Here is a 55587-nt window from a genome sequence, read left to right as displayed (position 1 = left end):
CCGACGAGATCCGCTACCTGCGCGGCCTGGCGGTGGTCGAGGGGCGGAGCGTGTACTTCGCCGACGCCTGGGCCTACGGCGGCGACGGCTCGCCAGGCGCGACGTTCGACCGGGCCAACGACTACGCCCGCCGGGCCAGGGAGCCCTCGCGCAGGATCGACTACATCTTCACCGGCGGCGACGACCTGCTGCGCGGCGAGCCGCTGCGCACGGCGCTCGCCTTCACCGAGCCGGAGGAGCTCGACGGCGTCCGCGTCTGGCCCTCGGATCATTTCGGCCTGGTCAGCGACATCGTCCTGGCCCCCAGACACGACTAGAACCCCCAGCGCTTTCAGGCACGAGAGACCCCGAACCCCCCTAGGAGCCCCCATGTGCCGCACCGACGCCCATCACCACCATCACCACGATCACCCGCTCGGCGGCCCCGAGTACGCCGACCTGGGCATCCCCGACGACGCGCTGTCGCCCGCCGACCTCGGCCGCCGGGCCTTCCTGCGCCGGGTGGGCCTGTTCGGCGTGGGCGCCGCGGTGGCTCCCGTGCTGGGAAGCCTGCCCGCCGCGGCGACCGCGCGCGGCGGAGGATCGCGCGGCTACCAGTGGCTGGCCGGCGACCACCACATCCACACCCAGTACAGCTACGACGCCATGTACACCATCGAGCAGCAGGTGGCGGGCGGCGCCAGGCACGGGCTCGACTGGATGGTCATCACCGACCACGGGCACGCCGCGCACGAGAAGTTCGCCGTGGAGTCCACCTACGCCGACGTGCTCGCCTCCCGGGGCAATCACCCGGACATGCTGGTGTGGCAGGGGCTGGAGCTGAACGTGCCCGGAGGCGAGCACGCCACCGTGTTCTTCGACGGCGCCCGCGACGAGATCGGGCTGCTGCGTGTCTTCGAGCGGCTCTTCGACTCGCGGGTCAACGGCACCGGCGCCTCCTCGGCCGCCAACGAGGCCAAGGCGCTGCAGGCGCTGGCCTGGCTGGACGCGGCCCTGCGCAACGGCGCCGCCGACCAGGCGCTGTTCCTGGTCAACCATGTGATGCGGCGCGGGCGGTACGCGCCGCACGAGCTGCGCGCCTTCCGTGACGCCGCGCCGTCCATCGCGATCGGTATGGAGGGCTCGCCCGGCGCGCAGAACGAGATCAGGGCGCGCGGCGACTACAACAACACCCCGGACGCAGACTCGTGGCCGGGCTGGCGGCAGGAGCACTTCCCGACCTACGGCGGGTTCGACTCGGCGGCGGCGATCGTGGGCGGCATGTGGGACTCCATGCTGGCCGAGGGCAGGGGCTGGTGGATCACCTCCAACAGCGACGGCCACTACTACGACCAGGACACCCTCACCCGGCCCAGCGTGCCGGGAGACTGGTACGACACGCACGGCAAGTACCCGGACCCGGTCGACACGGGCACGCCGCAGCGGCACGCCGACTTCTGGCCGGGCCAGTTCAGCCGCACCGTGGTGGGCGCCGCATCGCGCGACTACGGCGCGGTCATGGAGGGCCTGCGCGCGGGCCGCGTGTGGGTCGGCATGGGCGGCCTGCTCGAGGCGCTGCACGTCAACGCGCACGCCCCCGGCAACGGGCAGGTCACGCTCGGCGGCCGGCTCACGGTACGGCGGGGCGACGACGTCACCATCACGGTCGTCGCCGAGCCCGCCACCCGGCCGAACGCCGCGGGACAGGTGCCCCGCCTGGCCAGGATCGACCTGATCCGCGGCGCGGTCACCGGCCCGTCCGCCGACCGTGACGCCACCGCGGCGGCCGACGTGCGGGTGGTGCGGTCGTTCGAGCCGCGCGACCGCGGTCCCGCCCGCTTCACCTACCGGTTCAGGGACGTGCGCGAGCCGTTCTATGTCCGGCTGCGCGGCACCGACGGCAACCGGCACGCCCCGGGAAGCATCGAGCCGGCCGCCGACACGGGCCAGAACGACAGCCCCTGGGGCGACCTGTGGTGCTACGCCAACCCGATCTTCGTCGACGTCACCGGCGGTTGAGGCAGTCCGGCCTCGCCGGGGCCACGAGGAGGCGTCGGGTGGGCGGGGCGGACGATCGGGAGTCCCTCCGCCGCCCAGGCGTCGAAACCGCCGATGACGTCGGTGGCGTTGCGCAGCCCGAGCTGCCGCAGCACGGCGGCGGCCAGCGAGGAGGAGTAGCCCTCCGCGCAGATCAGGATCCAGTGGACGTCGTGGGAGGTGGCCTCGGGGATGCGGGCCTCGCACTTCGGGTCGAGCCGCCACTCCAGGTGGTTGCGCTCGATGACGATGGCTCCCGGCACCTCCCCTGCGGCCCTGCGCTGGAACTCCGGGCGGGTGTCCGCAATCAGCGCGCCACGGCCCGCGGCGGCCCAGGCCTGCGCGGGACGCAGGCGGTCGAGCCCCGCGCGGGCGTGCGCGAGCAGCAGGTCGATGTCAGTCTCCGGACCGGCACACGCGCAGTCCGTCGCCGGTACGCCGGGTGATTCCACGGGCATCCAGGAACTCCAGAAGGGGTACGGCGACGCGCCGGGTCGTGTCCAGGGCGACCCGCGCGTCGCTGACGGTGAAGGGTGACGGCAGCCGTGCCAGCGTGTCCGCCGCCTGGTCGAGGGCACCGGGCAGCAGGACGAGGTTCTTCCCGATCGAGGTCAGCGCGCCCGCGCGGAGCGCCGCCGCCAGCGCGCCCCCGGTCAGGCCGAGCTCTTCGAGCCGCTCGGCGGTGGGCGCGTGGAAGGGGTGCTCGGCGAGGTCGGCGGCCAGCCGCGCGACCGCCCCGGCGACCGGTGCGGGCAGTGACCGGCCCGCGGGCAGCACGCGGCCGCCCTCGACGGTCAGCGGAGGTACGGCGAGCGCCTCGGCGAGCCGCCGGTCGGGCAGGCCGAGCAGCCGGGCGGCGGCGTCCACGGTGATCCCCGGGTCGAGCGCGGGCCGCCGCGACAGGTGATCGGCCAGCCGGCGTCCCAGGTCCGCCCAGTGCGCCGGGTCGGCGTACCAGTCTCCGGCCACGGGAGTGCCGGCGGGCGGGCACCCCATACTGGCCAGCTCGGCTCCCGTCAGCAGGCCATGCCAGCGCAGCAGGGCCGCCGCGTCGGGCAGGCCGACCTCGTCGAGCGCCCGCGCCCTGGCCGCCGCGGCGCCCCTGCGGCGCAGCGGGGGCGGGCGAACGTCAAGCACGCGCAGCCCGGCGAGGATCTCGTGCCGGCCGGGGTCACGGAGCAGGCCCCGGTCGCCCGTCCTGAGCGGCAGCGGGCGGCCGAGGGTGAGCCTGGCGGTGCCCGCGCCCAGGGCGCGCAGCCTGACGGGGACGGCGGCCGACCCGATGTGGAGGACGGCTTCCGCCCGCTGCCGCACGCCAGGATCCAGCCGCACGTCGACGACCTGCGTGTCCGTCCAGGCGTCGGGTGTCAGCAGGGCGGTGCCGCGGGACAGGTCGCCGCGGTCGGCGCCGCGGAGGTTGACGGCGACGCGGGCCGTCGCGGTGACCCGTTCCGCTTTCTCGCCGAGCGTCTGGAGGCCGCGGACCCTGACCCGGCGCCCGCCCGCGTCCAGTTCGTCGCCGACGCGCAGGGTGCCCGCGGCCAGCGTCCCGGTGACGACGGTCCCTGCTCCGTTGATGGTGAACACCCGGTCGATCCACAGCCGGACCGGCTGCCGCGGTTCGGCCGCGGGGAGCGTGCCCGCGAGCCGCGTGAGCGCGGCCCGCAGTTCGGGCAGTCCCTGCCCGGTCCGCGCGCTGACGGCGACGGCGCCGATTCCCGCCAGTCCGGTCTCGTCCAGGTGCTCCCGGGCCTGGCGCAGCGCGGGCTCGGGATCGGCGAGGTCGGCGCGGGTGACGACGGCCAGGCCGTGCTGTACGCCCAGGGCGTCGAGGGCGGCCAGGTGCTCGGCCGACTGCGCCTGCCAGCCCTCGTCGGCGGCCACCACGAACATCACGGCAGGGCACGGGCCCACCCCGGCCAGCATGTTGGTGACGAACCGCTCGTGCCCCGGCACGTCGACGAACGCGATCCGCTCCCCCGCCGGCAGGGTGGTCCAGGCGAAGCCGAGGTCGATGGTCATGCCGCGGCGGCGCTCCTCCGCCCAGCGGTCGGGCTCCATCCCCGTCAGCGCCCTGACCAGGGTCGACTTGCCGTGGTCCACGTGCCCGGCGGTGGCGATCACGTGCACGCGCGCTCCACCGCCGCGGCGATGATCTCGTCCTGGCCCGGGTCGACCGCGCGCAGGTCCAGCACCAGCCGCCCGCCGGTGACCCGGCCCACGACCGCGGGATCGCCGCGGCGCAGCCGTACGGCCAGCTCCTGGTCGACCGCGATGCCCGCGCTCGGCAGCTCCACCCCGGGCGCGCCGCCGCCGCCGACCCTGGCGACCGTGCTGACCGCCTCGGCGCGGTCGCCGAGCCGCCGGGCGAGGCGTTCGGCGCGCTCCATGAGCTCGGCGGCGCCGGCGTGGAGCGAGCGGCGCACGGGAGGCGCCGGGCCGAGCAGGCTTGCCTCCAGCGCGGCCAGGGTGAGCTTGTCCACCCGCAGCGCGCGGGCCAGGGGATGGCGGCGCAGCCGCTCCACCAGGGCGGCCTCGCCGAGCAGCAGGCCCGCCTGCGGGCCCCCGAGGAGCTTGTCGCCGCTCGCGGTGACCAGCGCCGCCCCCTGGAACAGCGTCCCGGCCGCGTCGGGCTCGTCGGGCAGCAGCGGATCTGGCCGCAGCAGCCCCGAGCCGATGTCGGCGACCACGGGCGGCCCGATCGTGGCCAGCTCCCTGACCGGGACCTGCGAGGTGAAGCCCTCGATGCGGAAGTTGGACGGGTGCACCTTGAGGATGAAGCCGGTGCCGGGGCCGCAGGCGTCCTGGTAGTCGCGCAGCGCGGTCCTGTTCGTGGTGCCGACCTCGCGCAGCCGGGCGCCGGTGGACTCCAGCAGCTCGGGCAGGCGGAACCCGTCGCCGATCTCCACCAGCTCGCCGCGGCTGACGACGATCTCCTTGCCCTGCGCCAGCGCGGTGGCGGCCAGGGCGAGCGCCGCCGCGTTGTTGTTGACCACGTGCACGGCCCCCGCCTCAGGCACGGCCTGCGCCAGCGCGGCCATGGCGGTGCGGCCGCGGCGGGCGCGCCGGCCGTCGGCGAGGTCCATCTCGACGTCGGTGTAGCCGGCGGCGGCCGTGATCGCGGCGACGGCGGCCGGCGAGAGCGGCGCCCGCCCCAGGTTGGTGTGCACGAGCACGCCGGTGGCGTTGACGACGGGCCTGAGGCCGCAGGCGGTCGGCGGCAGGAGGGAAAGCGCGACGTCCACGGCGTCGCGGGGATGCGTGACGCCCTCGCGGACGCGTTGCTGCGCGCCGGCGACGGCGGCCTTGACCAGACCGCGGCCGAGCCGGTCCTGCGCGGCCACCAGCCGCCGGTCGGCCAGCATCGCATCGGTCCGTGGCACGGAACTGCGTCGATCCACTCGCGACCATCCCCGTGTCGTCGGTCAGCGGAGGCGGACGGGAATCGAACCCGCCGCGCCGAGATGCTCGGCGCCACTGGTTTTGAAGACCAGGAGGGCCACCAGGCACCTGTACGCCTCCGGAGTGGATCATAGCCGCACCAACATCAACAAGCGCTACCGAAATCACGGTTTCCGGTCATGGGCGGTGCGTGCCATCGCGGAGAGAACGCAGGCCGACCTGTTTCCGGCCAGCCCAAAGCCCGAACTCCTGACCAATAACTCAGTACAATAATCAAGTATTGACGCGACCATTAAGCCGTGTGAAACTTCGTCCGCAAAGATCAGCTCCAGTATCTGCCGACGAAAGGCCGGGTCTCAATGGGGCATGTATCCACCGTCAGAACAGTCTCAAATTCAATCATCCAACTCGAAATCGATGACGCGGAACAGGATTCGCTGACCCCGTGGGGCGGCCACGTTCGCTACACCCCGAAATACGGCGGACGGAAAACGACCGCGGACGTCTGGGCACTCGAACTCGCCCCCAAGTCGTCCTTAGCCGCGGGCGTGAACTCGGTCCGCGGGCGGGAGCGCGAGCGCTTCTCGCTGGCCGGCGGCGAGGTCGTCGTCTACGACTGCGAGGACCCGGCCGACGCCAGGTGGGCCACCTGGATCGGGCCGTGGAACATGGCGCACGGCCTGTTCTACGACCCCGAGTGGGAGTCCAGGGACATCGTCGAGGCCTTCACCCGCGTGACGTGGAACGACACCCCCGAGGGCCTGACGGCCGACCCGGGCAAGCGCTTCCAGCTGTCCCTGGCGTTCTACCTGACGACGGTCGCGGGCGTCGGCACGATGAGGGTCGAACCCAAGCAGCAGGGTGTCGAGCGGATCCCGCAGTGGCGTGGCTACCGCGCCGAATCGGGTGAGATGTGGCGGATGGACCCCTCGCCCTCGGGCCAGGAAGCGCCGTTCATGCTCGTCACCGACACCGCCATCGCGACCTTGTTCCCGTGGGACGCGCCGCGGTCGGGCCAGCCGTCGCTCCGCGCGTCGGCGGGCAGCGCGGAGACCGCCGCGCAGTTCCTGAGCAAGGTCAAGCGCGTCGACTGGCAGGCCTGACGTGGACCCGTTGACGGCGGTGGTCATCGTCCTGGCCATCCTCGTCCTGCTGCTGTTCGCCGCGGGCGCCGGGCTGTACCGGCGGGTGCGCGAACTGGAGCTGGCCACCTACAGCGGGGTGGGCCTGCGCCTCGCCCCGGAGCCGGGCGCGCAGGCGAGCGCGCTCGCGGTGCCGGGTGGCACGTCCATGGTCATCAAGGTCAACCGTCGCTGCCCCGTCTGCGACGACGTCCTGGTCGCGGCCGGCAGGCTGGCCGCCACCCTCCCCTCGGACATGTCCTTCGCGGTGCTGTCGGACGATCCGGGATTCGACAAGCCCCTGCCCGACACGATCAGAGTGATCAAGGATCCGGCGCTCTGGCGGGCGGCGGGCGTGCCGTACACCCCTGCCCTGCTCGTCGTGGACGACAAGGGCGTCGTGGGCTTCACCTCCCCGGTGGGCTCAGGAGAAGCGCTGACGGAGATCGTCGAGCGAGCCGTGGCGAACAGGAAGGAATTGCAGCTGTGAAGGCAGAGAAGCGGGTCTCGATAGTCGATCAGATCCCCAGCGCGACCCAGATGCCCGAGCAGGCGCTCCCGTCCGGCGTGGGCGTCGAGCGGGAGGGCTGGAGCAGGCGGCGCGTGCTCGGCCTGGCCACGGGAGCCGCCGTGGCGACCGGGCTCGGCGTCCTGGACCTGCTGCCCTGGTCCAAGCCGCGCATCGCCTTGGCCGGGGCCTATGCCGCGTGGAACGACTGCCACGGCTTCGCGACCGCGAGCCAGGTCTGCGTGCCCGCGTCGGCGCTCTACTCGAGCAACAACTGCTCGGGTTCGTGGCACCGCAATGACGGCGGCTCGGGCACCTGCTACAACTTCCGCTACATCCACTACGCCGACACCTGCGCGGGCAACAACGCGTGGAAGTGGTACGGCGGCAGCACCAGCCCGCTGCGGCGCAAGTGCTCCGACGGCCACTACGAGTACCACGACTGCGGCGGCGGCAACGTCAACCGCTTCTCCATCTGCCGCACGGCGATCTGACGGGTTCCATGACCAACCCCACGGCCACCTCCTTCCGCCTGCTGGTACCCGGGCTGGTACTGATCGCGGTAGCGGAGGCGCTGGTCCTGTCCCTGAAGCTGACCGGCACCGACACCAGGGGCTTCACCTGGCTCGTCGCGGCGCTCGTCGCGGGCTTCTCGCTCTCGGGCTCTGTTTGAAGCCTCAACAGCGCCTGGGTGCTGTCCTCGTCGGTCCGGCGGGGTGCTGATATCGCCGGCTTCATAGCCGGGTTGTTCGTGGGTGCGACCGCGACCGTATTCGCCCTCGTGGTGATCGGGTCCCTTCTTCGCGCTCCGTTCCCTGTTGTGTTTTCGCAGATCCTGGTCGCGGCGGCGGCGATGGTTTTCCTGCTCCGCGAACTCGATGTGCTCTCCTTCCCGTTGCTCCAGAACGCACGGCTGGTGCCACAGTTCGTGACCCGAATTCCCTTCTGGGGAGCGGTCCAGTTCGGCGCCGAAATGGGCACGGGAATGCGCACGTATTCGCCGACGGGATTGCCGCACATCATGGCGATCTCGATCCTGTTCCTGGCCTCCTGGCAGGAGGCGCTCCTGGCCGGCCTCGGTTTCGCGGCGGCGCGGGCGCTGATGCTGCTGACCTTCGCGATGGCACGGGACAAGATGTCGGCGGACACGGCGTTCTATTTCACCTTGCCGCGGTTGAAAGTGCTGTTCGCCATCCTCGCGGTGCCCATGGTGGCGATGCTGGTGATCGGGTGATCGTTCTCGTCGTCCGCTACGCGCTGGGCATCGTGCTGGCCCTGGCCGTCCTCGGTAAGGCGCGCCACTTCGGCGCCTTCCTGGGCGGGCTGGCGAACTTCGGGCTGCACGGACGGGTTGGTCGGGTGGGCGCCTTCACGGTCGTGGCCGTGGAGGCGCTCGCCGCCGCCGTCGCCTTCTCCCCCGCGCCCGCGCTCGCCGCCGGGATCGCGGGCACCTTTCTGGGCGTGGCCTTCACCGCCGCGCAGACCTACCTGCTGGTGGGCGGGGAGCAGGCTCCCTGCCTGTGCTTCGGCACCAGGGAGCGCGCGTCGATCCGCACCTGGGGCAGGGCCGCCCTGGTCCTGGTGATGGGCCTGATCCTGGTTTCCGCCTGAGAGGGCTCAACCTTTCGTGCGGGTCTGTGGGTGTAGTAGACGATGACTGACGACGAGGGGTTCAGGGAGTTCGTGGCCGCGCGCGGGCCGGCCCTGTCGCGTACCGCCTACCTGCTCACGGGTGACCACGGACTGGCCGAGGACCTGGTGCAGGAGACCCTGGTCAAGGTCGCGGCCCGCTGGCGCAGGCTCACCGCGACCGGCGATCCCGAGCCGTACGCGCGCAAGGTCATGCTCAACCAGTTGCGCACCTGGCGGCGTCCGCGGCGCCTGACGTTCCTGTCCGCGCCCGAGCTTCCCGAGCCCGCGGTGGACGGGTCGGCACAGACCGATCTGAAGATCGCGCTGCTGCGGGCGTTACGCGTGCTCGGCGCCAGGCAGCGGATCGTCCTCTACCTCAGGTTCTACGAGGACCTGCCGGAGAGCGCGGTCGCGGCGCAGCTCGGCTGCTCGGTCGGGACCGTCAAACGCCACACGCACGACGCGCTGAAGCGGCTGCGCCGGGTGGCTCCCCAACTCCTGGACGCGGAGGTGCACTCGTGACCCTTGGCGACGCTTACCGTCAACTCGATCAGGACGCGCACAACTACGCCGACGCCGGCAAGGTGATCCGGCTGAGAAGCCGTCGAAGGACCCGCAGGGCCCTGGCCGCCGGGTCGATCGCCGCCCTGGTGGTCGTCGGCGGCGTCGCCGTCCAGCAGCGCCTGTCCAGGCCGCCCGCGGTGACGGCGACCGTGGCGTCCCCGGCGATCGACCCGCCCGCGGAGACGCCGACCGTGGTGTCTCCGGTGATCGACCCGCCCGCCGCGGCGCGGAGCCTGCCTCCGGGCAAGGTCGGAGCACGGGGCGTCCTGGTCTACGCGGCCTGCCAGTACGGCTGCCCCACCTACCTGGTGCTCGCGGACGGCCGCCAGTACGAGCTCGACGAGCGGATCGTCGACCTCTCCCTGTCCCCCGACGGACGCTGGCTCGGGCACCACACGGAGAACGGCTACGAACTCAGGGACCTCCTCGGCGGAACCGCGGAGGAGATCCCGGCTCCGCAGGATCGCAAGCCCAACAGCGTGCTCGCCCCTTGGGCCTGGTCCGCCGACTCGCGCCTGCTGCTCCTCGGCGACCACGTCGACGGCGACGTCAGCACCTACCTCGAGCTGGACCTGGCCACCGGCACCACCACCGGGCCCGCCCTGCCCTCGGGCCAGGAGCCCGTCGGCATCCTCCCCTCCGGCGACCTGCTCCTCCTCGACGAGAGCCAGTACCGCAAGCGCCCTCTCACCCGGGTGACGCTCACCCGCGGCGACCACGCCGTGACCCTGACCTCGGACGCGGGCGCGCTCGCGGACACCGACCACGGCCTGTCCATCCAGGTGAGCGGCGACCGCGTCTTCACCCTGGCCTACGCCGAGCAGGCAACCACCGTCCTCGAATTCGACACCACGGGCAAGCTCGTGACCCGCACCCAGCTCCCGCCGGACGAGTACCCGGTGGGCCCGGTACCCGGCGGCTACGCCGTCACCCGGATCCCCCAGGATCAGAAGAACGGCCGCCAGCGCCTGGAATCCCTCACCCCGTCAGGCCGCCGCCTCCTCTTCGACCTCCTGGGCGAAGCCGCCGTCGTCCTCCCGGGAGCCGCCCGCCACTGAGGCGTTCACGCGCCGGTGGCGGCCCGGTAGGCGGCGACCGCGGTGGGGAGGGTGGGGAACAGGTGGTCCTCGCCGATGGCGGCGGTGAGGCCGAAGGCGTCGAGCGAGGTGCGCAGGTCCTGCTTGACCCGGGCCATGGCGAAGACGATGCCGCGGCTCTCCAGCTCCTGCCGCAGCGAGTCCACCGCGTCCAGCGCGGTGATGTCCACCTCCACGTTTGCCTCGACGTTGAGCACGAACCAGGCGACCGGGCCCTCGTGCTCGTCCACGGCGGCCTGGGCACGGCGGCGGAAGTCCTGGGCGTTGGCGAAGAACAGCGGCGAGTCGTACCGGTAGACGATCAGGCCGGGGATGGTGCGGGCGCTGGGGTAATCGTCGACGTCGTGCATCCCGGCCAGGCCGGGCACCAGCCCCTGGATGGCGTCGTGCGGCCTGGCCACCCGGTGCAGCATCTCGGCCACCGACAGGGCCACCGCGAGCAGCACGCCGTACAGGATGTCGAAGGCGAGCACCCCGGCCAGCGCGGCCAGCGCGAGGAACAGCTCGCTGCGGCGGAAGGCGGCAAGCCGGCGGAACGAGCCGAGGTCGATCAGCCGCAGCGCGGCGTAGACGACCAGCGCCCCGAGCGCGGGGACGGGGAAGTCGGCCAGCAGCGGCCCGCCGAACAGCAGCACCGCGACCACGCACAGCGCCGCCACGATCGAGTACAGCTGGGTGCGCGCGCCTGCCGCGTCGCCGAGAGCGGTACGGCTGCCGCTGCTGCTGACCGGGAATCCGCCGAGGAATCCGGATCCGAGGTTGGCGGCGCCGAGCGCGAGCAGTTCCTGGTTGGCGTCGATCTCCTGGCGGTGCTTGGCGGCGAAGGCGCGTCCTGTGAGCATGTTGTCGCTGTAGCCGACCAGCAGCACGCCGAGCGCGGGCAGCACCAGTTGCCTGGCGTCACCGAGATCGGGCAGGACCGGGTGCGGCAGCCCTGAAGGGATCGCCCCGATCACGTGCACGCCCTGCTGGTCGAGCCCGAACACCGTGACGCAGGCGGTGGCCAGCAGCACGGCGATCAGCGGCCCCGGCAGGGCGGGCAGCCGCCACTGCAGGAGCAGCAGGAAGCCCAGCACCCCGGCCGCCACCAGCAGGGTCAGCGGGTGGACGGACCCGATCCCGCGCCAGAAGGAGGTCAGCTCCGCCGGCACGCTGTCGCCCGAGACGGGCACGCCGGTCACCTTGCCGAGCTGGCTGACGATCATGATGACCGCCACGCCGGCCATGTAGCCGACCAGGATCGGGCGCGACAGCAGGTCGGCCACGAAGCCGAGCCTGAGCAGGCGGCACAGCAGGCACAGCACCCCGACCATGACGGTCAGCCCGACGGCGAGCTGGGCGTGGCGGGCCGGGTCGCCCGCGGCGAGCGGCGCGATGGCGACGGCGGTCATCAGCGCGGTGGTGGCCTCGGGCCCCACGGACAGCTGCCGTGACGAGCCGAGCACCGCGTACAGCACGAGCGGTCCCAGGCTGGCCCACAGCCCCGTCACGGGAGGCAGTCCCGCCACGGTGGCGTACGCCATGACCTGCGGCACGAGGTAGGCGGCCACGGTCACCCCGGCCAGCAGGTCGCCGCGCAGCCAGGCCCGCCGGTATCCGATCACGGGGCCAGTCTCGCACCGACGGCCGCGTCACTGAGAATGTCAGGGCCATTGACATGCATCGTGCCAGGTGCTGTGATTGCGCAACCGTCGAACGGAGGTCTCTGGCGATGCCACAGTTGTTCCTTGGTGCCCGGTTCTTCACGGCCGATCGCAGGCCGTGGGCCGAGGCGATGGTCGTCCAGGACGGGCGCATCGGCTACGTCGGCGATGCCGGCACCGCCCGCAGGCTCGCGGGCCCCGGCGTGCCCGAGGTGGACCTCGGCGGCGCGCTCGTGCTGCCGGGCTTCGTTGACGGGCACGCGCACGTGCTGTCCACCGGGTCGGCGAGCCGCCAGGCCGACCTGACCGGCGCCGGCGGGCCCGAGGAGATCCAGCGCAGGATCAGGCAGTGGGCGGCCGCCAACCCCGAGGCGCCGCGGGTGCGGGCCTACGGCTGGCAGCACGCCGAGGTACCGGGCGGCAGGCCGACCCGGCAGCTGCTCGACGCGGCCGTGCCCGACCGCCCGGTGTACGCGCAGTCCGCCGACTTCCACTCCATCTGGGTCAACAGCGCCGCCCTGGCCGAGCTGGGCATCGACGCGAGCACCCCGGACCCGGCGGGCGGCACGATCGCCCGCGACCCCGAGACGGGCCAGGCCACCGGCTACATCGACGAGACGGCCATGCACCAGCTGGTGTGGCCGGTGCTCGACGCCGCGGTGTCGGATGCCGACCGCGACGAGGACCTGGCGGCGGCGCTGCGCGGCTACCGCGAGTCGGGCGTCACGGCGGCGGTCGACATGGGCCTGGACGAGCAGGACCTGGCCGCCATGGCCCGCGCCGAGCGGGCGGGCACGCTGACGGCGCGGCTGGTGGGCCACTGGGTGATCCGCCGTCACGACGACGCGCTCGCGAGCGTCGCCAGGGCCGCCGGGCTGGCCGCCAGGCACGCCTCGCCGTGGCTGCGGGTCACCGGGATCAAGATCATGGTGGACGGCACGGTGGACGGCTGCACGGCCGCGCTCGGCCGGCCGTACGCGGACGGGTCGCTGCCCGGCCCGATCTGGGACCTGGACGCGCTCGCCCCGGTGGTGGCCGCGGCCGACGCGGCCGGGCTGCAGGTGGCGATGCACGCGATCGGCGACGAGGCGATCAGGATCGCGATCGGCGCCGTCGAGCACGCGGTACGTGTCAACGGTCCAGGGCCGCGCCGCCACCGCATCGAGCACCTGGAGGTGGCCGAGGAGGCCGACATCAGGCGGCTGGCGGCGCTGGGCATCACGGCCAGCATGCAGCCGGTCCACGCCGACCCGGCCATCCAGGACAACTGGCGGGCGATGCTCGGCGACGAGCGGGTGGAGCGGGGATACCCGTGGCCGGAGATGACGGCGGCGGGCGCGCCGCTGGCCTTCGGCACCGACTCCCCCACCGCGCCGTACGCCCCGCTGCGGAACATGTTCGTCGCGGCCACCCGCCGCTCGGCCTTCGACCCGAGCCTGCAGCCCAACGTGGCCCGTTACGCGCTGCCGCTGGCCGAGGCGGTCACCCACGCCACGCGCGACGCCGCCTGGGCGTGCCGGGCCGAGGATCAGGTGGGCAGGCTGGCGGCCGGCCTGCTCGCCGACTTCGTGGTGGTCGACCGCGACGTGTTCGACCTGCCGGCCGAGGAGCTGCTGCGGGCCCGGGTGGTGCGCACCGTCGTCGGCGGCGCGGGCGTGTGGGCCTCATGAGCGCCCGGTTCGTGGCCGGCCGTCTGGGCGGCCTGGTCGCCACGCTGCTCGTGGCCAGCTTCGTGATCTTCGGTGCCCTGTACGCCGCGCCGGGCTCGCCCATCACGTTCCTGACGCACGGGCGGTCGATGACGCCGGAGGCGATCGCGGCGCTCAACGCCCAGTACCACCTGGACGAGCCGCCTCTCGCGCAGTACTGGCGGTGGCTGACCGGGGTGGTGCGCGGCGAGTTCGGCACCTCGATCCTCTACCAGGACAGCGTCGGCTCGCTGCTGGCCGGGCGGGCGATGAACACGGTGGCGCTGGTGCTGTTCTCTGCGGTGCTCATCATCGTGGCGGGGCTGGTCATCGGCGTGCTGGCCGGGCTGCGGCCGGGGATCGTGGCCAACTCGCTGATGGCGCTGTCCACGGCGTCGATGGCGGTGCCCGCGTTCGTGGCCGCGGTGGTGCTGACGCTGGTGTTCGCCGTCGACCTGGGCTGGTTCCCCGTCTTCGGCTCCGGGTCGGGGCTGGCGGACCGGATCTGGCATCTCGCGCTGCCCGCGGTGGCGCTGGCGCTGGCCTCGGTCGCGTTCGTCGCCCGGCTCACCCAGACGGCGGTCCGCCAGGAGCTGGCCGCCGACCACGTGCAGACCGCGGTCAGCCGGGGCCTGCCGTACCGCTTCATCGTGCGCAGGCACGTGCTGAGGAACGCGACGATCCCGGTGCTGACGGTGACCGGGCTGACCGTGGCGGGGCTGATCGCCAGCAGCGTGGTCGTCGAGCAGGCCTTCCAGCTCAACGGGCTGGGCAGCTACCTGGTCAGCTCGGTGCAGCAGAAGGACTTCCCCGTCGTGCAGGCGATCTGCCTGGTGTACGTGGCCGCGTTCATCGTGCTGAACACGCTGATCGACCTGGCCTACTCGCTGCTCGACCCGCGCATCGCGCTCGGACGGAGGCCGTCATGAGCCGGATCGCCTCGATCGTGCTGGTGCTGGTGTTCCTGCTTGCCGCCGTCGGGCCGCTGCTCAGCTCGGCCGACCCGAACGCGCTCGACCTGTCGCAGGCGCACGGCGCGCCGAGCCTGGAGCACCTGCTCGGCCAGGACGCCAGCGGCCGTGACCTGCTGACCAGGCTGGTCTTCGGAGCCCGCACGGCGCTGGTGGGCCCCGCGCTGGTCATGATGGTCTCCACGCTGGCCGGGACCGTGCTGGCGCTGGCCGCGGTGTGGTTCGGCGGCTGGTTCGACTCCGTGGTGGCGCGGGTGAGCGACGCGCTGTTCGCCTTCCCCGGGCTGCTGCTGGCCATCCTGGCCACCGCGCTGTTCGGCGCGGGGCTGACCGCGGCGGCGGTGGCGCTGTCGATCTCGTACACGCCTTACCTGGCGCGGATCGTGCGCAGCGCGGCGCTGCGCGAGCGGGGCATGCCGTACGTCGCGGCGCTGCGTGTGCAGGGGCTGCGGGGCGTCGGGATCTGCCTGCGGCACATCCTGCCCAACATCGCCACGCTGATCGTGGCGAACGCGACGCTGACGTTCGGCTTTGCGCTGATCGACCTGGCCGGGCTGTCGTTCATCGGGCTCGGCGTGCAGGCGCCCACCGCCGACTGGGGCGCGATGGTCGGCGAGGGCGTGCCGGGCATCATGCAGCGCTTCCCGCAGGAGTCCCTGTACGCCGGGGTGCTGATCGTGGCCACGGTCGCGGCGGCGAACCTGCTCGGCGACCGGCTCACGGCACGGGCGGAGGCCAGGGCATGAGTGACCTGCTGACGATCGAGGGCCTGACGATCCGGCTGCCGGTGGACGGCGTGTTCCGCACCGTCCTGCAGGACGTGTCGCTGAGCCTGGCGGCCGGGCAGACGCTGGGACTGGTCGGCGAGTCCGGGTCGGGCAAGTCGATGACGGCCCGCGCCATCGCCCGCCTGCTGCCGCAGGGAGCGCAGGTCGAGGGCGAGGTGAGCTTCGACGGCTCCCCGGTGTTCGACCTGCGGGGCGCTGCGCTGCGCCGGTACCGGGCCGAGGACGTCGCGATGATCTTCCAGGATCCGCGGGCGCACACCAACCCGGTGCGCCGCATCGGCGACTTCCTCACCGAGGCGCTGCGCGTCAACCGCGGGCTCGGCACCCGCGAGGCCGCGGCCAGTGCGGTCGAGCTGCTCGCCCAGGTCGGCATCGCCGACGGGGAACGGCGGCTGCGCCAGTACCCGCACGAGCTGTCCGGCGGCCTGCTGCAACGCGTGATGATCGCCGCGACAGTCGCGGTCAGGCCGCGGCTGATCCTGGCGGACGAGCCGACCACCGCCCTCGACGTCACCACGCAGGCCGAGGTGATGGGCATCCTGGCCAGGCTGCGCCGCGAGTACGGCATGGCCATGCTGTTCATCACGCACGACCTCGACCTGGCGGCGGCCGTGTGCGACCAGACCGTCGTCATGTACGCGGGCAGGGTCGTCGAACGGCAGTCCTCCGCCCGGCTGCACGGCGATCCGCTGCACCCGTACACGGCCGCGCTCGTGCAGGCCCGCCCCGACGTCGGCCGCGCCGTGGCCCGGCTGAACGCCATCCCCGGCCGGCCGACGACCGCCTACGAGGCGCCCGGCGGCTGTGCCTTCGCGCCGCGCTGCGGCCACGCCGAGCCGGAGTGCCATCAGGACATCCAGGAGCTGCGCGTCTTCGGCGAGGGGCACAGCCGCTGCCGGCGCACCGCGGACCTGCGCGGCCGGCTGATCGACGTCCAGGAGGCGACGCCATGACCCTGATCGTGGAGGGGCTCACCAAGGTCTTCCGCGGCTTCGCCGCCGTGGACGACGTCGGTTTCGAGCTGCCCGCCGGCGGCTCGCTCGGCCTGGTGGGCGAGTCCGGCTCGGGCAAGACCACCACCGCCAGGATGCTCATCGGGCTGGAACGGCCCACCGCCGGCCGCATCGTCATCGACGGCGCCGACCACACCCAGCCGGCGCGGCGCGCCAAGGCCTGGCGGGCCCGCGGCAGGAAGATCCAGATCGTCTTCCAGGACCCCTACACCTCGCTCGACCGGCGCCAGCGGGTCGGCGACTGCCTGGCCGAGGTGCTGCGCCTGCACTTCGGGCTGGGCCGCGCCCGGCTCGGCGAGCGGGTGCGCGAGCTGGCCGCCCTGGTCGGCCTGGACGAACGCCAGCTGCGCGCGCTGCCGAAGGCGCTGTCCGGCGGCCAGCGCCAGCGGGTGGCCATCGCCCGCGCGCTGGCGGCCGAACCCGAGATCGTCATCCTGGACGAGGCGGTCTCGGCGCTGGACGTGTCGATCCAGGCGCAGATCCTCAACCTGCTCGCCGACATCCGCGCCCGCACGGGCGTCAGCTACCTGTTCATCAGCCACGACCTGGCCGTGATCCGGCAGATCACCGACGACACCATCGTCATGCGCCACGGACGGATCGTGGAGCGCGGCCCCACCGCCACCGTGCTCGACCGTCCCGCCCACCCCTACACCGGGCTGCTGCTCAGCAGCATCCCGCGCCCCGGCTGGTCGCCATCCCCCAAGGAGTGAGTCCGATGAACCGCCGACTCCGCGCCGCGGCCCTGCTCAGCGCCGCGCTCATGACCGCCTGCTCGGCAGGCACCCACCCGTCCGCGTCCACCCTTGTGAAGACCGATCTCAAGGTCATGACACCGGCCGCGAAGACCGAGGTCGACAAGGTCACCTGGAACGTCTTCGAGGGCGAGCCGCAGACGATCGACCCGTTCAAGTCCGCGGACTACACACCGAACACGATCAACGCCAACATGTGCGAGACGCTGCTCGCCCAGACCCCCGACTTCGCCGTCAAGCCCAACCTCGCCGCCTCCTTCGCCAACCCCGACCCGCTGCACTGGGTGTACGACCTGCGCACCGACGTGACGTTCTGGGACGGTAGCCCGATGACCGCCGAGGACGTCGCCTGGAGCCTGCAGCACAACCTCACCGACAGGACGTCGCTGTACAACTACCTGTTCACCGACGTCAAAGGCGTCGCCGTCACCGGCGACCACCAGGTGACCGTGACGCTGAAGCGGCCCGACTACCTGTTCAACGAGGAGCTGGCCAGCTTCGCCGGCGTCGTGGTGCAGAAGAAGTTCTTCCTGGCCCACCAGCAGGCGTACGGCACACCCAGCACCGGCGTGATGTGCACGGGACCCTTCGCGTTCGGCTCGTGGACCCAGGGCCAGTCGATCACGCTCACCCGCAACCCGCACTACTGGAACCCGCAGCTGCGGCCCAAGGTCAAGACCCTGGTCCTCACGTTCCTGACCGACGACGCGGCCATCACGGCGGGCCTGCTCAGCGGCCAGATCGACGGCACCTACGCCGTCCCCCCCACCGCGATCCCCCGGCTGCGCGACAGCGGCGCCGGCACCCTGGCGGCGGGCCCCGCACCGCTCAGCATCACCCTCGTCTACGCCAACCCGGAAGGCCCGATGCGCGACCAGACCCTGCGCAGGGCGCTGCAGCAGGCCATCGACTGGAAGGGCATCGGCACCAAGATCTACGCGGGCAACGCGCGGCCGATCAGGCTCCAGACGCCGCCCACCGTGTTCGGCTTCGCCAAGCCGCAGCTCGAGCAGCTGTCCGGCACGCTGCCCGAGCCGCAGTCCGCGCAGTACGAGGCCGCCAAGAAGCTGGTCCCCCACCCGCCCGCCCAGCCGATCACGATGGTCGTGCCCGACTCGGCCGACACCAAGCAGCTCGGCCTCGCGGTCAAGGACGCCGCCAACCGGATCGGCCTGAACTTCCAGCTCAAGGTCGTCCCGCAGACCGGCTACTCCAACTACCTCTACGACCCGAAGACGCGAGCCGGGATCGACATCCTCTACACCCAGTTCTGGCCGAACGTCCCCAACCCGATGGACTGGCTCGCCTCCACCGCGGTCTCCGGCGCGATCTTCAACCAGTACGGCTACAGCGGGGTGGACGACCTGTTCGCCAAGGCCCGGAGCACCGCCGACCCGAGCGCGCGGGCCGAGCTGCTGACCAGGGTGGAGACCACGCTGCACGACGAGCTGCTGCCCATGGTGCCCGGCCTGCTGCTGGACAACACCGTGTGGATGAACAAGCGGATCACCGGCGCGCCCGCGGCTTTCGACTACGTCTTCTACCCGTGGGCCGCCCACCTGGGCGGTGCCGGGTGATCGCCAGGCTATATTTCGGAGGTGTCATGACATCGTCACGTGTACGGCTGAGCCAGGAGCTCATCATCGAGGCCGCGTTCCGGGTTTCCGAGCGCGGCGGCGCCCAGGCGCTGACGTTCCAGGCCATCGGCGAGGAGCTCGGGGCCCACCCGACCGCGATCTACCGGCATTTCCGCGACCGGGACGAGCTCATGCTCGCCCTGCTCGACGCGCTGCAGGCCGAGGCGCTCGACGGGATGCCCGAGCCGAGCCAGGACTGGGCCGCCGACCTGGCCGAGCTGGCCCGCCGTACCCACCGGGTGTTCCTGCGGCACCCGCAGGTCGCGCAGTTCTCCGGCGCGCGGACGGCGCGGCGTGAGAACGAGTTCCGCAAGGTGGACCGGGTGATCGGCTGCATGCGGCGGGCCGGGTTCGGCGAGGCGGACGCGGCGCGCTACTACCGGGTGTTCAGCGACTTCGTCCTGGCCTACGCGGCGCAGGACGCGGCGCTGGCGGCGCTCGATCCTGAGACGCGGGCCGCTGATCTGCGCGCCTGGCAGGTGGACTACCGGATCCTGCCGGCCGAGGAGTACCCGAACATCAACGCGGTCGCCGACCGGCTGCCGTCGCTGGAGGACCCGGCCAACTTCGAGACGGCGCTCGAGCTGATGCTGGACTCCCTGCGGGCGCGGGCGGCCCGGCTGTGACGATCACGATCTACGGCGGCCGCGACCTCGGTTCCGCCTTCGCCTCGGACATCGCGGCCACCTGGGGCGCCTACGAGCGATTCTTCGCCGCCCACGACCTCTCCCCCGCGCTGGTCCGCGACGTCGCCCTGCGCGCCCTGGACCGGACCGCCGCCTGGGCGCCCGCGCTCGCCTCGGAGATCGGCGTCGTGGCCGATGGGGCCGGGCTGGAGCGGTGGCAGGTCGCCGCGCTCAACGCGCGCTCGGAGGTGCTCGCGCGCTTCCGCGCCCCGGTGCCCGGCGAGTGCTCGACCGTGGTCCACCTGCCTTCCTCCGGGCCGCCGGTGACGATCCAGACCTGGGACTGGAACCAGGGGATGTCGGACGTCAAGCTCATCTGGCAGTACTCGCCGCGGCCCGGCTGGACGGTCAAGACGTTCACCGAGTTCGGCGTACTCGCCAAGGTCGGCGTGAACAGCGCCGGGCTGGGCCTGCACTTCAACCTGCTCCAGCACGACGCCGACGGCAAGTCCGACGGCGTCCCCGTCCACCTGGTCGCCCGCCGCATCCTGGACGAGGCCGCCACCGTCGAGGAGGCGGCGGAGATCGCCCGCTCGGCCCAGGTCTCCGCCTCGGTCGCCCTCACGGTCGTCACCGCCTCGGAGGCGTGCACCCTCGAGCTGTCGCCCGCCGGGCTCGCCCGCGTGCCGGTGGGTCCCGACGGATTCCTGCTGCGCACGAACCACTTCCTCGACCCCGTACTCGCCCAGGGCGAGCGCCTGGGCGCCTCGGACCCCGACACCTACGACCGCCTCCACTCCCTGGCACGGCGGCTGCCGGGGCTGCGCAGCCCGCGCATCGCCGACCGTGCCGCCGCCCTGGTGGAGCACCGGGAGGACGGCTCGGCCCTGTGCTGCCACCCACCCGCCGACGCCCCCGTGCACTCCCAGTGGGAGACCCTCATCGTCATCGCCCTGGACGTGCACCACCACCGCCTCACCTTCCAGGACGGCTCCCCCTGCACCACCGACCCGCACGCCTGGATCCGCTTCTGACCGGTCATCCTGGCCGGCGTTGGGTGAGGCGCCACAGGCGGCGCGGGAGGTCGCCTTCGGTGAAGGGGTGGATCTCGGGGGTGGTCCAGCCCTCGGCCAGGGATTCGACGAGGGCGCGGTCGAAGAAGTGGACGGCGGAACCGGCGTGCTCGTAGATGTCGTCGCCGTGGTCGATGCCGGCGCCGTAATGGGCGTCGCCGGTGTGCCTGACGGTGTAGACGAAGGTGCCGCCCGGGCGCAGGACCCGGCGGACCTCGGCGACCGCGGCGTGGATCTGCTCGGTCGACAGGGCCATGCACAGGAGCATGTGGGCGTAGGCCGCGTCGGCCGATTCCGACTCCAACGGCAGGGGCCGGCACACGTCGTGCGTGGTCGTCGTCACCAGGTCGGCCAGGCCGGCGCCGGCCGCTGCCTCGCGCAGCTGGTCCAGGCCCACGGGACTGAAATCGAGGGCGTGTACGGCCAGGCCGCGGCGGGCGAAGTAGAGGGTGTCCCTGCCGTGGCCGGCGCCCAGCTCCAGGACCATCTTCGCGCCGTGGGAGAGGAACACCTCGGCGGCGTGCACGGCGGGCTCCGAGGGCTGCGTGCCGTACATGCCGGGATGGTCCGCGTAGGTCCGCTCCCAGTGATCGCGCTGCTCACGGGCCACTTCCGCCATCACGCCTCTACGGTAGTAGGCGCTTGTCGAAGAGCGTCAGATTGGCCAGCTCGTGGCGGCTGACGGGGTCACCGAGCGCCTGGACGATCCTGGCGAGCTTGTCGTCCGGCAGCGCGTTGCCCCTGGCGATCGGGGATCGGCCGGTGGCGCTGTGCCAGGCGATCAGCACCCGCCCGCCGGGCCGCGTCACCCGGCACATCTCGCGCACCCCCGCGTCCAGGTCCGGCCACATCGCCACATTGTTGACCGAGACCACCACGTCGAACTCCTGGTCGGCGTACCCGGTGTCGGCCGCGGTGCCGCGCCGCAGCTCGGCACCGCGGTTGCGCCGGGCCGCCAGGCGGAGCATGTCGGGTGACGGGTCGACGCCGCACACCCGCTCGGCCTGGAGGTGGCGCAGCAGCCCGCCGGGTCCGCAGCCGACCTCAAGGACGCTGCGCTGCTCGCCGATGTGCGCCACGAGCTCGCGCGGATCGTTCAGCCACAGCATGATCCGTCCCGCCATCCGGCCGAGGAAGCCCTCGGGAACGGCGAACGGCGAGCTGACGGGTTCGTCGAACGCCCATGACCGGATCTGTTTCACCATGCCACCAGGTTCGCGGTTCAAGTCGGCTGGAAGTCAAGTAGGACGCACGGAGTACTGACTCGGGCGATTACTCATTGTTGGTGATAGCTGTACAGTGAGTGAGGTAGGTTACCGTGTGTGATCGCCAGAAGTCGTCCAGCGCTCGCCGTGCCCGCGGTGCTGCTGGCCCTTGTGGCGGCGATCCATCTGCTGTTCTGCGCGTCGGGGGCGCAGCCGCACCGGCCTGCCGCGTCCCACGCTCAGGAGCATCACCACGGGCACGAGCACTCGGCCTCCTGCGAGAACCCCACCACGCCTCCCACTCCCGACCTGCCCACGACCGCCTCCGGCGCTCTGGCGATGTCGGTCGTACCGGCCAGACGCGAACTCGCCGCGCCGTCCAGCAGCGAAGCGGCCGAAGGACCACCGGTCCTGGCCCTGGTGTGCGTGTCACGCACGTGATGGCGCCCGGCGCCTGCCGTCCGGCGGCGCCTGCCGTACCTCCGTGCTGAGCGACACCTAGGCGAGGACTTCACCCATGAACACCATCTCCGTGCGTCAGCCTGCCCTGGCAGGGCTGGTCGGCGACACACCCGTGCTGTGGATCCCCGAGCTGTGGGGCGGGGCCGGGCGCGGCTTCTGGGCCAAGCTCGAAGGCCACAACCCCGGCGGCATCAAGGACCGGCCGGCCCTGTACATGGTCGGACAGGCCCGCCGCCGCGGCGAGCTGCTCCCCGGCGAGCCGATCATCGAGTCGACCAGCGGCACGCTGGGCCTCGGGCTCGCGCTGGCCGGCATCGTCTACGGCCACCAGGTCATCCTGGTCACCGATCCCGGGATGGAGCCGCTGATGCACCGGCTCCTGCGGGCGTACGGCACGCGGATCGAGACCGTGGCCGAGCCCCACCCCGAAGGCGGCTGGCAGGAGGCCAGGCGGGAGCGGGTCCGCGAGCTCAGGCGCGACCATCCTGGCGCCTACTGCCCCGACCAGTACAACAACCCCGACAACGTGCTCGCCTACGACGCGCTCGCCCGCGAGCTGGCCGGGCAACTGGGCCGCGTCGACGTGCTGGTGTGCAGCGTCGGCACCGGCGGGCACAGCGCCGGCGTCTACCGGACGCTGCGGCGGCTCTGCCCCGGCCTGCGCCTGGTGGGCGTGGACACGATCGGCTCGACCATCTTCGGCCAGCCCGCCCGCCCCCGGCTGATGCGCGGGCTCGGCAGCAGCATCCACCCGGGCAACGTGGCCTACGACTGCTTCGGCGAGGTCCACTGGGTCGCCCCGGCCGAGGCGGTGTGGGCCTGCCGTCACCTGGCGGCCGGGCAGTACGCCACGGGCGGGTGGAGCGTGGGCGCCGTCGCCCTGGTCGCCTCCTGGCTGGCCAGGACCGAGCCCGCGGGCACGTCGATCGCCGCGGTCTTCCCCGACGGGCCGCAGCGCTACTTCGACACCGTCTTCAACGACGCCTACTGCGCGGAACACGGCCTGCTCGGCCACAAGCCGGAACCCGAGCCCGACCGCGTCGACGACCCGGCCGCGACCGAGGTGTCACGCTGGACCCGCTGCACGAGCGTGACGGACCCGCGCCGATGAGGAGCTTCAACCGGCCGATCCGGCTGCTGCTGGTCAACCAGCTCACCATCAACATCGGCTTCTACATGCTGATGCCCTACCTGGCCACCTACCTGACCGGCGATCTCGGGCTGGCGGTGTGGCTGGCCGGGCTGATCCTCGGCGTGCGCAACCTCAGCCAGCAGGGCATGTTCCTGCTCGGCGGCAGCCTGGCCGACCGGCTCGGCTACAAGCCGATGATCCTGGCCGGGCTGCTGCTGCGCACGGCCGGGTTCGCCCTGCTCGGCCTGGCCTCGTCGGTGCCCGTGCTGCTCGCGGCCTCGGCGCTGACCGGGCTGGCGGGGGCCTGCTTCAACCCGGCGGCCAGGGCCTACCTCGCGAGAGAGGCCGGGGAGCGCAAGGTCGAGGCGTTCGCCGCGTTCAACGTCTTCTACCAGAGCGGCATCCTCATCGGGCCGATCGTCGGCCTGCTGCTGCAGGGGCTGGCGTTCCGCGTCACCTGCCTGGCCGCGGCCGGGCTGTTCGCCGTGCTGGCCATCGCGCAGGCGCGGGCCCTGCCCGCCCGGCCTGGCGGCCGCGCGGGCGCGCCGTCAGGGATGGTCCGCGACTGGCGCCGGGTGGTGGCCAACCGGCCCTTCCTGCTGTTCTCGCTGGCGATGGCCGGCTCGTACGTGCTCGGCTTCCAGGTCTACCTGGGCCTGCCGCTCGAGGTACGGCGGGCCACGGGAGGCGAGCTCGGGGTCACGCTGCTGTTCGCGCTGTCGGGATCGATGGCGGCCTTCGGCCAGGTCCGGCTGACCGGGTGGATCAAGAAGCGGTGGACTCCCGAGCAGGCCATCGTGCGCGGGTTGTGGCTGATGGGGGCCGCGTTCCTGCCTCCGGCACTGGTCGGCGGGCTCGGATCCGTGCTGCTGACCACGGCGCTGCTCACCCTGGGCACGATGACCGTCTACCCGTTCGAGATGGCCACCATCGCCAGGCTCGGCGGCGATGAGCTGGCCGGGACCTACTACGGCTTCTACAACACCCTGTCCGGGCTCGGCATCGCCGCGGGCAACCTGGCCACCGGCGCCGCCATGGACACGGGACGCCCCTGGTGGATGCTGGCAGGGCTGGGAGGTGCGTGCGGCGCCGCCGTCCTCCTGCTCACCCGCTCGTCCCGCTGGCCCGCCTGCCCGAAGGAGGAGGCCGTGACGGCATAGAAGGGGTTACGCTCCGGGAGAAATCTACGATTATTCATAGTAGAACAATTGACCGTGGGGCATCAGCGTCGCATTGTTGAGACATGAATGTCGCAATGATGAGACACGGTGCGATCGTCGTGTTCGCGGCCGGGTTCGGCTCGCTGTTCGCCACCTACTGGGACGACGCCTGGCACACCGACATAGGGCGGGACGACGCCTTCATCGCGCCGCACCTCCTGCTCTACGGGGCGGTCGCGCTGGCGGGCCTGGTCGTGGCCGCGTGGGGGCTGGTGGCGATGTGGCGAGCCAGGTCCGTGTTCGCGCTCCTGCGGAACTCCGCGCTCACCACGGCCGCCGCCGGTGGCGCGGTGACGCTCGCGGCAGGGGTGGCCGACGCGTGGTGGCACGCCGAGTTCGGCCGGGACGCTGTGCTGTGGTCGCCGCCGCACATGCTGGCGGTCTTCGGCTCGACCGCCCTGATCGTGGGCGTGCTCGGCGAGTCGCGGCTCAGGACCGTGGGCGGGGCGCTGGTCCTGGGCAGCGCGCTGATCTCGGTGCTGGAGTTCGAGACCGGCGTGCCGCAGTTCAGCGAGACCCTGTACCTGCCGGTCCTGCTGCTGAGCGCGCTGTTCGCGACGGCGGTGATCCGGCGGCTGGTGCCGGGACGGCACCCCGTGGCCCGCGTCGTGGGCGTCTACCTCGTCGCCCGGGTGCTGATCACGGTCGTGCTCATGGTGCTCGGCCGCTCCACCCCCGATCTGCCGCTGGCGATCGTCGGTCTGGCAGCCGCCGACCTGCCCTGGCGCAGGAGCGTCACGGCCTACGCCGCGGGCGCGGCAGGAGTCTCGGTCACCGCCGTGCTCTCCAGCGCGCTCGGCCTGACCAGCGTGCCGGTGTCCGGCCTGCTGCCCACGGCCGCCGCGGTCGCGGTGCTGTTCCTGCTGTCGCTGGCGCGGCTGCCGCGCATGGCCGCGGCCGCGCTGGTCCTGGGCGCGATCACGCTGGCTCCCCTGCAGGGCGCCGACCGGGCGGAGGCCCACGATCCCGGCCAGGGCGAGCCCGTCGCCAAGGTGACGCTCACCGGGACCTCCGACGGCCGTGGCACGCTCACGCTGGCGGCCGACCTGCCCGGCGACTGCTCGGCCTGCGCGATCGTGGCCCGCCGCGCCGGCTCCACGCTCACCGGTACGGTGACCGTCTCCGGGACCCGGGCGACCGGCACTGTCCGGGTGCCGCCCGGCGGGATCTGGTTCGCCTACCTCCAGACCCGCACCGCCGAGACCTGGCTGCCGCTCGACTCCGGCTCGGCCGGGACGGTCACGCGGGTGCGCGAGCTCTACCTGCCCGCCGGCCGGGCGGAGGGCGCCGGCCTGCCTCCGCTCGAGGTCGCCGCCGGGATCCTGCTGTACGCGGCCGGCTTCGCCGTACTGGCGCTGGCGATCAGGCAGGTGCGGCGCCCGGCTACGGTGTGAGCCGTGACCGCGATCGAACCCGCCCTCGTCGACGCCACGGCCGCGGCCGTGGCGCGATGGGGGCTGACGGACATCACCCTGGAGCGCATCGCCGACGAGGCCGGCATCTCCCGCGCGACCCTGCACCGCAGGAACGTCACCCGCGAGGCGCTGGTCGCCGCGCTGACCGAGCGGGCGGCCGACACGTTCCGCGCCGCGCTGTGGCCCGCGATGACCGGCTCGGGCACGGCGGCCGAGCGGCTGCGGGCGATGCTCGAGGCCATGTTCGAGGCCGCCGACGAGCACCTGGAGCTGCTGGCCGGGCTGTTCCTCGCGCACGGCGAGGTGTTCCACGAGCCGGGGCCCGAGGCGATGGCCGTGGACGTGTTCGCCGCGCCGTTCGACCGGGTGCTCAGGGACGGCGCGCTGGACGGCTCGCTGCGCGAGGTGCCGCCCACGGTCACCGCCACCGTGCTGTTCAACACCGCCGGCTGGGGCTACGTCCACCTGCGCGGCAGCCACCACTGGCCTGCCGAGCGCGCCCGGCAGGCCGTACTCGACCTGGTGCTCAACGGCCTGGTCCACTGACATCTCATCTACGATTGAGAATCGTAGATGAGGTACGGTGGAGGCATGTCGTCGCTCTGGCCCGGCCTGTGAGCAGGGCGTTCGTGGCCTCCGCACTGTTGCTCGGCCTCACCGCGTGCGGCCTGCCCGGCGAGCGGCCCGCCGCCGCCGGGTTCCCCGCGACCGCCCCGGTCCCCACCCCGTCCCCGGTGCGGTTGCCGCGGGTGACGCCTTACGTGGTCGCGTCCGACGAGCCCGCCGTGGCGGTCAAGCGGGCGGCCGTCGCGTACCTGGAGACGCTGTTCGGCTACGACCGCGGCGCGGGGACCCTGCCGGGCGCCCGCGAACGGCTGGCGGCAGAAGGGCTACCGGTCACCGCCGCCAGGGCGGCCGCCCCGCTGCTGTCCCCTGCCGCCGCAGGCGCGATCCAGGTGGTCTATCCGCAGCTCGGCGGCCTCACCCGCGACCAGGCCTCGATCATGGCGGTGGTACGGCTGTCGCAGCTGCGCGACGGTGTGCTGACCACCGGGACGCGCACTATCGACGTCCGGCTGGCCAGGCGCGGCCCCACCTGGCGCGTCATCCAGCTCGCCGCGCTGGGCGGCAAGGCCCCCACGGGTGGCCGCGCGGACGGCCCGGGCAGGAAGGTCCTGGCCGCCAAGCGGATCGTCCTGCCCGACAGTGCCCGATGGGACATCCGGGCGGGCCGCATCGACGACCGCGTGCTGCGGATGATGCTGCGGCTGGCCCGCGACCACCGGATCTCGGTGACCGTGCTGGCCTCCGGCCACCCCACCCGCGTCTTCGGCAGCCCCTCGACCAGCAACCACACGCGCGGCCGGGCGGTCGACATCTGGGCGGTCGACGGCCGCCGCGTCACCGCGGGCGGCCCCGCCGTACGGGCGGTCATGGAGGCGGCCCTGCGCTACGGCTCGGACGAGGTCGGCGGCCCCGTCGCCTTCTCGACCAGGTACGGCGGGGCCTTCACCAACACCGTGCACGAGGACCACGTGCACATCGGCTTCAAACGCTAGGCGGCGTGGTGCCGCCTGAGCAGGTGCGCGACCGGCGGGACGGCCGCCAGGCGCAGCGGCAGCTGCTGGATGGCCAGCTCGAGGCGGTTGCGGGGAGCGTGGGCGGCGATGTTGGCGCGGCCTCTGCGCTGGCGGTCGGCTACCTCGGCGCGCAGGCCCGCCTCCCAGGCGGCCAGCGCCGCTCCGAGGTCGTCCGGATGCGCCTCCAGCGTGGTGGCGAGCAGGTCGGCGCCCCCCACGGCCAGCGAGGAGCCGTACCCGCCGAACAGGCTTACGCACCAGGCCGCGTCCCCCACCAGGACCACCCGGCCGCGGCTCCACCGGTCCATGACGATCTGGGCCACGCCGTCGAAGTACAGCGCGTCCTCGTCGAGGCCGCCGAGGAGGTCGGTCACGGCCCAGCGCGGCCCGGGGAAGGCCCGCCGCAGCGCGCGCCCCGGGCCGAGGGCCAGCTCGGCGCCTGTGTCGGGGCAGCCGTAGATGAAGTACCCGGCGACCCGGCCGCCGCCGAGGTCGGCGACCACGAAGGTCCTGCCGACCTCGCTCACGGTGGAGAACGAGCCCTCGGCCGCTCCGTCCGGCAGCCGCTCCAGGTTGAGGGCGCCGACCATGTGGCCCAGGTCCACCAGGAAGTCCCGCTCGGGCCCGAAGACCAGCTTCCGCACGGTCGAGTGCAGGCCGTCGGCGCCGACGAGCAGGTCGGCCCGCTCGACCGTACCGTCCCCGAACGTCACCTCCACTCCCCCGGCGTCCTGGGATACGCCCGTGACCGTTGTACCGAAGCGGATCTCGGCGTCGGCCGCCTCGTACAGCACGGCCTCGAGGTCGCCGCGCAGCATCGTGAGCGCGTCGTCGCCGATCATCCGGAACAGCATCGAGGCCGGCACCTTGAACCGCGGCCGCCCGTTCCGGGTCAGGTAGGCGAAGTCGTAGCCACGGGCCGCGCGCCGGGTGAGCTCGGGCAGGATCCCGATCCGCTCGGCCGCGCCGTACCCCATGCCTGAGAAGACGACCGCGAAGCCGCCCGTGCGCCGGGCGGGCGCGCGCTCGACGACGAGCGGATCCCACCCGATCTGCCGCAGGCGCAGCGCGGTGGCGAGCCCGGCGATGCCTGCCCCGACGATGATCACTCGTTTCATGGTGATTCCTTTCCGCATGCAGGAGGAAGCCGCCGGAGGGGACCAGGCAGGCGTTCGCCGCTGGCGCCTCCGAAGAATGAGCGAGTGCTCATACAGTATGAGCGACTGTTCATTCTGCGCAAGGCGATAAGGTGAACGACCATGTCACCGCGTGGGGTCGCGATTCCCGAGATACGCCGCCAACTGTTCGACGCGGCCGAGCAGGTGCTGCTGCGCGAGGGGCCGTCGGGGCTGACCGGGCGGGCGATCACGCGGGAGGCGGGCGTCGCCACCGGGCTGCTCTACAACCACTTCCCCGACCTGGACGAGTTCCTGGCCGAGCTGCTGGTCGACCGGGCGGGCAGAGTTGCGGAGGGGCTGCTCGACCTGTCCGACCGCGCCGGATCCGGGCACGTGGTCGACAACGTGATGGGCGCGATCGGCACGCTGTTCTCCGGCAACCTGCTGGCCCTGGCCAGGCTCGCCCTGGCCAGGCCGGCCATCACGGCCAGGCTCCACCGGGCGCTCGGCGAAGGCACCATCAGCATGGACGCCGCCGAGCGGCTGCTGGCCGGCTACCTGGAGGCCGAGCAGCGCCACGGCCGCCTCTCCGCCGCGGCGGACGCGTCCGCCCTCGCGCTGGCCCTGGTCGGCGCCGCCCACCAACTCCTGTTCACCCGCGGCCCCCAGGACCCGGCCCTCCACGCCCACATGCGCCGCGTCACCACAGCCGTCCTGGGCGGCCACCTCCCCGCGTCCGCGTAGCGCCGGGGCGACCCACCCGCCGCGCCCGGGCGACCTGATACGTTCCTCCTACGATCACCTATAGTTGGAGGAGCCCGACGTGGATGTCTTCGCCAGGCTGGAGTCGTACGGCGAGCGTTTCCGGCTCGAGCGGGAGCCCGCTCCCGGCATGGACTGGATCGGCTGCGACAGGCTCCTCGATCCGCACTCCGCGGAGCTGGGCCGGGTCCTGGAGGCCGAGCGGGTCGCCAGCGGACAGAAGTCCGACCACGCCACCGCGCTGACCGTGATGGCGGTGTACGCGGGGACGGTGACGGCCGCCGCGCTGCTGGCGTGGGCGCTCGACCGGGCGGTGGTCGACATGCGGCCGGAGAACGTGGCCATCAGGCTCTCGCCGCACCACGGGTTCGAGGCGGTGGCGCTGCGCCGGCCGTACACCAGGGGCGTGGGGCTTCAGACGCTGGTGTCGTGGGTGCTGGACGAGCACCTGCTGCCGCTGGCCGAGGCGATGCGGGTGCGGACCCGCGCGGGGCAGCGCCAGCTCAGGGGCGGCGTGGCGCACGGGTGCGCGGCGGCGTTCTGCATCGCCAGCCGCAGGGGCGGCGACGTGGACCTGCTCGAACAGGCCTACGCGGAGTTCCTCGGAGCCTCGTCCGGCGGGCTGGAGAAGCTGGGTGAGGTGATCAGGCTGCGGGAGGGCGACCGGGAGGGCCTGTTCTACCTGCGCAACACCTGCTGCCTGTACTACACCTCGGACGAGGCGGTGAAGTGCTCGAGCTGCTGTCTCGACAGCGTCGAGGACCGGGTGGCCAACTACCGCCGCGTCCTGGCGGACGGGGTCGTCCCCCACTGACCGCGGCCCTGACGCGCTCCCGCAGCCGTCCCACCACCACGGTGAACTCCGGGCAGAGGAACGGGTTGACGTCGGAAGGTCCGCCACGCGGCGAGCTCGAGGGGGCCGAGCTCGCCGGGGCGGACGACGTTGATCTTCACGCGCCCATTCTACTATGTGCGATAGTAGCTTGCTCGAGAGCGTCCGCGGCGGCCCGCGCGCCCCCGGCCGCCCGCAGGCGCTCTCCGGCCCGCTCGGCCTGCTCCTTCAGCCCGATGGTCCGCCGTACGGCGGCGCGGAGGTCGTCGGCCCGCAGCCTGGACTTCGGCAGCCGCACGCCCGCCCCGGCGACGTCGACGCGCCGGGCCACCTCGAGCTGGTCCCTGCCGAACGGCACCACGCACACGGGGACGCCGTTGAGCAGCGCCTTCTGCGTGATGCCCATCCCGCCGTGGCACACCACCGCCGCCGCCCGCCGCAGCACCGCGCTGTGCGGGACGAACCGTTCGACGTGCGCGTTGGCGGGGACCCGGAAGTCCGAGGGGTCGAGCGAGGCCGTGGTGGCGACCACGTCGTAGGGCTCGCCGGCCAGCGCGTCGAGTGCCGTCTGCACCAGCTCGGCGTCGTCCTGGAACAGCGTCGAGCCGGTGACCAGCACGATCGGCCGCCGCATCGCGGCCAGCCAGGCGGGCTCGGCCGCCGGGGGATCCCACTCCCCCGGCCCGACGAAGCGCACCGACCGCGGCAGGCACGTGCGGTGGTACTCCAGCGGCGCGGCCGTGTAGCTGAGCACGAGCGGCGCCTGCATGTACAGCTCGGGCACGTGCTTGACCGGCCGTAACCCGAGCTCGCGGCGCATGGCGTTGACCGGCGGAAGCAGGACGTCGAAGATCGGCAGCGCCGACCTGGCCAGGATCGCGTCGCGCAGCCGGGCCAGCGGGTGGCGCGAGGGCTTGAGCCCGAGCCCGAACGGCGGGGCGTCCGGGGTGACCAGCGGCAGCAGGAACGTGGCGGCCTGCGCCCAGGCGACGCCCGCGGCCTGGGCGGCAGCGGCGGCGCCCCAGCAGTTGTTGTCGACCAGCACGAAGTCGGGATTCCAGTGCGCGAGCGCCCGCCACAGGTCGGCGACCTCGTACCTGGCCCGGTCGACGTACATGGCGACCGAGCGGCGCATGGCGCCGATGGGGGTCCAGGCCTTCCACGTGTCGTCGCCGCGCGCCTCGATCTCGGGTGCGATCGGCTCGGCCTCGAAGCCGAGGTCACGCAGAGGGGGAAGGCCGTCGCGCTCGGACATGACCACCACCTCGTGGCCGCGGGCGCGTAGCTCGAGCATCGTGGGGATCAGCGGGTAGAGGTGGCCGCTGCCGGGCGCGGTGTAGATCAGGTAGCGGCTCATGTCCATCGTCCGATCCCCACGGCCTGGGCGCCGGTCAGCAACTGCTCGCGGAGCTGGACGCGACGGATCTTCCAGGTGCCGGTGCGCGGGAAGTCCTCCCAGCGGATCTGGATGGGCTCGGCCAGCGCGGGCAGGTCCGCGGTCGCGCGCTTCCACTCGGCCGGGTCGAGCGGGCCGTCGGCGCTGACGACCGGCACGGGCAGGCCGCCGGAGACCGGCAGGATGACCACCTCGGTGGTCCGCGGCAGCCGGTCGAGCAGCACGTCCTCCAGCTCGATCGCGCTGGCCCCGGGGATGCGGTCGATCTCGCGGTCGACCAGGCGGACCGCGCCCCAGCGGTTGATGACGCCGAGGTCGCCGGTGTTCCACCAGTTCCCGTCGCGCTTGAGGTCGTGGCGTTCCATCTCGCCCACGTAGGCCAGGCACCGGCCCGGCTGGGCGATCTCGATCAGGCCCACCTGGCCCCGCCGTACGGGCCGGCCCGTGTCGGGGTCGACGGCGCGGATCTTGGCGACCGACGGGATGGGCCAGCCGAGCAGCTGGGTCGGCGGCGGGCGGTGGCCGCGGCGGCGGACCGAGCGGCGCAGGTAGGGACGGATGACCAGGGCGCCGTTCTCGCTCTGGCTCCACGACTGCACCCAGATCGGCATGCGGCGCCTGGTGGCATGCAGGAACGTGCGGATCGTGCGGGTGTGGATCGCGTCGAAGGAGTTGATGAACAGCCGCACCCGGTCGAACAGGCCGGCTTCGCGGGCCAACGGCTCCCACGCCAGGTAGATGTTCGGCAGCGTCTCCACCACGGTGGGCCGGTGCTCGCGCAGCAGCTCCCGCACCCGCGGCGACCTGGGCTCCGACAGCATGATCATGCGGGGCGTGACCGTGGCCATGGCGGCCATGCCGGTGGTCATCCGCTGGTGGCAGTACGGGTCGCAGAAGGCCACCACGTCGTCGGCGCGCAGCCGGAAGCGCGGCCACCGCTCGGCCTCGACCAGCGCGAGCGAGTAGGCAGACGCGGCCGAGTGCATGACCAGCTTGGGCACCCCGGTCGTGCCTGAGGTGTGGGTGATCACCATCGGCTCGTGGTCGGCCCGCAGGCTCGCCTGCACGGCGGGGCCGCCCATCAACTCCCGCAAGGGCGTCAGGTCCGTACGGCAGGCCACGTCGTCGACCGTGATCGTGCGGGCCGTCGTGGCGACGACCTCGGGCGTGAGGTCGCACGAGGCCACGTGGGCCGCGTCGGTCACCAGGAAGGGCCGCTCCAGGCGCTGCAGCAGGATCCTGGCGTGCTCGGGGCCGAACGTGCCCGACAGCATGGCCGGGACGGCGCCGATGCGGGCGGCCGCGCAGCCGAGCAGGGCGACGTCGAGGTGGTTGGCCTTCATGATGACCACCCGGTCCCAGGCGCGGACGCCGGCGGCGTGCAGCCAGGCGGCGGCCCTGTCGACCAGCGCGGCCCACTCGGCGTAGGTGCGGGTGGTGGGGCCGTGCGGGTCGATGTCGCAGGGCCGGTCGACGATGACCAGCTGGCCGGGGTTGCGTTCGGCGGCGACGTGCCAGATCTCGCCCATACGGGCGGTGGCGGGCGTGCGGGAGAAGGGGGTGAAGCGGCGGCGGAAGCGGGTCGGGGCGTAGTCGGTCAGGAAACGCGGGATCGAGCTGGGTGACATTTCAGGATTCCTCCTCGAAAGCGGGGTCAGGCGGCATCGGCGAAGGGGCAGCGGGCAGGCTGCGGCTGTGTCCAGGGGTCGGGCTGGTAGTGGAAGTTCGGCGACAGCACGGGCTCGGCCGAGTAGGAGCGGTGGAAGGTAGGGGCCGTGCTGCCGGAGATGGGCGGCACGACCCACGCCCAGTCGGCCGGGGCGACCCGCCCCTGGCGGCGCTCGCGCTCCTCGTGCGTGACGAACTGCCTGGCCGCCACGTGGTGGTCGACGAGCTTGACGCCGGCCTGCTTGAAGGAGTGGATGACAGCCTGGTTGAGCTCGATCAGCGCGCGGTCCTTCCACAGGCTGCCGCTGGTGCGGGTGTCGAGCCCCATCCGCTGGGCCACCTCGGGCAGCTGGTTGTAGCGGTTCTCGTCGCTGAAGTTGCGCGCCCCGATCTCGAAGCTGACGTACCAGCCGTTGAACGGCGCCGCGGGGAAGATCACGCCGTCCAGCTCGAAGGCCATGTTCGAGATCGCGGGTACGGCGTGCCACCGCAGCCCCAGATCGGCGAACCAGGGCAGGTCCGGGTGGCTGATCGGCACTTCGAGCACCGCGTCCTCGGGCAGGTCGAACAGCTCGGGCGAGCGGCCGGGCACCTGGATGACCAGGGGCAGCACGTCGAACCTGCCGCCCCGGCCGCGCCAGCCGAGCGCCTGGGCCACCTCGGTGAGCTCGGCGTTGGCCGGGTCGCCGACGACCGAGCCGTCGGGCTGCCGGTATCCGGCGTAGCGGATCAGCTGGGAGTTCCAGATCCGCAGCCCCCTGCGGGCGGGGAAGACCGTCATGACCGAGCGGATCCTGCCGCCGTCGGTGGCCAGCCTGAGGTGGTCGACGCAGCCCTGCGCGATCTCCTCGGCGGTGCGGGCGTCGCGCCGGTCCAGCACTTTCAGCGACTGCCAGTGCAGGCGGCCGATGCAGCGGGCGTGGTTGCGCCAGCCGATCCTGCACCCTTCGGCCAGCTGCTCGTAGGTATGAAATTTCATGACACCTCCGCGGTGATGCGGGACCGGATGAGCGCGAACCCGGCCGCGGCGCCGGCCAGGGCGATCAGGCCGGCGATGAGCATGACGGTGTTCAGTCCCTCGACGGGTCCGAGGTTCCCCGCTCCCGCCAGGGCGGCGATGCCCAGAGCCACGCCGCCCTGCTGGAAGGTCTCGCTGATGCCGGACGACATCCCGGCCCGCTCCAGTGGCACCAGGTCCACGGCGGTGGCGGCGCGGGCGGGGTTGAACAGCCCCATGCCGACCCCGGCCAGCACCATCGCGGCCAGCAGCTCGGTCCAGGGCGAGCCCGCGGCCAGGCGGGTGGCCAGGAACCCGGCCGCGACGGCCAGGCTGCCGCCGCCGATCAGCGCCCGGGCCGGGATCTGGGCGGCGAACGTGCCGGCCACGGCGGCGGCCACGAACAGCACCAGCGTGAACGGCAGGAACCGCAGGCCGGTCTCGAAGGGCGTGTAGCCGAGCGTGTTCTGCAGGTGGAGCACCATGAACAGCAGCGCGACGTAGACGGCCGCGTTGATCGCCACGGTCGCCAGCGACAGGCCGATGAACGACCGGTTGCGGAACAGGCCAAGGTCGAGCATGGGGGCCTGCCGTACCAGCTCCACCCGCACGAACGCGACGAGCAGCGCGATCGCGCCGGCCAGCATGGCGATGATGAGCGGGCTGCCCCAGCCGTCCTTGCCGCCGCGCATGAGCCCGAAGACCAGCAGGGCGAGCCCTGACGACAGCAGGGCGACGCCCGGCCAGTCGATCGGCCCGCGTCCCGCGCGCGATTCGGCGACCTTGGCGAGCATGACGGCGGCGACCAGGACTCCCACAGGGACGTTGAGCAGGAACACCAGCCGCCAGCTGACGTCGGTGAGCGCTCCCCCGATGAGCGGTCCGACGGCGACGGCCAGGCCGGTCACGCCGCCGGAGATGCCGAAGGCGATCCCGCGCTCGCGCCCGGTGAAGCCGCCGGCGATGAGGGCGGGCGCGACGGCGTACATGACGGCGCCGCCGACGCCCTGCGCGGCCCGGGCGAGGTTGAGCATGAGCGGGGTGGCGGCCAGCCCGCACAGCAGCGAGGCCAGCGTGAACAGGGCCAGGCCGGCGACGAAGACACGGCGGCGGCCGAGCCTGTCGGCCAGCGATCCGGCGGTGAGCAGGAAGGCGGCCAGGGTGAGCGCGTAGGCGTCGATCACCCAGGCCAGGTCGATGAACGTGGCTTGGAGCGTGCGCTGGATGCCCGGGAGCGCCACGTTCACGACCGTGACATCCAGCAGCAGCATGAACGTCGCCGTCGACACCGCGGCGAGCATCCACCACCTGTTGGTTCGCATGGCCTCGACGCTAGGAACCCGCTCTGCAGCGCCCCGGCAGGCCAGGTGCAGCCGTTGGTTAAGGCCTCACCTGACATTCCGCTGCACAGGCGCCGCCTAGCGTCCCGGCCATGGACACGCACTGCCCCTACTGCGCGCTCCAGTGCCGCATGCGCCTCGAAGGCACCACGGTCGAGGCCGTGGACGGCCTGTGCGTGAAGGGCTGGACCGCCGCGGAGCTGCTCTCCTCCCCCGACAGGCTCACCACGCCCCTGCTGTACGGCAGGCCCGCGACCTGGGACGAGGCGCTCGGTCACGTCGCCGGGCGGCTGGCCGCGCTGCCACCGGAGGCCGTGGCGGTGTTCGGCGGCGGCGGGCTGACCAACGAGAAGGCCTACTCGCTCGGCAAGTTCGCGCGCGTCGCCCTGCGCACCCCGAACGTCGACTACAACGGGCGTTTCTGCATGTCGTCAGCGGCCGCCGCCTCGCTGCGGGCCTTCGGGCTCGACCGCGGCCTGCCGTTCCCGCTGGCGGACCTGCGCGGTGCGGACACGGTCCTGCTGGTGGGCGCGAACCTGGCCGAGACGATGCCGCCGGTGATGCGCCACCTGCGTCCCGAGAGCCTGGTCGTGGTCGATCCGCGCAGGACGCCGACGGCCGAGGCCGCCGCGCTGCACCTGCAGCCGGCCCCCGGCACCGACCTGGCGCTGGCCAACGGGCTGCTGCACCTGCTGATCGCCTCCGGCGGCGTCGACGAGACCTACGTCGCCGACAGGACGTCGGGTTTCGAGCAGGTACGGCAGGCGGTGGCGGCCTACTGGCCCGAGCGGGTCGAGCGGATCACCGGGGTCCCGGTGGCGGCGCAGCGCGAGGCGGTCCGTCTGCTGCGGCGCTCGCCGCGCGCCTACGTGCTCACCGCGAGGGGTGCGGAACAGCACAGCAAGGGCACCGACACCGTGCTCGCGCTGGTCAATCTGGCGCTGGCGCTGGGCCTGCCCGGCCGGCGGGGCAGCGGGTTCGGCTGCGTGACCGGGCAGGGCAACGGGCAGGGCGGGCGCGAGCACGGGCAGAAGGCCGACCAGTTGCCCGGTTACCGGAGCATCCGCGATCCCGGGGCCCGCGCGCACGTGGCGGCGGTGTGGGGAGTCGAGCCGGACGAGTTGCCAGGGCCGGGACGCTCGGCCTTCGAGCTGCTGGACTCGCTGGGCGAGCCCGGCGGACCGCGAGCGCTGCTGCTGTTCGGCAGCAATCCCGTCGTCTCGGCTCCGCACGCCGGGCGGGTGGCCAGCCGGCTGACCGGGCTCGACCTGCTCGTGGTGGCCGACTTCGTGATGTCGGAGACCGCGCGGCAGGCCGACGTGGTGCTGCCGGTGGCCCAGTGGGCCGAGGAGGACGGCACGACGACCAACCTGGAGGGCAGGGTCATCCGCCGCCGCCGCGCGTTGACGCCGCCGCCGGGCGTCCGCACGGACCTGGAGGTCATCGCGGACCTGGCCGCCAGGCTGGGCGCGTCCGGCTTCTCGGCGGATCCGCGCGAGGTGTTCGCCGAGCTCGGCCGGGCCGGCGCGGGCGGACCCGCCGACTACGCGGGGATCTCCTACGACAGGATCGACGCCGAGGGCGGCGTCTTCTGGCCCTGCCCATCTGCGGACGGGCCCGGTTCGCCGCGGATGTTCCTGGACGGCTTCGCCACCCCGGACGGCCGTGCCCGCTTCACCGTCGTGGAGCACCGGCCGGCCGCCGAGGAGCCCGACGAGGAGTTCCCGCTGTACTTCACCACCGGCCGCACGCTGCGCCAGTACCAGAGCGGCGCGCAGACCCGCCGCATCCCCGCGCTGCACGTGCCCGGCCCCTACGTCGAGCTCCATCCGGGGCTCGGCTTCGCGGAGGGCGACCTGGTCCGGGTGGTGAGCAGGCGCGGCGAGGTGGTCGGCCGAGCCGTGCCGACGGAGACGATCAGGCAGGACACGGTGTTCATGCCCTTCCACTGGCCGCAGGTCAACGCCGTCACCAACCCGGCGCTCGACCCGGTCTCGCGGATGCCGGAGTTCAAGGTGTGCGCCGTCAGGGTCGAGAGGGTGGCGTCATGAGGATCGTCGTCGCGGGCAATGGCATGGCGGGCACCAGGCTCGCCTCCCTGCTGGTGGGTCACGACGTCACCGTGTTCGGCGCGGAGCCGCATCCGGCCTACAACCGGGTGCTGCTGTCGGAGCTGCTGGCCGGCCGCCGGACCGAGGTACGGCTGGCCGCCCCGCCCGCCGACGTCAGGATCGGCGTGTCCGTGCTCGCCGTCGACAGGGCGCGGCGGCAGGTCGTCGACTCCGAGGGCGGGCGGACCGGGTACGACGCGCTGGTGCTCGCCACCGGCAGCCGGGCCTGGGTTCCGCCCGGCATCCCTGACCTGGCGGGCGTGACGGCCTTCCGCACGCTGGACGACTGCCGGGCGATCATCGAGGCCGCCCGCACGGCGCGGCACGCCGTCGTGCTGGGCGGCGGCCTGCTCGGGCTGGAGGCCGCCCGCGGGCTGGCGGCGCGCGGGCTGCCGGTCACGCTGGTCCACCCGTGGCCGCATCTGATGGAGCGGCAGCTAGACGCGGCCGCCGGCCAGGTGCTCGCCCGCGGCCTGGCCCGGCTGGGCGTCCGGATCCTGCTGAACACCACCGTGACCTCGGCCTACGGCGTCGGCCGGTTCCGCGGGCTGATCCTGGGCAACGGGTCGAGGCTCGAGGGCGACCTGCTCGTCGTCGCGTGCGGCGTGCGCCCCGAGGTGGGCCTGGCGCGGCAGGCGGCCCTGGCCGTCGGCAGGGGCGTGATCGTGGACGATGCCATGCGGTCGGTGACCGATCCGCGGATCTGGGCGATCGGCGAGTGCGCCGAGCACGACGGCCAGGTGTACGGCCTGGTGGCGCCCGCGTGGGAGCAGGCCGCCGTGGCCGCCGCCCGCATCACCGGCTCGGCCGCCCGCTACCGCGGATCGCGCCTGGTCACCCGGCTGAAGGCGGACGGCATCGAGCTGGCCGCGATGGGCGAGAGCCTGGCCGATCCGCTCGGCGACGATCCGGGCCTGGAGGTCGTCTCGTTCTGCGATCCCGCCCGCGGCACCTACAAGAAGCTGGTCCTGCGCGACGGCCGCCTGGCGGGCGCGCTGCTGCTCGGCGACATCGGCACGGTCGGCCTGGTCACCCAGCTCTACGACCGCGGCCGACCCGTCTACGACCGCCAGTCGTTGCTCTTCGGCTCACCCGCGCCCGCACAGGACGACGAGATCTGCCGCTGCAACGGCGTCACGAGTTCACAGATCCGCGGGTCCTACGACGAGGGCGCCCGTGATCTCCCGTCTATCGCCAGGAAAACGCGCGCCACGACCGGCTGCGGCGGCTGCGGGGACCGCATCGCCGCCCTCCTCGCCTCCTGGTCGGCCCAAGCGGCCTGATCCTACTATTGCGAATAGCGGACAACCGAGTACAGTCTGCCCAACAACTTCCTCATACCCCCCGGAGGTTTTGTGTTCCGGCAGACTTTGGCGGTCGCGCTGGTGTTCGCGCTGGCCGCCTGCGGCACCGGCGGCGGCCAGGCGCCCGCCCCGCGGCCGAAGGCGAAGAGCCTGACCATCGCCATCTCCTCCGACGAGGGGACGCTCACCCCGTTCACCAACCAGAGCGGCTATCCGGGCAACAACCTGGTCAAGCTCATCTTCGACACGCTGGCCGTCGTCCGCGGCGACGAGGTGGTCCCGCTGCTTGCCCAGCAGATCCAGACCACCGACAACCAGACCTACACGATGCCGATCAGGCCGGGCGTCACCTGGCACGACGGCAGGCCGCTGACCGCCGACGACGTGGTCTTCAGCGTCGAGTTCTACCGCAGGAACATGGAGGGCGACTCGGCCGTCGACGTGCGCCCGATCGAGAAGGTCGCCGCGAACGGCGACACGGTCACCATGACGCTCAAGGCGCCCGACCCGGAGTTCCCGCGGCGCATCCTGGCCGACATGGCCATCCTGCCCAGGCACTTGTGGGAGTCGGTGACCAAGGTCAAGGCCGCCGGCACGGACAAGGCGGTGGGCAGTGGGCCGTACAAGCTGACCTCGTTCGACAAGTCGCGCGGCTACACCCTCACCGCCAACACCGCCTACGCCCTGGGCAAGCCCAAGGTGGACACCATCAAGATCGTGGTGATCCCGGAGGAGGCCACCCAGTTCGCCGCGCTGCGCACCGGCGAGGTGTCCTACTCCGCCCGCATCGTGCCGCCGCAGCAGCTGGCCGCGCTCGAGCGGCAGCCGAACATCGGCATCGTCAAGGGCACCGAGTTCGCCTCCACGCTGCTGGCCTTCAACACCACCCGCGCGCCCTTCGACCGCGCGGAGGTACGGCGGGCCATCGCCAAGGCCGTCAACGTGGACGACCTGGTCAAGACCGCCCTGCTGGGCCAGGGGACGCCCGGCGACCCGGGCTTCATCCACGCCGAGGCGCCCGTCAAGCCCGACCGGCTGCCGCCGCTCTACGATCCCGAGGCCGCCAAGCGGGAGCTGGACGCGCTGGGCGCCAAGCCTGGCGCCGACGGGATCCGGGTCCTCGACGGCAAGCCCATGTCCTACGAGCTGCTGGTGCAGAGCTCCTCGACCGACCGGCTCAGGAGCGCCGAACTGATCCGCGACATGCTCAGGACCGCGGGGATCGCCGTCAAGGTCGTCTCGCTCGACCCCGACTCGGTGGACGCCAAGGTGTGGCCCGACTACGACGTGCGCAAGGGCCGCAACTACGACCTGACCATGTGGGGCTGGTCGGCGCCGGTCATGTTCAGCACCGGCACCATCGCCCAGCTGCTGGCCTCCGACCCCGACGACGGCACGCTCAACATCGTCGGCTTCAAGAACGCCGGCGTCGACGCCACCGTCAAGACGCTGACCGGCGCGCCCACGATGGATGCCAGGGCCGTGGCGGCCAGGAAGCTGCAGGCCCAGATCGCCGACCAGATGCCCTTCCTCACGCTGTACTACCGCAACGGCGCCTACGCCTACAGGAAGGACGTCTTCAGCGGCTGGACCTGGCAGAACGGCGCCACCGCGCTGAACAAGCTCTCCCTTGCCGACATGAAGCTCTCATGATCCGCAGGTTGACCGAGTACGCCGCCGTGCTGCTCGTCGCGCTCACGCTCAACTTCGCCCTGCCCCGCGCCCTGCCCGGCGGGCCGCTGAAGCTGTTCGGCAGCCCGGAGGCGCTGGCCAGGCTCACCGCGGACGAGCGCGCCAGGATCGCGGCCCAGTACGGCTTCGGGGAGTCGCTGCCCGCCCAGTTCGTCACGTATCTGAAAGGGGTCTTCACCCTGGATCTGGGTACCTCGCTGGCCGACGGCCGCCCGGTCACCCAGGCGCTCGGCGAGGCGCTGCCGTGGACGCTGCTGCTGGTCGGCACCGCGATCGCGGTGACGGCGACGCTGGGCGTGACGCTCGGCGTGCTCGGCGCGCTGCGGCGGCGCAAGGGCAAGGGCGCGGTGCTGCTCGGCGCCGCCGTGGTGGCCGACTCCCTGCCGCAGTTCTGGCTGGCCATGCTGCTCATCGTCCTGTTCGGGGTGAAGCTGCAGTGGCTGCCGACGTTCGGCATCACCGACCCGGACGGCGGCGGCCTGCTCGCGCACCTGGTCCTGCCGGTCGCCACGCTCACGCTGACCGGGCTCGGCTACCTGTTCCTGTACACGCGCTCGTCCCTGCTGACCGTGCTGACCAGCGAGCCGGTGCAGCACGCCCACGCGCGCGGCGTGCCGTACGGCAGGCTGGTGCGCGGGCACGCGCTGCGTCCCGCGCTGCTGCCCGTGCACACGATCCTCATGCTGGAGATCGGGTTCCTGGCGGCCGGCTCGATCGTGGTGGAGACGGTCTTCGCCTATCCGGGGCTGGGGCGGCTCACGTTCAACGCGATCACCGCGCGGGACTACCCGCTGATGCAGGGCGCCTTCCTGGTGCTGACCGTGATGGTCGTGGTGATGAACGCCGTCGCCGACGCCACCTACCCGCTGCTCGACCCGCGCGCCAGGAGCGCGCGATGAGGGCCCGCTGGGGCGCCGGCCTGCTGGCCGCGATCACGCTCGTCGCCCTGTACGGCGTGGCGCTGCCGGACGGCGCCGGCCGCGACCGGGTCGCGGGACCGTACGCGCCGCCCGGCCAGGGCGTGCCGCTCGGGGCGGACGACCTCGGGCGCAGCCTGCTCGACCAGCTCGTCGTCGGCGCGGGCACCTCGCTCGGGCTGGCCTTCATCGTGGCGCTGTCGACCACGCTGCTCGCGGCCGTCATCGGTGGGGCGGCCGGGATCGGGCCGCGGTGGCTGTCGGCGACGCTGATGCGCGGCGCCGACGTGCTGCTGATCCTGCCGGAGCTGATCCTGTTCGTGCTGGCGGCGGCGTTCCTCGGTCAGTCGTTCGGGGTGCGGGCCGCGATCCTGGCGCTGATCCTGTGGCCGGTGCCCGCGCGCGTGCTCCGCGCGGGCGTGCTCACCGCCTGGTCGCGCGGGCATCTGGAGGTGGCCAGGGCCATGGGCGCGCCCCGGTGGTGGCTGCTGCTGCGGCACGGCTCCTACCAGATCGGGCCGCTGCTGATCCCGGTCTTCGTCCGCACGGCCAAGGTGGCCATCATCTACGACGCCACGCTGTCCTTCCTCGGCTTGGGCGACCCGACCACGCCGAGCTGGGGCACGACGCTCTACTGGGTCCAGACCAACGGCGTGTTCCTGTCGGAGGCGTGGCTGTGGTGGGCGCTGCCGCCCGGCGCCGCGATCACGCTCACCGTGCTGGCGCTCGCGCTGCTCGGCATCGCCGTGGAGGACCGGCTCAACCCCGCGCTGAAGGAGGCCGGCCGATGACGCTCACGCTGCGCGAGCTGACGGTCCGCTACGGCGGGCACGCCGCGCTCGACCGGGTCGACCTGGAGGTCGCCGACGGCGAGGTGGTCGCCCTGGTGGGCGAGAGCGGTTGCGGCAAGACGTCGCTGGCGCGTGCCCTGCTCGGCCTGCTGCCCGCCACGGCAGAGGTGAGCGGCTCGGCCGTGCTCGACGGGGAGGAACTGGCCGGCCGTACCGGCTGGGGAGGGGTGCGGGGCAGGCGGATCGCGATCCTGCCGCAGGGGGCGATGAGCGGGCTCAGCCCGGTGCACCGGATCGGCGCGCAGGTCGAGGAGATGCTGGCCCTGCACGGCGGGTCGGCCGCGCCCGGCGACCTGCTCGAACGGGTCGGGCTGAAGGCGGCGATGCTGGGGTCGTTCCCGCACGAGCTGTCGGGCGGGCAGCGGCAGCGGGTGGCGATCGCGCTGGCCCTGGCGGGCGAGCCGCGGCTGCTGGTCGCCGACGAGCCCACGACAGGGCTGGACGCCCTCACCCAGCGGCAGGTGCTGGCGCTGCTGGCCTCGCTGGACATCGGCATGCTGGTGGTCTCGCACGACCTGTCCGGGCTGCTGCCGTACGCCGACCGGGTCGCGGTCATGTACGCGGGGCGGCTCGCCGAAGTACGGCAGGCCCGCGAGCTGCGCGGGGAGAGCGCCCACCCCTACACGCTCGGCCTGCTCACGGCGACCCCGGTGGCCGACAGGGCGGTCGAATGGGGCAGCATTCCCGGCGCGGCGCCGGCGCTCGGGCACGGGCTGAGCGGGTGCGCGTTCGCGCCGCGCTGCCCGCTGGCGCTCGACCGCTGCCGCGAGGAGGAGCCCTCCCTGGCCGCGCACGGCGAGGCCCTGGTGGCCTGCCATCGCCCCGCGGAACGGCCCGCCTACCCGGTGGTGCCCCGCGCGGTGGAGTCCCCGGGCACGCCCGTCGTGTCCGCCTCGGGCGTGCGTCACGTCTACCCTGGCAGGGCCAGGACCGTGGAGGCGCTGCGGGGGGTCGGCCTGGAGATCAGGTCCGGCGAGATCGTCGGGCTCGTGGGCGAGAGCGGATCGGGCAAGAGCACGCTGGCGCGCATCCTGCTCGGCCTGGTCAGGCCCACTGCCGGTCGCGTGGAGGTGTCGGGCCAGGATCTGGCGGTACGGCGTGGCCGCGCGCTCAGGCAGGTCCAGCGGCGCACCGGGTTCGTCCACCAGGACCCCTACGACGCGCTCCACCCGGGCATGCGGGTGGCGTCCCTGGTGTCCGAGCCGCTGGCGCTGGCAGGAGTGCCGCGGCGGGACAGGCCCGCCCGGGCGCGGGAGGCGCTGGAGGCGGCCGGGCTGTCCGGCGACTTCATGCCGCGTTTCCCCGGTCAGTTGTCGGGCGGGCAGCGGCAGCGCGTCTCGATCGCCCGGGCGCTGGCGGGCGACCCCGTCCTGCTCGTGGCCGACGAGGCCACGTCCATGCTGGACGTGTCGACGCGCGCGGGCATCGCCACGACCCTGCGGAGCCTGGCGGTCTCCCGCGGGCTGGCCGTCCTGTTCGTCACCCATGACCTGGGTGAGGCGGTCCAGTCCTGCGACCGCATCGTGGTGCTGCGCTCAGGGGAGGTGGTGGAGCAGGGCCCTGCCGCTTCCCTGGCCGCCTCACCCTCCCACGAGTACACCGAGCAGCTTCTCGGTGCATCGCTATTACTATGATGCATAGTGATATTAGCAGAGACTCGCACTGATCGTCGCGAGGGACAGGGCCTCATTGTCTACTATCATAGATAGCATGCATGGTCTCGGTGAGCTGGAGTCGGCCGTCATGGACCGCATCTGGTCGTACGGCGCGCCCGTGTCGGTGCGCCAGGTGCTGGAAGGGCTGCAGGGCTCCCGGGCTCTGGCGTACACGACGGTGATGACGGTCATGGACAAGCTGCACAAGAAGGGCCTGCTGCGGCGGCAGCCGTCCGGACGCGCCTACCTCTACGAACCGGTCGTCAGCCAGGAGGCCCACATCGCCCAGATCATGCAGGCGGCGCTCGCCGAAGGCGGCAACAGGACGATGACCCTGATCCACTTCCTGGAACGCCTGACACCCGACGAGCACGCCACGCTGGACGCCGCCATCCGCGAACTGGGCGACCGATGACCACGCGCTGGATCGGTGGGCGATGACCGCACCCTGGATCGGTGGGCGATGACCGGCGCGCTCTCCTTGGGTCTCTATGCCGTGGCCGCCGGGTGGGGGCTGCCCGCCCTCATCGGGCAGCGGCTCGGTGCCTCGCCCCGGGTGGCGATCGCCACATGGCTGGCCGGATGCGCGTCGGTGCTCGTGGCGGTCGTGCTGGCGGCGCTGCAGCTGGCCTTTCCCGATCACGCCATCGGGGACCGCTTCGCCGCGCTCGTCGCCGCCTGCTCGTCGCTGCTCGCGGGCCACGCGCTGCCGCCCACCGCGCGCCCGCTGACCGTCGCCGTGGGGCTGGCCATGGTGGGCGTCCTGGTGACGCGCCTGTGCTGGGCGGCGGTGCGGGTGTGCTGGGCCGCCCGGCGCGGCCGCGCCGAACATCGGCGTGCGGTCGAGCTCGTCGGGCGGCCCAGCCGGGAACTGGGCGCGCTGGTCGTGGAGCACGCCGAGCCCGCCGCCTACTGCGTTCCAGGCCGCCGGGGTGTGGTGGTGGTCACCAGCGGCGCGCTGACGGCGCTCGACCGGCGTCAGGTGGCCGCGGTGCTCGCGCACGAGCGGGCCCACGTCGACGGCCGCCACCACGTCCTGCTGACCGCCGCGCAGGTGGCCGCGCGGGTGTTGCCGTGGGTTCCGCTGTTCAAGGCCACAGGCACCGCGGTTCCTGGGCTGGTCGAGCTGCTGGCCGACGACGTGGCGGCCCGCGAGCACGACTCCTGCGTGATCGCGTCCGCGCTGATCGCGCTGGCCAGGGCGTCCACCCCCGCCTCAACCCTGGGGGCGGGCGGCGAAACGGCGGTGGCCCGCGTCAAACGCCTGCTCTCCCCCACCCCACCCCCCAGCTTGCGCGACCGCGCACTCGGCGCCCTCGGCGTCGCCTGGCTCCTCACCGCCCCCGCCACCGCGACACTCCTCCCCTCCTTGCTGTCCTGCCCGGTGATCGCATGAAGCGCACCCCGAACCTGGCCGACGTGGCTGGTGATGTCGTGAAGGGCGCGTCGGGCGGGCGGGTGGGCGCGTGATGCGGGGCTGGAGCGGGCGGCAGTGGGTGGTGGCCGTCGGCGCGGCGGGGATCGCCGCGCTGCTCGTCGGGGTTCCCACGGCGATCGTGCAGACGGCGTGGTTCACGCGGATGACGCCGGTGCTGTGGTGGAACTATCCGGTCTGGGTGACGAGCGCGGTGCTCACGGGGCTGATCACCGCGACCTACGTGGGCCCCGTGCGGCCGCCGGCCGACCAGCAGCGCAAGACCGTGGCCGCGGGCGTGCTGGCGGCGTTCGCCGTGGGCTGCCCCATCTGCAACAAGCTGGTGGTGCTGCTGCTCGGCGTGGGCGGGGCGATGAGCTACTTCGCGCCCGTCCAGCCGCTCATCGCCCTGGTCTCGCTGGCCCTGCTCGGCGAGGCCCTGCGCAGGCGGCTGCGCGCCCTGCGCGCGTGCCCGACCTACGATGCTCGCTAGTAGACTCCTCGCCATGCGTGTTCCACGGCTTCGTGCCGCAGCCAGCCTGACCGCTCTGGTCCTCCTGTCGTCGGCGTGCGCGCAGGCGGAGCCCGCCGCCGACGCCGCGGATCCGGGCATCGGGCACATCCACGGCCTGGGCGTGGACCCGGCCGACAACGCCCTCTACGTCGCCGGCCACTACGGCCTGTTCAAGGTTTCCTCCGTGGACAAGGCCGAGCGGGTCGCCGGGCGCGTACAAGACCATATGGGCTTCACCGTCGTAGGACCGAAGACGTTCCTGGCCGGCGGCCATCCCGGCGATCCCCGGGCGAGCGACCCGCACCTGGGCCTGATCCACACCACCGACGCGGGCCATACCTGGGTGACGGTGTCGGAGGGCGGGACCGCCGACTTCCACGCCCTGCAGCCCGCGGGCGGCAGGCTGTACGCCTACGACAGCCAGGCCGGGCAACTGCGGATGAGCGGCGACGACGGGCGCACCTGGATGCCCGGCGCCGACGAGCAGGTCATCGACCTGGCCGCGAACGCCGCCGAGCCCGACCGCGTCTACGCCACCACCCGGTCAGGGCTGCGCGTCAGCACGAACGGCGGCATGGACTTCACCGGCGTCAAAAGCGCTCCCCTGCTCAGCCATCTCGACTCCCCCGCCGAGGGCGTGCTGATCGGCCCCGGTGCCGACGGCGTGATCCACACCAGCCGCGACGGCGGGCGCACCTGGAAGGCGGGCGGCAGGCTGCCCGGCCAGGCCGCCGCCTTCACCGCCGTGACCGCCCAGCGGCTGCTCGCCGCGACCGCGGACGGCGCGGTCCACGAGTCCGCGGACGGCGGCCAGAGCTTCACCGTCGCCTACCGTCCCCCTGCGCCATGAACGACCGGCAGCCCTCCCAGGAGCAGCGCCTCCGCCAGGATTCCGGCGAGCAGCATCTCCGCCACGACCAGGACGCCGCCGGGGAGCGGCATCTCCGCCGCGCCTGGGAGGACTCCGAGGAGCGGCATCTCCGCCACGACTGGGATGAGTCCAGGGAGCAGCACCCCCGCCGGGACCGGGAGCGCCGCCCGCGTCGCTCCCGGTGGGTCTGGGTGGGCGCCGGGCTCGTGGTCGCGGTGCTGGCCTATGCCGTGCCCGCGATCGCGATGTCCGGCCGGGTGCCATCGGATACCCGGGTGGGCGGGGTCGACATCGGCGGGCTGAGTCCTGAGCAGGCCCGGGACAGGCTGGAGCAGGAGTTCGGCAGGCGGCTCTCGCTGCCGATGACGCTGGTGGCCGCCGGTCGGACCAAACGGATGACACCCGCCGAGCTCGGGCTGGCCGTCGACGCCGGGGCGAGCGTCCAGGCCGCGCTCGACGGTGCCGCCACCCCGGCGGGGATCCTCCGCTCGCTGTTCTCCAGCCGCCGGCTCGAGCCGAAGGTCACCGTGGACGGGCGGCGCCTGGCCACGCTCGGCTTCGACGCCAGGCCGCGCGAGGGAGGCGTGCGCTATCACGGGCTCGAGCCGGGCGCCGTACTGCCGAAGCCGGGACGCGCCGTCGAGCGTGACGCCGCGGCGCGAGCCGTTCGGGATGCCTTCGCCAAGGGGCGGTGGACGGTGGAGCTGGCCATGCGCGAGACCCCGCCGTCGGTGCCGGCCGCCGAGGTGCGGCGCGTCGCGGCGAGCACGGCCCGTACGGCTGTCGCGGCGCCGCTCACCGTGATGGGCGGCGGGAAGCGGGCCACGCTGTCCAGGGCCCAGCTGGCGGCCGGGCTACGCTTCGTCCCCGACGGGGCCGGCGGGCTGCGCCCCTCCTACGACGCGTCGCAGGTGGCGGCATCGCTGGACAGGGCGCTCATGGACGACGCGCAGCGTCCCAGGGACGCCTCCTTCAAGATCGTCGGAGGGAAGCCGCGGGTCGTCCCGGCGCGGACCGGCAAGGGCGTCGACGTCAAGGCGCTCGGAACGGCCGTCGCCGAGGCCGTCGGGGCGGGCAGGCGGAGCGTGGACGTGCCGGTCATCGAGACGCGGCCGCGGGTGACGACGGAGGCGGCGGGCGCGATGGGGATCAAGGAGCAGGTCAGCTCCTTCACCACCCGCTACCCCTGCTGCGCGCCCCGGGTGACCAATATCCACCGCATCGCGGGCCTCGTGAACGGCTACGTGGTCAAGCCCGGGGAGACGTTCTCGCTCAACGGTGTCGTCGGCAGGCGGGACAAGGCCCGCGGCTTCGTCGAAGCACCCATGATCCTGAACAACAGGTTCGTGAACGACGTGGGCGGCGGGGTGTCGCAGTTCGCCACCACGATGTTCAACGCGGTGTTCTTCGGCGGGTTCCAGGACGTGCAGCACACGCCGCACCAGTACTACATCTCCCGCTACCCGGCCGGGCGGGAGTCCACGGTGTCCTTCCCGCAGCCGGACTTCCGCTGGCGCAACGACTCGCCGTACGGCGTGCTCATCAGGACCTCCTACACGGCCACCTCGGTGACCGTGCGGTTCTGGAGCACCAAACGCTACGACATCGAGTCGCAGAGCTCGCCGCGCTACCAGGTCAAGCCCATCCCGACCATCACCGAGCGGGGCCCGGAGTGCATCCCGATGGGCGGCGCCGAGGGCTTCGCGATCGACGTGTGGCGCGTCTTCAAGAAGGACGGGAAGGTGGTGCGGAAGCAGCGCTTCCACACCGTCTACGCTCCCGAACCCCGCCTCACCTGCGGTTGAGCCCTACCCTTGCTCCTCCGTCCCCCAGCGCACCTGGAGGCCGTCGCGGCGATGGCGAGCGTGAGCACGCCCCGGTTGCCGGACAGCTCCACGTCCTCGACCTCCGGCGGCTCATGGCCGCCCGGCCGGTGTCCGACGTGCGCGCGCATCTGCCCGGCGTGACGGCACAGCTGCGTGAGATACCTTCTCCGACGTCGAGTCGATCCTGGTCGCCTGGCACGAGCAGCACGTCAGACGGCACCTCGAGTACCTGGCCCAGCACCACCTGATCGCGCTCGTCGGGGACCTGCTGGCGGAGGCCGCCGAGTCAGGCGACGTCCCGGCGCAGGAGCTGGCCGCCTACTGCGTGCACGCCCTCGACGCCGCCCGTGACCTGCGTTCCGAGGCGGCCGTCGACCGCCTGACCGCGGTCACGCTGTCCGCCCTGCGCAGGAACTGAGCCCGTGGAGCCGGCGGCCAGATGTTCGGGGCGGATGCCGGGCGGAGGCAACTGGCCGTGGGCCGACAGCTCGTCCCTGATCCAGAACAGCGGGTCTCCGTGTCCGAGCGCGGCGGCCGCCACCGCGGCGCGGCAGGCGCGCAGCAACTCGTCGTAGTCGTGGTGGGTGAGCGCGAGCGCCAGGCGCAGCCGGCGTTCCTCGCTGTGGTGCGCTTGCGTCGTGACCGACATGGGATCACCTCCAGGACTTCACGGTAGGAGCTGTCACTGCAGGGGAAGCCCAGGAGAACGGCAGCGCTGTGCCGTACCCGGGTCAGGCGGCGGCCAGGTGGCGGCGGCGCGAGAGCCGGGCGAGTTCCTCGCCGAGCAGCCGGTAGACGTGGGCGTCGGCGAGCAGGCCGCCGTGGGTGGCCTCGACGCGGGCGTGCCGGGCGTAGGGGTCCAGGCAGTTGCGCCACAGCACGACCCGGTCGGTGACCGTGTAGATCGACAGGAACGGCCTGGCGGGGAACGGCCCGGACAGCTGCGAGCGCAGCGACCGGCAGCAGCCGCCCAGCAGGCAGGTCAGCCGCAGCACGCCGGGCAGGCCGAGGCTGCCCGCCATGCCGAGCAGGGTGAGCTGGACGACCAGCGGCCGGTGCGCCGCCACCAGGTCGGTCAGCGGGCTGCCGAGCGTGACCAGGCCCGAGACGAGCTCGGGCTGCCGCACGGCCGCGACGCGGGCGAACTGGCCGCCCCGGCTGTGGGCGATGATCGCGGCAGGTCTGCCCGCCCGGTCGGTGGCCTCGGCCAGGGTGCGCAGGACCCTGGCGACTGTCCGCTCGCCGCAGTCCAGGCCGTAGCGGACCGGCGCCACGACCGGGCGGCACCCCGCGCGGTCCAGCCACCGGCGCATGGGCTCGAACAGCATCGGCGTGCTGGCCAGCCCGCCGACCAGGACGACGGGCAGGCCGTCGCCGTGGAAGGGCGGCGTGACGTACTCGGGGACGTCGGCGAGGTCCAGCCAGTCACGGAAGATGCGGGCGCGCCGCGGGAGACCGTTGATCAGGCGGTCGAGCATCTCAGGCCGCCATCCGGTGGTAGCCGCCGCGGTGCCAGACCAGCGGATCGGCCTGCCGGTCGTCGAGCGAGAGCACCTCGCCCACCACGATGGTGTGGTCGCCGCACGGGATGGCGTCGTAGAGGCGGCAGGTGAGCCACCCCATGGCCTGCCGCAGCACCGGGGAGCGGTCGACCAGCTCGTGGTCGACCGCGGCGAGCCGGCCTCGATGCCGGGTCGCGAACGCCCGCGACACCTCGGCCTGCCCGGCGTGCAGCAGGTTGACGGCGAAGTGCTGGTTGCCGCGGATCGCGCGCAGCGTGCCCGAGTCGTTGGCGATGCAGACCAGGAGCAGCAGCGGGTTCAGCGACACCGAGCAGACCGAGCTGGCGGTCATGCCCGACGTGCCGGCCGGGCCCGCGGTGGTGATGACGCAAACCCCGGTCGGCAGCCGCCCGAACAGGTCGCGGAAGGCGCGCGCGGCCATGTCAGCCTCCGGAGAAGGTGGTCGCGGGGCCGGTGAGCCCGACCAGGATCCGCTGGAGGTTCTCCACCAGCGTGCGGGCCGCGATCGGGTCGATGAGCGGGGCCAGGCTGGGCATGCCCAGATCGAACTCGGCCTCGAAGCGGATGACCACGTCACCGTCGACCTGCTCGACCCGCCAGGCGCCGTCGAAGCGGTCGAAGTCGCCCTCGGTCTGGGCGAAGGTGATGGTCCGCTCGCCGGCGTCCACCACGTCCCGCTCGGACCAGCGCAGTACGCCGTTGCGGAAGTTGACCGCCCAGTCGGAGTCGAGCGCGCCTCCCTCCGCCTGCCGTACCACGACCTCACGGACCGCGTCGGTGTGGTCGGGATAGCGGCCGAAGTCGGCGAGGGTGTCGAACACCGGCCCGGCCTGGGCCGCGGGCACGTGAGCCGTCAAGGTGACCTGTCGCATCAGAACATGCCTTTCAGTGTGGCGACCGCGTCGTGGAAGGCGGTCAGCAGCCAGTCGAGATCGGCTTGCGTCAGTACGGCGGGCGGCGTCAGCCGCACCACCCGGTGGGCGTTCAAGCTGTGGTTGACCAGCACGCCCCGGTCGAGCAGCTCCAGCACGAGAGCGCCGGCGACGTGCTCGTCGCGCAGCTCCACGCCGATGAGCAGCCCGGCGCCGCGCAGGTCGGTGATCAGGTGGCAGTCCAGCGCGCGCAGCCCGTCGAGGATGGCGGCGCCGAGCGCGTCGGCCCGCTCGACCAGGCCTTCCGCGGCGATCGTCTCGACCGCGGCGCGGGCGGCGGCCATCGCGATCGGCGAGCCGGCGAACGTCGAGGTGTGCAGGAACGGGTCTTTGTCGAAGGGGGCGTAGGCCGCGTCCGTGGCCACCATCGCGGCGACGGGGACGACGCCGCCCGACAGGCCCTTGCCGACCAGCAGCACGTCGGGGACGACGCGCTCGCGGTCGGCGCCCCACCAGGCGCCCAGCCGGCCGAGGCCGGTCTGGATCTCGTCGAGCACGAACATGGCGCCGCGCTCGCGGCACAGCTCCTGGACCCCGGCCAGGTAGCCGTAGGGCGGGACGACCACGCCGCCCTCGCCCTGGACCGGCTCGAGCACCACGCACGAGCCGGGACCCACGACCTCGGCCAGCGCCGCGGCGTCGCCGTACGGGACGTGGACCACGTCGGGGAGCAGCGGCCTGAACGGGGCCTGGTACAGCTCCTTGGCGGTGAGTGTGAGCGCGCCCATGGTCTTGCCGTGGTAGCCGCCGGCGGCCGAGACCAGGCGGGTCTTGCCGTGCGCGCGGGCCAGCTTGATCGCGGCCTCGGTGGCCTCGGCGCCGGAGTTGACGAAGTGGACCCGGTCCAGGCCCGCCGGGGTGACGCGGGTGAGCGCGCGGGCCGCGTGCGCGGCTGTCGGCTCGAGCAGCAGGCGGGTGGCCATGGGATGGGTGCGGGCCTGGGCGACGACGGCCTCGACCACGGCGGGATGGGTGTGGCCGAGCAGGAAGACGCCGTAGCCGCCGCAGTCCAGCAGGTGGTGCCCGTCGGCGTCGGTGACGTGGGAGCCGTGCGAGGCGAGCTCCTGCCTTCCGCCGATGAGCTCGGCGAGCCTGGCCCTGCCCGTGCTCAGGTGATGCCTGTACAGCTCGATCACGGTCATGCGACCACCTCGGCCAGGCGCTTGGCGTGCGCGTAGTACCGCAGCGACGCCGCGAAGGCCGCCTCGAGCTCGGCCGCGCGCAGCGGGACGCAGGTGCAGGCGAACGGCTCGGGCGTGCGGAACAGCGCGGTCATGGCCAGCATGTCGTCGAAGCGGCGGCGCTGCCGAGCGGGCAGCGGGTCGATGAACACCGGCCGGATGAGCCGGTCGACCATGTCCTGCGACACCAGGCGCGGGGTGTCGAGCCTGAGCCCGAGGTCGCGGCCGACCTCCAGCGCCAGCTCGACCATCCGGCCCGCGGTGAGCGCGGCGGGACCCGCGGTGATCCAGTGCTCGCCGCCGGTCTCGCCCGAGCGGACCAGCTCGGCGATGGTGCGCCCGACCAGGTCCTGCGGCACGAAGTCGATCCTGGCCTCGGGCCGCAGCGGCACCAGCGGCAGCGCGTTCCTCAGTATCGCGCCCGCGATGCCGTGCAGCCCCTGGAACTCGGCGATCCGGCCGGTGACCGAGTCGCCGATGACCACCGACGGGCGGATGATCGTGGCAGGGACGCCGGACTCGCGGATGAGCCGCTCGGCCGCCCGCTTGCTGGCCAGGTAGACGTCGGGGCGTGCCGTACTGCCGGTGTCGCGGCCCTGGCGGTCGACGAACGCGGTGCTGACGTGGTGCAGCGGCGCCCCGGTACGGCGGGCCAGCTCGACGACCTGGCTGGTGCCGCGCACGTTCAGGTCGCGGGTGGCCTCCTGGCCGATGCTGAAGCCGGTGACGGCGGCGCAGTGCACGATCGCGTCGACACGTGCGGCCAGGTCGTCGTACTCGTCGGGATCCAGCCCGAACAGCGGGGCGGTCAGGTCGCCGCGCAGGCCGAGCACATTCGGGCCCGTCACGGGCCTGCGGTGGGTGAGGCAGATGACGGTGTGGCCGGTCAGGTGCTCGAGCAGCGCCTGACCGACGACGCCGCTCGCCCCGGTGAGCAAGATGATCGGCACGTCGTGACTCCTTCTCATGCGACACGCAGCGGCTGACCGGCGAAGTGGTCGCACAGCTGCTGGGACATGCGAGTACGGGAGGGCGGGTGGAACATCAGGGCGGAGCTGGCGGCCGACAGGTAGGCGACGTCGCCCGAGCCGATGTAGGCCATGCCGCCGAGCAGCTCGACCGAGCGGCGGGCGATCCGGCCGATGGCCTCCTGGACGGCGTAGCGCGCGCACAGGGCGCCGGCGAACATCTCCTGGCCCCGCTCGCCCTCGCCCATGGCCCTGGCCACGCCTTCCAGCGTGGTCATCGCGGCGTCGGCCTCGATGACGAGGTTCGCCCGCTCGACCGCGTCGGCCCTGCCTGCCTGCAGCACCCGCTCGACCAGCGCGCTGGCCACGCCCAGGTAGGAGGCGCTGACCAGCAGCTCGAACCAGAGGAACCCGCTGGTCTGCAGCTCGTCCAGCTGCCGGTCCTGGCTGGTCTCGGTCATCACGACCAGCTCGGGCGGCACCTCCACGCTGTCGAGCAGCACCTCGTCGCTCTCGGCCCCCGCCAGCACGGGGCTGTTCCAGAACGGCCGTACGGCCAGGCCGCGACTGCCCGCCGGGATGAGCGCGACCGCCAGTTGCCCGTCGACCTCGACCGAGGCGGTCAGCAGGTCCATCGAGCGCGACAGCGTGCACGGCTTCTTCGCGCCGGACACGATCAGGTTGCGGCCCCGCCGTACCGCCCGCATGGTGGGCGACAGGATGGCGGCGCCGGTGCGGCCCTCGGCGAAGCCGGAGGCGAGCAGCAGGTTCTCTCTGGCGATGGCCTCGAGCAGCATCCACTCCAGGCCGTCGCTGCCGACGCTCGCCTCGACCAGGCTGGCCACCGAGAAGTGGTGCATGGTGGAGGCGACCGCCAGTGACGGCGAGCGGGAGCCGACGGCCCGCTGCACCCTGATGCCCTGCAGCGGGGTGGCGCCCTTGCCGCCGTGCTCGGCGGGAATCAGCAGTCCAGGGCCGCCCGCGGACTTGAAAGCGGCGATCGCCGGGTTTCCCGGCCTTTCGAGGTCGGTCAGTGAATGCAGGAAGAGTTCCTCGTCCAGGCCGGGCATGAATTCCTGGAGCGCGGCCCGTTCTTTTTCCATGAAACGCATGCTTTTATTCCTCTCGCGCGACGGCGAAAGCAGGTGGGAAATGCCGGGGTCAGGAGAGCGACAGCGCGGCGTCGACCACGCCCTGCACCGTCATGACGAACACCAGTACCCCGGCCACGATCAGTATCGCGAGGGCGAGCACGACGAGAATCCACGAGGGGATCCGTTTGGGCGCCATGGGCCGACCGCCTTTCCTGAGTCAATGCCGACATCATGGCGACAGGCGATGCAGCAACGCGTAAGGGGAGCGTTGCCACTCGGTCAGTAGGGCAGCCGTCGCCCCGCCGGCGTGCGCAAATCGAGCGGGCTGCGCACGGGCGGCTGATGGGGGCGCGATTTCTGAATCCTGCGCATGTCTGCCTCCTTTGTTTCGTTCAATCTAGAAACGCGGAAGGCAGCGCCTCGTCAGGTGCGCGACAGCGACGTGTCAGGGTTCGGGACCCGTCGGCCTGTGCTCCTCAGAGGGGTAGCTGGTAGCCGCCGATCCAGGTCTGGAGGCGGGCGATCAGGTCGGTCCACAGGCCGGTCACCTGGATCACGCCGACCGCGACGAGCATCGCCCCGCCCAGGCGGGTCACCGCAGAGGCGTGGCGGCGGGCGAAGGCGAACACCTTCATGAAGCGGCTCAGCGCGAAGGCCGCCGCCAGGAACGGGATCCCGACGCCCGCGCCGTAGGCGAAGGCCAGCAGCGCGCCGCGGCCCGCCGTACCGGAGGTCGCCGACAGCGTCAGCACGGCCGCCAGCGTGGGCCCCATGCACGGCGTCCACCCCAGCCCGAACAGCACCCCGAGCGCCGGCGCGCCCACCAGCCCCGCGCGCGGCCGCACGGGGAGCTTCACGCTCATGCCGACGTACGGCAGGCGGTCGAACACCCCCATGAACAGCAGCCCGAGAACGATGGTGAGCCCGCCCAGGATCCGGACGACGAGGTCCTGGTTGGCAACCAGGAACCCGCCGAGCCCGCCGAGCGCGGCCCCGTAGGCGGCGAACAGCGCGGAGAAGCCCAGCACGAACAGCGCGGTCCCGGCGACGGTGTGCCTGCGCGAGGCCCCGGC

At 72.8% G+C, this 55587-nt stretch carries 57 protein-coding genes and 1 tRNA gene (2 of these 58 running past the window's edge); 37 read left to right on the top strand and 21 right to left on the bottom strand.

The window, feature by feature from the left end; all coding sequences use genetic code 11:
* Positions 1-317, top strand: the final stretch of a protein-coding gene (locus KIK09_RS38860) for an endonuclease/exonuclease/phosphatase family protein (RefSeq protein ID WP_214324478.1). It extends 493 nt beyond the left edge of the window; 317 of the gene's 810 nt are visible here — the last part of the coding sequence; its start codon lies beyond the left edge, outside the window; its stop codon occupies positions 315-317.
* Positions 318-369: 52 nt separating this feature from the next.
* Positions 370-1998 carry a PHP domain-containing protein gene (locus KIK09_RS38855; RefSeq protein WP_214324477.1) on the top strand — a complete coding sequence of 543 codons (1629 nt, stop codon included), beginning with the start codon at positions 370-372 and terminating at the stop codon, positions 1996-1998.
* Here KIK09_RS38855 and KIK09_RS38850 read toward each other — a convergent pair.
* From KIK09_RS38850 to KIK09_RS38835, 4 genes are all read right to left on the bottom strand, one after another.
* Positions 1959-2474, bottom strand: coding sequence for a rhodanese-like domain-containing protein (locus tag KIK09_RS38850; RefSeq protein WP_214324476.1), 516 nt, complete (start codon positions 2472-2474; stop codon positions 1959-1961). The two genes, KIK09_RS38855 and KIK09_RS38850, sit on opposite strands and share 40 nt — an antisense overlap.
* Positions 2413-4146 carry a selenocysteine-specific translation elongation factor gene (selB, locus tag KIK09_RS60260; RefSeq protein ID WP_214324475.1) on the bottom strand — a complete coding sequence of 578 codons (1734 nt, stop codon included), beginning with the start codon at positions 4144-4146 and terminating at the stop codon, positions 2413-2415. The genes KIK09_RS38850 and selB overlap by 62 nt, the downstream gene beginning before the upstream one ends.
* On the bottom strand, positions 4137-5399 hold the full coding sequence (gene selA / locus KIK09_RS38840) for an L-seryl-tRNA(Sec) selenium transferase (RefSeq protein WP_308164574.1): 1263 nt from the start codon (positions 5397-5399) through the stop codon (positions 4137-4139). Before selA ends, selB begins: the two co-directional genes overlap by 10 nt.
* A 45-nt stretch (positions 5400-5444) precedes the next feature.
* A tRNA-Sec gene (locus tag KIK09_RS38835) sits at positions 5445-5538 on the bottom strand.
* A gap of 428 nt (positions 5539-5966) precedes the next feature.
* Between KIK09_RS38835 and KIK09_RS38830 the strand changes: the two genes are divergently transcribed.
* Genes KIK09_RS38830 through KIK09_RS38795 form a run of 8 tightly spaced genes read left to right on the top strand, consistent with a single transcriptional unit; the run spans position 5967 to position 10301 of the window.
* Positions 5967-6521, top strand: a complete 555-nt coding sequence (locus KIK09_RS38830) for a hypothetical protein (protein ID WP_214324473.1) — start codon at positions 5967-5969, stop codon at positions 6519-6521.
* A 1-nt stretch (position 6522) separates the two neighbouring features.
* A complete protein-coding gene (locus KIK09_RS38825) occupies positions 6523-7029 on the top strand; it encodes a thioredoxin domain-containing protein (RefSeq protein WP_214324472.1) in 507 nt (168 codons plus the stop codon).
* The gene (locus KIK09_RS38820; RefSeq protein WP_214324471.1) at positions 7026-7541 is read left to right on the top strand and encodes a hypothetical protein; all 516 of its coding nucleotides are present in this window, start codon (positions 7026-7028) and stop codon (positions 7539-7541) included. The genes KIK09_RS38825 and KIK09_RS38820 overlap by 4 nt, the downstream gene beginning before the upstream one ends.
* 8 nt (positions 7542-7549) lie before the next feature.
* On the top strand, positions 7550-7720 hold the full coding sequence (locus KIK09_RS38815; RefSeq protein ID WP_214324470.1) for a hypothetical protein: 171 nt from the start codon (positions 7550-7552) through the stop codon (positions 7718-7720).
* Positions 7721-7738: 18 nt separating this feature from the next.
* Positions 7739-8281, top strand: coding sequence for a hypothetical protein (locus KIK09_RS38810; RefSeq protein ID WP_214324469.1), 543 nt, complete (start codon positions 7739-7741; stop codon positions 8279-8281).
* Entirely contained in the window at positions 8278-8658 is a 381-nt protein-coding gene (locus KIK09_RS38805; RefSeq protein WP_214324468.1) for a MauE/DoxX family redox-associated membrane protein, read from the top strand. The genes KIK09_RS38810 and KIK09_RS38805 overlap by 4 nt, the downstream gene beginning before the upstream one ends.
* Positions 8659-8700: 42 nt before the next feature.
* Positions 8701-9201: a SigE family RNA polymerase sigma factor gene (locus tag KIK09_RS38800; protein WP_214324467.1), complete on the top strand. Its 501-nt coding sequence runs from the start codon at positions 8701-8703 to the stop codon at positions 9199-9201.
* On the top strand, positions 9198-10301 hold the full coding sequence (locus KIK09_RS38795) for a hypothetical protein (protein WP_214324466.1): 1104 nt from the start codon (positions 9198-9200) through the stop codon (positions 10299-10301). Before KIK09_RS38800 ends, KIK09_RS38795 begins: the two co-directional genes overlap by 4 nt.
* Before the next feature lie 5 nt (positions 10302-10306).
* Here the strand turns inward: KIK09_RS38795 and KIK09_RS38790 are convergent, their stop codons facing one another.
* Positions 10307-11944, bottom strand: coding sequence for a SulP family inorganic anion transporter (locus tag KIK09_RS38790; RefSeq protein ID WP_214324465.1), 1638 nt, complete (start codon positions 11942-11944; stop codon positions 10307-10309).
* 107 nt (positions 11945-12051) lie between these two features.
* On the opposite strand from KIK09_RS38790, the gene KIK09_RS38785 reads away from it, so the two are divergent.
* Genes KIK09_RS38785 through KIK09_RS38750 form a run of 8 tightly spaced genes read left to right on the top strand, consistent with a single transcriptional unit; the run spans position 12052 to position 20495 of the window.
* Entirely contained in the window at positions 12052-13653 is a 1602-nt protein-coding gene (locus KIK09_RS38785) for an amidohydrolase (protein ID WP_214324464.1), read from the top strand.
* Complete coding sequence (locus KIK09_RS38780; RefSeq protein ID WP_214324463.1) at positions 13650-14600, top strand: ABC transporter permease; 951 nt, start codon at positions 13650-13652, stop codon at positions 14598-14600. Before KIK09_RS38785 ends, KIK09_RS38780 begins: the two co-directional genes overlap by 4 nt.
* On the top strand, positions 14597-15388 hold the full coding sequence (locus KIK09_RS38775; protein WP_214324462.1) for an ABC transporter permease: 792 nt from the start codon (positions 14597-14599) through the stop codon (positions 15386-15388). Before KIK09_RS38780 ends, KIK09_RS38775 begins: the two co-directional genes overlap by 4 nt.
* Entirely contained in the window at positions 15385-16383 is a 999-nt protein-coding gene (locus KIK09_RS38770) for an ABC transporter ATP-binding protein (protein ID WP_214324461.1), read from the top strand. Before KIK09_RS38775 ends, KIK09_RS38770 begins: the two co-directional genes overlap by 4 nt.
* Complete coding sequence (locus KIK09_RS38765) at positions 16380-17156, top strand: ATP-binding cassette domain-containing protein (protein ID WP_214324460.1); 777 nt, start codon at positions 16380-16382, stop codon at positions 17154-17156. The genes KIK09_RS38770 and KIK09_RS38765 overlap by 4 nt, the downstream gene beginning before the upstream one ends.
* Before the next feature lie 5 nt (positions 17157-17161).
* Positions 17162-18775, top strand: a complete 1614-nt coding sequence (locus KIK09_RS38760) for an ABC transporter substrate-binding protein (RefSeq protein ID WP_214324459.1) — start codon at positions 17162-17164, stop codon at positions 18773-18775.
* Between the two features lie 26 nt (positions 18776-18801).
* The gene (locus KIK09_RS38755; RefSeq protein WP_214324458.1) at positions 18802-19461 is read left to right on the top strand and encodes a TetR/AcrR family transcriptional regulator; all 660 of its coding nucleotides are present in this window, start codon (positions 18802-18804) and stop codon (positions 19459-19461) included.
* Complete coding sequence (locus KIK09_RS38750; RefSeq protein WP_214324457.1) at positions 19458-20495, top strand: C45 family autoproteolytic acyltransferase/hydrolase; 1038 nt, start codon at positions 19458-19460, stop codon at positions 20493-20495. Before KIK09_RS38755 ends, KIK09_RS38750 begins: the two co-directional genes overlap by 4 nt.
* A 4-nt stretch (positions 20496-20499) precedes the next feature.
* Here KIK09_RS38750 and KIK09_RS38745 read toward each other — a convergent pair whose 3' ends face one another.
* On the bottom strand, positions 20500-21153 hold the full coding sequence (locus tag KIK09_RS38745) for a class I SAM-dependent methyltransferase (RefSeq protein ID WP_214324689.1): 654 nt from the start codon (positions 21151-21153) through the stop codon (positions 20500-20502).
* Positions 21154-21160: 7 nt separating this feature from the next.
* Complete coding sequence (locus tag KIK09_RS38740; RefSeq protein WP_214324456.1) at positions 21161-21739, bottom strand: class I SAM-dependent methyltransferase; 579 nt, start codon at positions 21737-21739, stop codon at positions 21161-21163.
* 117 nt (positions 21740-21856) lie between these two features.
* Between KIK09_RS38740 and KIK09_RS38735 the strand changes: the two genes are divergently transcribed.
* From KIK09_RS38735 to KIK09_RS38710, 6 genes are all read left to right on the top strand, one after another.
* Positions 21857-22180, top strand: a complete 324-nt coding sequence (locus KIK09_RS38735) for a hypothetical protein (protein WP_214324455.1) — start codon at positions 21857-21859, stop codon at positions 22178-22180.
* A 76-nt stretch (positions 22181-22256) separates the two neighbouring features.
* Positions 22257-23312, top strand: coding sequence for a PLP-dependent cysteine synthase family protein (locus tag KIK09_RS38730; protein ID WP_214324454.1), 1056 nt, complete (start codon positions 22257-22259; stop codon positions 23310-23312).
* Positions 23309-24493, top strand: coding sequence for an MFS transporter (locus KIK09_RS38725; protein ID WP_214324453.1), 1185 nt, complete (start codon positions 23309-23311; stop codon positions 24491-24493). Before KIK09_RS38730 ends, KIK09_RS38725 begins: the two co-directional genes overlap by 4 nt.
* Before the next feature lie 95 nt (positions 24494-24588).
* Positions 24589-25947, top strand: a complete 1359-nt coding sequence (locus tag KIK09_RS38720) for a hypothetical protein (RefSeq protein ID WP_214324452.1) — start codon at positions 24589-24591, stop codon at positions 25945-25947.
* 3 nt (positions 25948-25950) lie between these two features.
* The gene (locus tag KIK09_RS38715; protein WP_214324451.1) at positions 25951-26514 is read left to right on the top strand and encodes a TetR/AcrR family transcriptional regulator; all 564 of its coding nucleotides are present in this window, start codon (positions 25951-25953) and stop codon (positions 26512-26514) included.
* 83 nt (positions 26515-26597) lie between these two features.
* A complete protein-coding gene (locus KIK09_RS38710; protein WP_308164572.1) occupies positions 26598-27527 on the top strand; it encodes a hypothetical protein in 930 nt (309 codons plus the stop codon).
* Here KIK09_RS38710 and KIK09_RS38705 read toward each other — a convergent pair.
* Positions 27524-28666 (bottom strand): FAD-dependent oxidoreductase, encoded by a 1143-nt coding sequence (locus tag KIK09_RS38705; protein ID WP_214324450.1) that lies wholly within the window; start codon positions 28664-28666, stop codon positions 27524-27526. The two genes, KIK09_RS38710 and KIK09_RS38705, sit on opposite strands and share 4 nt — an antisense overlap.
* Positions 28667-28807: 141 nt before the next feature.
* On the opposite strand from KIK09_RS38705, the gene KIK09_RS38700 reads away from it, so the two are divergent.
* On the top strand, positions 28808-29410 hold the full coding sequence (locus tag KIK09_RS38700; protein WP_214324449.1) for a TetR family transcriptional regulator: 603 nt from the start codon (positions 28808-28810) through the stop codon (positions 29408-29410).
* Positions 29411-29489: 79 nt separating this feature from the next.
* Positions 29490-30242 carry a (2Fe-2S)-binding protein gene (locus tag KIK09_RS38695; RefSeq protein ID WP_214324448.1) on the top strand — a complete coding sequence of 251 codons (753 nt, stop codon included), beginning with the start codon at positions 29490-29492 and terminating at the stop codon, positions 30240-30242.
* Positions 30243-30378: 136 nt separating this feature from the next.
* Here the strand turns inward: KIK09_RS38695 and KIK09_RS38690 are convergent, their stop codons facing one another.
* The 4 genes from KIK09_RS38690 to KIK09_RS38675 are packed head-to-tail and all read right to left on the bottom strand — an operon-like array spanning position 30379 to position 35643.
* Positions 30379-31623 (bottom strand): glycosyltransferase, encoded by a 1245-nt coding sequence (locus KIK09_RS38690; protein WP_214324447.1) that lies wholly within the window; start codon positions 31621-31623, stop codon positions 30379-30381.
* Positions 31614-33284: a class I adenylate-forming enzyme family protein gene (locus KIK09_RS38685; RefSeq protein WP_214324446.1), complete on the bottom strand. Its 1671-nt coding sequence runs from the start codon at positions 33282-33284 to the stop codon at positions 31614-31616. Before KIK09_RS38685 ends, KIK09_RS38690 begins: the two co-directional genes overlap by 10 nt.
* Before the next feature lie 26 nt (positions 33285-33310).
* Positions 33311-34303 (bottom strand): nitric oxide synthase oxygenase, encoded by a 993-nt coding sequence (locus KIK09_RS38680; protein ID WP_214324445.1) that lies wholly within the window; start codon positions 34301-34303, stop codon positions 33311-33313.
* Positions 34300-35643, bottom strand: coding sequence for an MFS transporter (locus KIK09_RS38675; protein WP_214324444.1), 1344 nt, complete (start codon positions 35641-35643; stop codon positions 34300-34302). The genes KIK09_RS38680 and KIK09_RS38675 overlap by 4 nt, the downstream gene beginning before the upstream one ends.
* A 110-nt stretch (positions 35644-35753) precedes the next feature.
* Between KIK09_RS38675 and KIK09_RS38670 the strand changes: the two genes are divergently transcribed.
* From KIK09_RS38670 to KIK09_RS38620, 11 genes are all read left to right on the top strand, one after another.
* Entirely contained in the window at positions 35754-37712 is a 1959-nt protein-coding gene (locus KIK09_RS38670) for a molybdopterin oxidoreductase family protein (RefSeq protein WP_214324443.1), read from the top strand.
* Positions 37709-39055 carry an FAD-dependent oxidoreductase gene (locus tag KIK09_RS38665; protein WP_214324442.1) on the top strand — a complete coding sequence of 449 codons (1347 nt, stop codon included), beginning with the start codon at positions 37709-37711 and terminating at the stop codon, positions 39053-39055. The genes KIK09_RS38670 and KIK09_RS38665 overlap by 4 nt, the downstream gene beginning before the upstream one ends.
* 72 nt (positions 39056-39127) lie before the next feature.
* Entirely contained in the window at positions 39128-40729 is a 1602-nt protein-coding gene (locus KIK09_RS38660) for an ABC transporter substrate-binding protein (protein WP_214324441.1), read from the top strand.
* Positions 40726-41667, top strand: a complete 942-nt coding sequence (locus tag KIK09_RS38655) for an ABC transporter permease (protein WP_214324440.1) — start codon at positions 40726-40728, stop codon at positions 41665-41667. The genes KIK09_RS38660 and KIK09_RS38655 overlap by 4 nt, the downstream gene beginning before the upstream one ends.
* Complete coding sequence (locus KIK09_RS38650) at positions 41664-42476, top strand: ABC transporter permease (protein WP_214324439.1); 813 nt, start codon at positions 41664-41666, stop codon at positions 42474-42476. Before KIK09_RS38655 ends, KIK09_RS38650 begins: the two co-directional genes overlap by 4 nt.
* Entirely contained in the window at positions 42473-44170 is a 1698-nt protein-coding gene (locus tag KIK09_RS38645; RefSeq protein ID WP_214324438.1) for an ABC transporter ATP-binding protein, read from the top strand. The genes KIK09_RS38650 and KIK09_RS38645 overlap by 4 nt, the downstream gene beginning before the upstream one ends.
* A 76-nt stretch (positions 44171-44246) precedes the next feature.
* Positions 44247-44606 (top strand): BlaI/MecI/CopY family transcriptional regulator, encoded by a 360-nt coding sequence (locus KIK09_RS38640; protein ID WP_214324437.1) that lies wholly within the window; start codon positions 44247-44249, stop codon positions 44604-44606.
* Positions 44607-44621: 15 nt separating this feature from the next.
* Positions 44622-45587 carry a M56 family metallopeptidase gene (locus KIK09_RS38635; protein WP_214324436.1) on the top strand — a complete coding sequence of 322 codons (966 nt, stop codon included), beginning with the start codon at positions 44622-44624 and terminating at the stop codon, positions 45585-45587.
* Positions 45588-45660: 73 nt separating this feature from the next.
* Entirely contained in the window at positions 45661-46098 is a 438-nt protein-coding gene (locus KIK09_RS38630; RefSeq protein ID WP_214324687.1) for a hypothetical protein, read from the top strand.
* 13 nt (positions 46099-46111) lie between these two features.
* On the top strand, positions 46112-46969 hold the full coding sequence (locus KIK09_RS38625) for a F510_1955 family glycosylhydrolase (protein WP_214324435.1): 858 nt from the start codon (positions 46112-46114) through the stop codon (positions 46967-46969).
* Positions 46966-48795, top strand: a complete 1830-nt coding sequence (locus tag KIK09_RS38620; protein WP_214324434.1) for a VanW family protein — start codon at positions 46966-46968, stop codon at positions 48793-48795. The genes KIK09_RS38625 and KIK09_RS38620 overlap by 4 nt, the downstream gene beginning before the upstream one ends.
* Positions 48796-49102: 307 nt before the next feature.
* Here the strand turns inward: KIK09_RS38620 and KIK09_RS38615 are convergent, their stop codons facing one another.
* From KIK09_RS38615 to KIK09_RS38580, 9 genes are all read right to left on the bottom strand, one after another.
* Positions 49103-49465 carry a hypothetical protein gene (locus KIK09_RS38615; protein WP_214324433.1) on the bottom strand — a complete coding sequence of 121 codons (363 nt, stop codon included), beginning with the start codon at positions 49463-49465 and terminating at the stop codon, positions 49103-49105.
* 82 nt (positions 49466-49547) lie between these two features.
* Positions 49548-50294: an esterase/lipase family protein gene (locus KIK09_RS38610; protein WP_214324432.1), complete on the bottom strand. Its 747-nt coding sequence runs from the start codon at positions 50292-50294 to the stop codon at positions 49548-49550.
* A gap of 1 nt (position 50295) precedes the next feature.
* Positions 50296-50760, bottom strand: a complete 465-nt coding sequence (locus KIK09_RS38605) for a flavin reductase family protein (protein WP_214324431.1) — start codon at positions 50758-50760, stop codon at positions 50296-50298.
* A gap of 1 nt (position 50761) precedes the next feature.
* A complete protein-coding gene (locus tag KIK09_RS38600) occupies positions 50762-51211 on the bottom strand; it encodes a type II toxin-antitoxin system RatA family toxin (RefSeq protein WP_214324430.1) in 450 nt (149 codons plus the stop codon).
* Positions 51211-52413 carry an aspartate aminotransferase family protein gene (locus KIK09_RS38595; protein ID WP_214324429.1) on the bottom strand — a complete coding sequence of 401 codons (1203 nt, stop codon included), beginning with the start codon at positions 52411-52413 and terminating at the stop codon, positions 51211-51213. Before KIK09_RS38595 ends, KIK09_RS38600 begins: the two co-directional genes overlap by 1 nt.
* A complete protein-coding gene (locus KIK09_RS38590; protein ID WP_214324428.1) occupies positions 52410-53402 on the bottom strand; it encodes an SDR family oxidoreductase in 993 nt (330 codons plus the stop codon). Before KIK09_RS38590 ends, KIK09_RS38595 begins: the two co-directional genes overlap by 4 nt.
* 14 nt (positions 53403-53416) lie before the next feature.
* A complete protein-coding gene (locus KIK09_RS38585) occupies positions 53417-54523 on the bottom strand; it encodes an acyl-CoA dehydrogenase family protein (protein ID WP_214324427.1) in 1107 nt (368 codons plus the stop codon).
* A 58-nt stretch (positions 54524-54581) separates the two neighbouring features.
* On the bottom strand, positions 54582-54710 hold the full coding sequence (locus KIK09_RS59555) for a hypothetical protein (protein WP_275956415.1): 129 nt from the start codon (positions 54708-54710) through the stop codon (positions 54582-54584).
* Between the two features lie 280 nt (positions 54711-54990).
* A protein-coding gene (locus tag KIK09_RS38580) for a cytochrome c biogenesis CcdA family protein (RefSeq protein ID WP_214324426.1) crosses the window boundary here: on the bottom strand, positions 54991-55587 show its 3' portion. It continues 138 nt past the right edge of the window; 597 of the gene's 735 nt are visible here — the last part of the coding sequence; its start codon lies off the right edge, out of view; its stop codon occupies positions 54991-54993.

It is taken from the genome of Nonomuraea sediminis, from assembly GCF_018531495.1.
Taxonomy (GTDB): Bacteria; Actinomycetota; Actinomycetes; order Streptosporangiales; family Streptosporangiaceae; genus Nonomuraea; species Nonomuraea sediminis.
Note: the sequence above shows the minus strand (reverse complement) of the source record. Positions and strands in the feature narration are given on the sequence as shown.

Bases quoted from the DNA above. Each gene is read 5' to 3' on its own strand.
- KIK09_RS38785 (WP_214324464.1), top strand. From the start codon at position 12,052: ATGCCACAGTTGTTCCTTGGTGCCCGGTTCTTCACGGCCGATCGCAGG.
- KIK09_RS38705 (WP_214324450.1), bottom strand. From the start codon at position 28,666: ATGAAACGAGTGATCATCGTCGGGGCAGGCATCGCCGGGCTCGCCACC.
- KIK09_RS59555 (WP_275956415.1), bottom strand. From the start codon at position 54,710: ATGGCGCCCAAACGGATCCCCTCGTGGATTCTCGTCGTGCTCGCCCTC.
- KIK09_RS38620 (WP_214324434.1), top strand. From the start codon at position 46,966: ATGAACGACCGGCAGCCCTCCCAGGAGCAGCGCCTCCGCCAGGATTCC.
- KIK09_RS38685 (WP_214324446.1), bottom strand. From the start codon at position 33,284: ATGTCACCCAGCTCGATCCCGCGTTTCCTGACCGACTACGCCCCGACC.
- KIK09_RS38630 (WP_214324687.1), top strand. From the start codon at position 45,661: ATGCGGGGCTGGAGCGGGCGGCAGTGGGTGGTGGCCGTCGGCGCGGCG.
- KIK09_RS38610 (WP_214324432.1), bottom strand. From the start codon at position 50,294: ATGCTCGACCGCCTGATCAACGGTCTCCCGCGGCGCGCCCGCATCTTC.
- KIK09_RS38670 (WP_214324443.1), top strand. From the start codon at position 35,754: ATGGACACGCACTGCCCCTACTGCGCGCTCCAGTGCCGCATGCGCCTC.
- KIK09_RS38780 (WP_214324463.1), top strand. From the start codon at position 13,650: ATGAGCGCCCGGTTCGTGGCCGGCCGTCTGGGCGGCCTGGTCGCCACG.
- KIK09_RS38645 (WP_214324438.1), top strand. From the start codon at position 42,473: ATGACGCTCACGCTGCGCGAGCTGACGGTCCGCTACGGCGGGCACGCC.
- KIK09_RS38595 (WP_214324429.1), bottom strand. From the start codon at position 52,413: ATGACCGTGATCGAGCTGTACAGGCATCACCTGAGCACGGGCAGGGCC.
- KIK09_RS38740 (WP_214324456.1), bottom strand. From the start codon at position 21,739: ATGGTGAAACAGATCCGGTCATGGGCGTTCGACGAACCCGTCAGCTCG.
- KIK09_RS38800 (WP_214324467.1), top strand. From the start codon at position 8,701: ATGACTGACGACGAGGGGTTCAGGGAGTTCGTGGCCGCGCGCGGGCCG.
- KIK09_RS38650 (WP_214324439.1), top strand. From the start codon at position 41,664: ATGAGGGCCCGCTGGGGCGCCGGCCTGCTGGCCGCGATCACGCTCGTC.
- KIK09_RS38605 (WP_214324431.1), bottom strand. From the start codon at position 50,760: ATGGCCGCGCGCGCCTTCCGCGACCTGTTCGGGCGGCTGCCGACCGGG.
- KIK09_RS38700 (WP_214324449.1), top strand. From the start codon at position 28,808: ATGTCACCGCGTGGGGTCGCGATTCCCGAGATACGCCGCCAACTGTTC.
- KIK09_RS38775 (WP_214324462.1), top strand. From the start codon at position 14,597: ATGAGCCGGATCGCCTCGATCGTGCTGGTGCTGGTGTTCCTGCTTGCC.
- KIK09_RS38680 (WP_214324445.1), bottom strand. From the start codon at position 34,303: ATGAAATTTCATACCTACGAGCAGCTGGCCGAAGGGTGCAGGATCGGC.
- KIK09_RS38770 (WP_214324461.1), top strand. From the start codon at position 15,385: ATGAGTGACCTGCTGACGATCGAGGGCCTGACGATCCGGCTGCCGGTG.
- KIK09_RS38640 (WP_214324437.1), top strand. From the start codon at position 44,247: ATGCATGGTCTCGGTGAGCTGGAGTCGGCCGTCATGGACCGCATCTGG.
- KIK09_RS38815 (WP_214324470.1), top strand. From the start codon at position 7,550: ATGACCAACCCCACGGCCACCTCCTTCCGCCTGCTGGTACCCGGGCTG.
- KIK09_RS38665 (WP_214324442.1), top strand. From the start codon at position 37,709: ATGAGGATCGTCGTCGCGGGCAATGGCATGGCGGGCACCAGGCTCGCC.
- KIK09_RS38760 (WP_214324459.1), top strand. From the start codon at position 17,162: ATGAACCGCCGACTCCGCGCCGCGGCCCTGCTCAGCGCCGCGCTCATG.
- KIK09_RS38745 (WP_214324689.1), bottom strand. From the start codon at position 21,153: ATGGCGGAAGTGGCCCGTGAGCAGCGCGATCACTGGGAGCGGACCTAC.
- KIK09_RS38625 (WP_214324435.1), top strand. From the start codon at position 46,112: ATGCGTGTTCCACGGCTTCGTGCCGCAGCCAGCCTGACCGCTCTGGTC.
- KIK09_RS38720 (WP_214324452.1), top strand. From the start codon at position 24,589: ATGATGAGACACGGTGCGATCGTCGTGTTCGCGGCCGGGTTCGGCTCG.
- KIK09_RS38855 (WP_214324477.1), top strand. From the start codon at position 370: ATGTGCCGCACCGACGCCCATCACCACCATCACCACGATCACCCGCTC.
- KIK09_RS38850 (WP_214324476.1), bottom strand. From the start codon at position 2,474: ATGCCCGTGGAATCACCCGGCGTACCGGCGACGGACTGCGCGTGTGCC.
- KIK09_RS38615 (WP_214324433.1), bottom strand. From the start codon at position 49,465: ATGTCGGTCACGACGCAAGCGCACCACAGCGAGGAACGCCGGCTGCGC.
- KIK09_RS38690 (WP_214324447.1), bottom strand. From the start codon at position 31,623: ATGGACATGAGCCGCTACCTGATCTACACCGCGCCCGGCAGCGGCCAC.
- KIK09_RS38755 (WP_214324458.1), top strand. From the start codon at position 18,802: ATGACATCGTCACGTGTACGGCTGAGCCAGGAGCTCATCATCGAGGCC.
- KIK09_RS38600 (WP_214324430.1), bottom strand. From the start codon at position 51,211: ATGCGACAGGTCACCTTGACGGCTCACGTGCCCGCGGCCCAGGCCGGG.
- KIK09_RS38675 (WP_214324444.1), bottom strand. From the start codon at position 35,643: ATGCGAACCAACAGGTGGTGGATGCTCGCCGCGGTGTCGACGGCGACG.
- KIK09_RS38730 (WP_214324454.1), top strand. From the start codon at position 22,257: ATGAACACCATCTCCGTGCGTCAGCCTGCCCTGGCAGGGCTGGTCGGC.
- KIK09_RS38585 (WP_214324427.1), bottom strand. From the start codon at position 54,523: ATGGAAAAAGAACGGGCCGCGCTCCAGGAATTCATGCCCGGCCTGGAC.
- KIK09_RS38655 (WP_214324440.1), top strand. From the start codon at position 40,726: ATGATCCGCAGGTTGACCGAGTACGCCGCCGTGCTGCTCGTCGCGCTC.
- KIK09_RS38765 (WP_214324460.1), top strand. From the start codon at position 16,380: ATGACCCTGATCGTGGAGGGGCTCACCAAGGTCTTCCGCGGCTTCGCC.
- KIK09_RS38725 (WP_214324453.1), top strand. From the start codon at position 23,309: ATGAGGAGCTTCAACCGGCCGATCCGGCTGCTGCTGGTCAACCAGCTC.